Raw genomic sequence first — 57,671 nt, forward strand, 5'->3', positions numbered from 1 at the left:
GGAACTAGCAATGTTCAAGCTCAAAATACAACTGCAACTACAACCGTAAACATTACCCTGAATGACGTAATCTCTATCGACGCAGGAAGTACTGCTATAGGTAATACGGTTGACTTCAACTATGTTACTGCAGCTGACTACAACTCTGATCAGACCATTACCAAAGCGAACTCTTTGAAAGTTACTTCTACAAAGAACTTTAATGTTAAAGTAAAAGCAGGAGGTGCTAATTTTATGAATGGAACGAACTTAATTCCTGTGAATGTTTTGACGATCAAAGCAGCTACAGCTGCCGGATCAATGGGAGGAACAAAAAATACTGTAGTTTTATCTGCAACAGATCAGAATTTAGTTACCAATGCCCCGCTGGGAAGCGCATTAACCCTAAACCTGGACTACACTATTCCAGCTGCAAAATCTTCATCTTCTGATATTTTAGGGAAGCCAGCCGGAACTTATACACAAACAGTAACTTATACCGCGACTGCTTTATAATAAAATTTTTAGTTTGTAAAGGCTTATTTTGCTACGTTTTCAGTAGTTTTGAGAATCTTTATTATTAAACTATTTACACCATGCACAAGTTTATTCACCTTTTCATTTTCTTTATCCTTACAGGATCTTCTTCACTTCTGGCACAAAGCATCTCTATGTCGCCTACACGCTTGTTTTTCACAGGTAATCCAGGAGAAAAAGTAACAAAAACAGTCACGCTTCAAAACAGCTCGGATAAGGATTATGTTTTTAACCTCAACTATAAAGATTGGGTTAGAGAGGAAGACGGAAATAAGGTTTATCTTGAAGCAGGCAGTTCAAAAACTTCCAATGCCTCCTGGGTATCCACCTTAGAAAACGCCGTAACAGTTCCTGCCAAAAGTACAAAGGAAATTGTGGTAACCATGCAGATTCCGGCAAACGCATCACAGTCTGCCGTGACGAACAGTATGTTGTTTTTCACCCAGCTTCCTCAGCAGGCAGATAAGGCACGTGTTCAGAATGGTATTGGTATTATCACCTTATTTGAGGTGGGACTTCATATCTTTTACACTCCACCGGGAAACCATGTGAAAAGTCTGGATATCACCAATATTTCAGAAGTGAAAAATGAGAATGCGGCAAATAGAAAGGTTGCTGTAAGCATTCATAATGATGGAAACACCATCAATGATGCCACCGTTGAGTTTGAACTCACCAATACAGACAGTGGTAAAGAAATAAAATTACCTCCAATTTCCATCTCCATGCTTCCGGATACCAATCAGGTTGTTCAGTTTTCATTACCAGAGAACATTTCAGGGAACTTCCTTGGCGTGGTTATCGTCAAAATGGCAGAATCCAATGATTTACGTGTAGGAGAAAAAAACTTTAAATTTTAAAATTAAGCTTTGAAACCACAAAATGGAATATCAATCTCAGTACTAAGAAGAACAATCTTATTTTTCGTATTTGTTCTTCTGCATTTTTCGTGGGCCTTTGCACAGGAAAAGAAGGATATACAAATCCATTTTGAAAATGACAGTGTAACTGTTGAGAAGGGTTCTACTTTTACTAATTTCCTTGTCATTGAGAATAAAAGTTCTGAAGAGATAATAATTCAGAATATCATCCCTCAGGAAAACTATCCGGGATTGCTTTTCTATCCCAAAAATGACTTTACCTTAGGCGCGGGTCAGTCTAAAAATCTTCCTGTGAAACTGATCGCCAACCTGGATTTTATGAAACTGAGATCCAATAAGATCCAATTCCAGGTTTCGTATGCCACTCCAACGGTCACCAGAACTGAAAGCACCTCGTTCGTCGTTGCTAAGGGCGAAAACAAAAACATCGCAATTTATACGGCCACCTACGAAAATTTCATTAACCCGGCTTTGCCTCAATCTTCAATCCTGCTGACTGTAGAAAACCAGGGGTACAGTAAACGAACCGTTAAGATTGATTTGCAGTCAATTCCTGATGGTCTGGAAATTTTGCCAAAACAACAAACCGTATCTCTGGAAGGTTTAGAAAAACAAACGCTTGAAATTAAAATTGCCGTTCGAAAACAGAATACACTTTATCCGGAATTTAATATTAATGCAATCGTCACAGATCTGCTTGATAATAAAATTGTGGGAAGCAATACGCTCTATTTAGTCATTTTATCGCACAACAGACAAATTGCCCGTGGAAACGAAGCGGTGAGTGGAAGTAATTTTGCGGAAATGAGCTATAATGAAAACAGTTCAGGTTTCAATTTTCTTCAATTGAGGGGAAACACAGCATTCCGGGTGACTGAGAATTTAAAATCACGCTTCAATATCGGTGCAGATTACTATTTTGAAGACGGCCTTTATAACGTGTATGATACCTGGCTGGAGCTGGAAAGAAAAAATACGGTATTGCGCTTGGGAAATGTTAACAGCAGTGATTACGATTACCCGGTTTTCGGAAGAGGTGGGAAAATTTCTACCAGATTTGGTAACAATAATCAGGTTGAAGTTCTTGCACTGGAAAATAATTATAATCTGTACGGTACCTATTTCCAGCAAACAGAAGGGTCTACCATGGCAGGTGGAAAATATGCTTTTGGAAATGCTAAATCTTTCAATGGAAAAGTATCCTATATATTTGATCATGATCCGCGATTTAACGTAGATACTCAGGTAGCGAACGCTGTAACATCATTGTTAATTAACGAAAAACACATCATCCGCACGGAGTTGGGTCTGAGCAACGAAAAAGGCCTTTCGAATAAAGACGAAAACACAGGAGCTTCAATGGGAGCCAATTATGAAGGAAAAATAGGCAAATGGGATATACAATCTTTCAATTCCTTTGCCACCAAAAGTTATGCAGGGATCAAACGGGGATCTTTTTTCTCAAATCAGCGCATCGGCCGCCAATTTTCTGGTGCTCAGCGTGCTTTTATACAATACCAGAATTCACAGGTAGAACCCGAGTTCCTGAGTTTCCAGAGTGAACCCATCCAACCTGGGAATACCTCTAATTTGCGTTATTATTTCAACAGTACAGAAGCTTTGGGACTAGGATATCAGTTTTCTTTAAAGAAGTGGAATTTCCTACTTTCTCCAAAAGTTGAAAAACAAAAAACAGCAAATTTTTATACATCACAGGAACTTTTTTCTTACCGTTTGGAAGCCAACATCAGTACCACATTAGGTGCCCACGGATTGAACCTGACGGCTGAATATTCTTATTCAAAAGAGAATGATCAACCAGACTGGTTCAACAGTTTGAAAACAACTTTATCTTACAGATATAAGTCATTCTCCCTCAACGGAACAGCCCAATGGAATGCCATCAGTGTCTTTGATTTAAATTCTTATTATGATGTAAACCGTAAATTTGCCAACTATAATGTGTATGCCTCCTATAATTTTCAGATGTTTAATCATAATCTGACCGGATCTTTTTCAGCGGGGACTTTCTATTCGGAACTTTATAAAAATTTAAACAGCAATATCACCGGTAATCTGGAATATAAGATTTCACCTTCCTGGTCTACCACAGGGTATTTTAATCTTTCCGGTTATAAATCAACAGCTGAATATGCAACCAGTGGAAGTTATTACCAGTTCAGAGCAGGAATTAAAAAATATTTTACCACGGCAACAGCGCTCGGAAATTATAAAGTGGCTTTCCAGTTCTTTGAAGATAAAAATTTTAATGGACTTCTGGAATCCGGCGAATCGGTACTTGCTAATGAAATTGTAAAGCTGGACAATTATGTAGCGATAACAGATAAGAATGGAAAAGTAGTTTTTCAGAATGTGCCTGAAGGGACTTATACACTGAAAATGAACGAAAGTGCAGGTGCCCGGTTGATGATGGATCCTGTCATCATGGTTCATGCCAATATTAACCGTAAAGTAGGCTTGGTAAAAAATATCAGGGTAAGTGGGAAATTGACAGAGATCAGGCAAGCATACGATGTTTTGGAAACGGATGTAACAGGAATTGTAGTGTATGCAAAAAGTGAAGAGGGTATGATCTATACTGCTGTGGTTAATCAAAAAAATGAATTTGAATTTTTCCTGAAAGATGGAAAATACACCCTTTATATTGAAAATGACAAATACAGCTATGTGCAACCTACCCAAACTATTCAGGTGACAAAAGAAGGGTATTCAAAAATTGTGGTTTTTGAATACAAGAAGAAAGACACTACCATTAAGGTGAAAAAGTTTTAAATTTAAAAGTATGAAAAAGATGAGGCCTTTTCTAATAGGAGTTTTTACCGTGTTGTGCGGTTCTGCAGCTACGAAAGCTCAGGATGTGTATCTGTCCGTTCCTGAAAGTAATATTTTTAACAGGAGCGAATTTACTTCAGTACCTACAAGGGTAATGACGAACGCCAACAGAACCAACTGGGATTATGCCTTTTTGGGATTGCTCCCAACAGCTCCTACATTTACCTCTGTTTCCGGGCCCAATTTTACGCACTCTTCTTCCTCACTTACTTTACCCGGTTCCGCGCTTCTGTGGCAGTTGGAAAGTATGGGCGGGCAGATGCCGTCTACCGGATTTTCAGGTTATCTTCCAGGTTTTCAGTCGTTCAGTACAAGTGCTGTAAAATGGTTTGAACCGCCATCCATCAGTCTCGGTGGAGGATTCAACCGGGGAAATATCAATTTTATATTTAAAATTCCTGCCTCTCAATTTAGTGCCAATGCCTTCCGGGCAGGAAATTACTCCATGGATATAACTCAGAACTATAATGACTTCACACCACGTAATTTTAAAACAGTTTTAGTTATTCCTTCGGCTATAAAATGGGTGGCAAACTCTTTAACAAAATACATAGAAATATCGTCTTTGAACGACTACCGCAGTACAAGCACGCGGGTGTGGGATTTGGGAAGTACAGAAATAGCCAATACGGTTGATTTTAATTTTTGGGCGAAAGCTGCCACAAATGTTCAGTTTACCTCATCTAAAGGTGTTCCGGGAACCAGAAATATAGCAAGCATTAAATTGGGCAGTAACGGATCTTCACTCACGACCAAAGCCTTATCTTCTGATTTTCAGAATTTTTCTCCTGCTAATTTCAGTGTTGCAGCAGGAAACAGAAACAGCTTTATTCCTCAGCTTTATGTGTCTGCGGAAGATTTTAAAAACTTTTTTTTTGAAGCCGGAACCTATACATTTGAATTGAACTTCAATGCCAGCAGTACAGATAACTCCATTAACAGCTTGCAAAATACGGCTGTTCAGTTGAAGGTGCTTCCTTTGTCGGAGATCACCATTCCCAGTTCCGGACGCAACGTCAACTTCAATTTTAATACCGCTGCCCACTACACCGATGGTCAGTCACAAATGATTCCGAACCAAATCACGTTATCCAATAACGAAAATTTTGAGCTCTATGTAAAGTCGGACGAAAATTATTTTAAGAAAGGCGGTCTGCAGACCAGCATCAATTCAAATATTTTACAAATTGGTATGGATGGGAGCTCTGTCAATGTTCCCTTATCCAAAACTCCTCAAAAAATACTCTTTAACGGAACACCGGTTCTGGACCGTGCACTGAACGTAAGATACACTATATCTCCTGCGGGTGCCCAAAGTTTGGTAGGGCAGGAAAATACCACTTACTCTGTCAATGTTTATTATAGCTTTACGGCCATTTAGCCATACTTTCTGAAATGACTCCTCCTCATGGACAATATTCAATGGCCGGAGAAACACAATATTGATAAAGTAACTGCATCCAAAAAAATAGGGTGATTGGCTGCGAAGATGACCAATTTTACTTTTATATGCTGATGAAAAATTCCTGCATCGGCATATAATCATATAATCATATAATAGAGTGTATACCTTCCAGACATTCGTTTTTTGAGTATATGTTGTGACAGCATTTTATGGCTGAGGTTTCCCCATGCAATTGGCGGAAAAACACAAAACTGTCCAAAAAAAATTCTGAAGTATCTCTATCGGTACATTTTCTTCCTTTGATGATTTTTCCTTCATCAATCCCTTATATTTTCAGTGCCTGTAGATGTATTTTGGTAGTATGGCTATCAATGATTGCCACTTCACGCTGCCATTTTTATCTTGCATTATTCAGCTGTTTGTGATGAGTAATCTATTGATACAGTTCTATATTTCACCCTTTCTATATTTTCGATAATACCTGTAAACAGTCTGCCAGAGACAAAAATTCCCTGAAGTCTGACACAGCCGTTTTTGTGAGATAAAACAGAACCTGTATTATTTCAGGTAAATCCCATTTGTTTTTTTTTAAACTAATATGATATTTTTTTTAACTTGCTACCTTCTGGAAGAAAGGTCTGAACGATATGTTTTTAGTTGTATTTAAACAATATAACCCTTTCTCCCTTCTTTCAAAAAAATCAAACAGCTTCTAAAACCGTGATACTTAATTTATGAATGATTTTATCAACGAACTCCAATTAAAAATCGAAAGACTGGAAAACGAAATCAATTTCAAGAACGGATTGATCTCAATATTGTCTCATGACTCAAAAGAATTGTTGGGAACCTTTCTGTGGATTACAGAAGAACTTGAGCAAAAGACTTTAAGTGAGGAAGATTTTTTTAAGTTGTTACCACAGATAAAACGGGATGCCCAGAAGAATCTTCAAACTATTCAGGACAGTAGTACGTGGCTAAAAACACAATACGGGGAATTTAAGATTAAACCTGAGAAAATCATGGTGATGGATCTATTTCACTATTTGGAAGAAAAATATGCTGCTCAGTTAAAAGAAAAAAATATCAATTTTCATTTCAAAGGAGATGAAAATGTATTTCTTACAAGTGATCGCCTGTTGCTTGAATATGTTTTAGACAAAATTTTCAACAATGCGGTAAAATATTCCTTTCCGGGGCAAGATATTTATTTACAGGAAATTACAGAAGGTGACCAGGTGGTACTTTCTATAATTGATTCCGGAACGGGAATCAATGAAAAGTATTTACCTGAGATCTACACTTATGGTAATCCCATATTTCTGGGAACTGTAGGCGAGAAAGGAGTGGGATTAAGTTTGAAAATTGTAAAAAATTTTATATCCTTGCTTAAGGGAAACATCCAAATCATTTCCACTGAAAATAAAGGTACGACAGTTTCCCTTTTTTTACGTAAATTTATAGAATGATGGGTTTAAAAGTAAACATTCGCATTGTTGTAGCAGACGATCATGGTATCGTCCGGATGGGTTTGATACAGACGATTAAACGCCTCAGACCTGATGCCATAATTTCAGAAGTAGAGGATTATAAATCGCTGTACAAATTAATACTGAAAGAAGAATTTGATCTGGCCATTATGGACGTTAACATGCCTAATGGTACAGTTCAGGAAGCAATAGATTACATAAAAATTCATCAACCTGCATTAAAAGTGCTCATATTTTCTTCACAGGATGAAGAGTTGTATGGAATGCGTTATCTGAAAATGGGTGCTGGCGGCTATCTAAGCAAGCTAAGCTCTACTGAAGTAATTGAGACTGCTTTAACGGCAATGCTCAGTAAGGGCCGATATGTAAGTGAGAATATAAAAGAAGCGATTTTTTTAGAATCATTACATGGTACACCCAAAAGTTCTCCCTTTGAAGCGCTGTCAGACCGTGAATTGCAAATTGCCAATAAGCTTGCAGAAGGTCTTCCCCTCAAAGAAATTTCTAATCAGCTGAATCTTCATTCATCAACGATCAGTACATACAAAATCAGGTTGTTTGAGAAGCTGAAAATACGATCCATACCCGAATTGGTAGAGATCCTCAGGCTGTATAATCAGTAGATATTTTATCATAAAGATGGGTTATGATTCAATCTCTGCTCCTTTGTACAGAGCTGTAGTCAGTTATTAGTCCCTAAATATCCGGTTAATGGGAACCAAGAATAAAAAAATGGCGCCACTGATCTTAAAGTGGTGCCATTTTGTTGTTTGTAACCAGGACGAGCGTATACTCAAACACTTTTCTCGATGATTTAGTTCCTTTGAATCCAATTAAACAAGCTTTTTACAATATAATTTTAAACACCCGAAATACTAGACATTGACATATTGTTAAAATGCCATTATTGAGTCTAATCCTCTTCGTAAACCTTTGAAAGTATCAATATTTTTGATGGCAAGTAATACTCCTTTTACATAGGGCTCCGCACTTTCTCCGGAATCATGTCTTAGTATTAATTTTTCTCCTTTGAGTCCAAAGATCGTTTCAACGGCGAGCGTGTGGCCGGGCAGGCGAACAGCATGAACCTGTATGCCGTTTATTGTTGCACCTCTTGTTTCTTTATTTCCGATGGTATCATCTATTGCTACAGATAGTTCAGGCTTTTGAACTTTAGAAAGACGATAAGCCAATTCTGCCACTGTTCCGCTTGGTGCATCAATTTTGTTAGCATCCGCATAGTCAATGATCTCATAATGGGGGATATATTGTGCTGCCATTTCAGCAAACTTTTGCAATAAAACAACAGTTAGCGCAAAGTTCCCGGCAGCAAGAACAGAAGTATTATTTTCATTGGCTATACGTTCGATTTCTTCATAATCTTTATCAGTTAGTCCTGAAGTTCCAATGATGACTTTTTTGCCTTTTTGTAAAGCAGTGTGGATATTATGCTTCGCTATCTCCGGTTTGGTAAAATCTACAAGAATATCAAACTCTACATTTTCTATTGCATCTTCGATAGATTGAAACAATGGTATATTTTTATCCGATTTTAATGACAGAATTTCTGACAGATTTTTTCCGTCTTGAGATAAAGAAAGTCCACCTGTTAATATCATTTCGTCATTATTTACTATTGCTCTGCTAATTTCAGAACCCGCCCATCCGGTGGCTCCCGCAACAAAAACTTTTTTCATAATATTATTTTTATTTATTGAATGTTATTTTTACTATTAATCTATCTCAAAGATAGCCTGAATTTCAACAGATGGGTTTCCAGATAATGAATATGTTTACTGTGACTCTACCTTTGAGAAATTCTTTTTTTTCTGCTGAATGAAACAGTAAATGTGTACTATAAATTTATCTCATTATAGAAAGATAAGACGTGCATCTATTGTATGATACAAATTTACAATTGGTATTTTTATTAAATTTGCCAGAATTATTATATAAAACGCCAAAATGAAATGTGGGTTATTAGAAAAAAGAAAAGGGGAGTTTGATGATGAAATTACTATCGATGCTTATGTGTGGTATGAGAAAGACTGGACACATGATGACTATGATCATGCTCATCAAAGATATCAGCTGACTTATGTTGAAGAAGGGTATCAGTATTTTCACATTGAAAATAAAATCTATCTGGTTCCACAAAATCACTTAATTTGGATTCCTACAGGCAAAAAACATCATACCCAGTCGGAAGCCAGTACAGTTAATCTCATGGTTATCTTATTCAAAACCGTTTTTGATAATGATTTTTATAATAAAGTGCATGTTTTTGCAGCGCCTCCGGTTTTGAGAGAAATGTTGCAATATGCTTCAAAATGGAATAAATTATTGGAAGAAGATGAAGAGCAGGGATATTTCCTGACAGCTTTATTGAATAGCCTTCCTCATTTCTGTACAGAGAAAGTAGGTTTACAGATCCCGATTCCCGCTGATCCAAGATTACTGCCTGTATGTAATTATATTAATAAGAATTATACAGATCAGGTAAGTATAGATGATTTAGCTGATATATCCTTAATGTCTGTAAGAAGCCTTCAGCGTATATTTAAGTGGGAAACAGGTATTACTATCCAAAAATATGTCCAGCTGATTCGTATTTTAAAAAGTATTGAACTTATTAATACAGGACAATACACTTTAAGTCAGATCGCTTTTATGATTGGTTATAAAAGTCTATCGGCTTTTACCAACTCTTACTTTGGGATTATGAAAGAAAAGGCAAAAATTATTGGGAAATCTTAAAATTCTGTTTTTAAGATGGATTATGAAAAAAATCTTAGACACATAGAAGAAAGGCAGATACAATTTTCTGTCTTTTTCTAACAGTTGAATCAAATAATCAATTCAAAAATAGAAAGAAACGAGTATTGCTTATCATTACATTAGGCTCTAAATGCATAAGTTATAAGAAAACTAAAGTGAAAAAAAAGGCGCCAACTTTCTTTAGTTGGCGCCTTTTGGTGACCTCGACAGGATTCAAACCTGTAACCTTCTGAGCCGTAATCAGATGCGCTATTCAGTTGCGCCACGAGGCCGTTTGTTATCTTGTTGTTTAACGGTTGCAAATATACCACTTTTTTCCGTTCTTTGAAACATGAAAAAGAAAATTTTACTTTTATTTACGGTATTTTCGCTAATTGCCTGTAAAAGAGAATCAAAAATTTCGTCCTCAGATTGGACAAATATCTCAAATCGTACCCAATACAAGGAACAGGACGGAAACCTGGAGTTGAAATCGGGGAATTTCACTTATAATTTTAAGCAGAATCAAACTCCTTTCAAGAAAATAATCCTGCTGAATGCTAGTATGGCAGGGTATATTTCAGAGCTTGGGGCAGAAAATGTAATCATAGGAGTTTCCAGTCCGGAATATATTTTTTCAGATAAAATTCAGAATCTGATCAAAGAAGGAAAGATCCAGAATGTAGGAAGCGAACAGAAATATGATGTGGAAAAGATCATCTCTATGAAGCCGGATGCTATTTTTACCAATCATATTGCCAGTTTTGACAATACTTATGAGCTTTTAAAGAATAATGGCATTCAGGTAATATTTCTGGATGAATACATGGAACAGAAACCTTTGGAAAAAACGGCTTATATCAAACTTTTCGGAGAGTTTTTAGGAAAAGAAAAAGAAGCTGAAGCTAAATATCAGGAAGTGGAGAAAAATTACAGTGATCTGAAACAGCTTGCATCAAAAGCAAAAGGAAAACCTGTGGTACTTGCTAATGAAATGTATGGAGACGTCTGGTATCTTCCAGGGGGAAATACTTCTGTGGCTCATTATATTTTGGATGCCAACGCCAATTATATCATGAAGGATAATAAAGATGAAAAAGCTTTAACAATGAGCTTTGAGGAAGTATACGCCAAAGCAGGAGGAGTACAGTACTGGGTAAATGCAGGAAGCCATACTTCGAAAAAAGAAATGCTGGGCATGAATCCTTTCTATGGAAAGCTGGATGTATTCAATAAAGGAAAAATCTATACCATTGCCGGAAAGGAAAAACTGAAAGCGAATGATTTCTTTGAAAGCGGTGTGGTGAGAGCTGATTTAATCCTTAAAGATTATATAAAAATCTTTCATCCTGAACTTTTACCCGATTATCAGCTTACTTACATGAAAGAATTGCAGTAACTCATACTATTTGCTTATTTTTGCCTTTCCTTTTTATCAAGTTATGTGGAAAAAAATTAAACAGCTTATCTTCATCATTCTTGTTTTGAATGTCGTTTTTATCATCTGGGGTAGATTCTTTAATCCACCCATTACTCTTACGCAGATAGGAGGACTTTTTGAATATGGAAAACTGCATAGGGATTATATTTCCTATGACGAAATGGGAAGTAATGTGAAAAAAGCCGTAATTGCTTCTGAAGATCAGAAATTTTTTGATCATGACGGCTTCGATTATACAGCCATCGAAAAAGCTATGAAGTATAATGAGAAAGGCAAAAAAATAAGAGGAGGAAGTACCATTTCCCAGCAAACAGCGAAGAATGTGTTTCTTTGGCAGGGCAGAAGCTGGGTGAGAAAAGGACTGGAAGCAGTGTATACTTTCATTATTGAAAAAGTATGGACTAAAGATATTATCCTTGAAAGATACCTGAATTCCATAGAAATGGGACAAGGTGTATTTGGCGTAGAAGCAGCTGCACAATATTATTTTGGTAAATCATCCAAAGATTTAAGTGTCTCCGATGCAGCCTGGATTGCCGCTGTATTACCTAATCCAAAAAAGTATGATCCTAAAAATCCATCTCCTTATCTGAGAAAGAAACATAATTGGATTATGAGACAGATGAGGAATGTGAGTTTGAAATAGTATCTTTGTACTAATGAAATTCTTTAATTCCAGCACAAATTTTGAGTCAGTTCTTAAAAAATACTTTTCTTTTAAGAACGAAACGCATTCTTTAGAACCTTTTGCAGAGTTTTTAGAGACGATAAAAGAGGCCGACTTTACAGATGTGCTCAATTTTTTCAGAAGCAATCCTAATTTTGCTGAAAACTTTAAATATTATATTCACAATATTTTTAGAGGAAGACCTTTCAACCTTTCCCTGACGGAAGCGAATATTCTTTCAGAAAATGCCTTCTTCCCGGAGCTTAAAAAAAGAATACTGAACAAGGTTCTGCCGCCCGTTGAAAATGAGAATACGGTATGGTACATGATCGATAACGTCAGTATGAGGCCGAAAAAGGATTTGAAATATCTGCATAACCTTCCTGAAAATGAGATCAATGAATTTTTGAATATGTTGGGAGCTTCGGATTTTATTATCCGTCCTAATGTTAAAAAGGAACTTATTTTCTCTATGAACATCCTTTCCTGGAGGGTAACGGGAATGGCGATGGAAGTGGAAGTAGTTAGAATGGCCCCTCAATACAGAAATTTGGACAATCCGTTTCTTGCCCTTCAGAATGAGCTGGAAACATTGGCTGATGATCTGGTTAAAGATCCGGAATTACAGCTGCATTCAAAAGACAGCCGATATAAGCAGATCAAAATCTACGCAGAACAATGCCAGGAGTTTGTGAATATTGCTTTTAAAAATTCCGCTAAATATGGTATTTCCGGGAAGATTAATCAATCCCTGTTAAAAATCCGTCAGCAGACTGAAAGAATATATGAAATTGCCCAGTTATTGGTTATTGATACAGATGAAGATGTTCAGATAAAATCCAAGCAGTTGATTTTTAATATTCTGAATTATAAATCTCACAAAAATAATATCTCAGATCTTATCAATGACAGTACGAGGTTGATCTCACACCTTATTACCAATCACACGGCAGAAACCGGAACCCATTATATTACTTCTACCCGAAAAGAATATATGACCATGTTCTACAAAGCGAGTGGTGGTGGTATTATTGTAGGAGCCCTTTGTGTTCTTAAAATGCTCTATGGATACATCCCGGGAAGTGATTTTTCACATGCCTTTCTGTATTCAATGAATTATGCGATGGGATTTGTGATGATTTATCTGATGGGTTTTACACTTGCCACAAAACAGCCGGCTATGACTGCTGCCACGATGACAAAAGTATTATCAGAAGAAGGAAATGCCCAAAGAAATAATACGGAGTTTGCCCATTTGGTATCCAAGTTGTTCAGAAGCCAGTTCATTGCCTTTGTAGGAAATGTATTGCTTGCCTTTCCGATAGCTCTCGCTATTATTTACGGATTGGATGTGTTTTTCTCCCAAAACCTTGCTGTAGAGCGTTCAGATAAACTGCTGAAAGACCTTGATCCTTTTAAATCCAAAGCTATTCTGCATGCCAGTATTGCCGGATTCTACCTTTTTATTTCCGGAATTATTTCGGGAAATATCGGAAACAATTCTGTGTTTTATCAGATTCCTGAAAGAATTACCAAAAACCTTTCCATCAGAAGTTTTTTTGGAAAGAAATTCGCAAAAGGACTTTCAAAATATTATGCAAAAAACTGGCCGGGAATCATTTCCAATTTCTGGTTTGGGGTTTTCCTTGGAGCAACGGCTCCGGTCGGAATGTTTTTCGGACTGGATCTGGATATCAGACACATTACCTTTGCAGCCGGAAACTTTGCTTTAGGATTATATGGAAAAGATTTCTCTGTAGATTCCTATACATTCTGGATGTCTTTTGTAACGGTATTCCTGATTGGTTTCTTCAACTTCCTGGTAAGTTTCAGTTTGTCGATGTTCCTGGCATTCAGGTCAAGAAAAATGAATTTCGGACAGGTAAGTGAGATCTATAAAGAGATTTTCAGATACTTTACGAAACATCCGCTGAAATTCTTCCTACCGCTTAGCTCTGGTCTGGACAAAAAAGCAGACGATCTGATGAGCAGTACCATTTCTAATAAATCAGAAGAACATTAATATCATAAAAAATGCTACCCTCGGGTAGCATTTTTCTATTGGTATAGCAATTAAAGACAAATAGGAAGTAATGGGCATTTTGTAGGCAGTGTTGTCCAATAAGCACATTCGTTTTCATTGGCGCAGCTTACGGCACAGCAGATTTCTCCGGTACCACCTCCCTGTATTGTTTTTAAAGTTTTTCTTGTCAGTTTTTTTGATGCAATTGATTTTTTCATGGTAAAAAATAGATTAATGTGCATTAAAAATACATATTAATTTGCATAAAATAAAATAATTTCAACGTTAGTGAATTATTTAAATGAATTTGCCTTCTACTCCTATAATATCTGTAGATCGTTAAATTTCTCAACACCGAATTTATCCTGGAATTTTTTGAGATAAAAACTTTTCCGCATTTTAAAATCGTGTTTCAATAAAGGAGAATCAATTTTAATAATAATACATTCATTTTCAATATTCACACTTCTGATTTCACTGAAAAGACTTTCATCAAGATATTCTTCAAGGAAATCTTTAATGTCAAAAGCAACTAGTTTATGTTCAAAACCATAAATTCTGGCAAAAGATTTTACCAGTTCAGAGGATTGATATTCACGTTTTTTCTTCTTCATAGTTGGGGTTCGGGATGCGTGATTCGGGTTTCGAGATTTGGGATGGAGTTTAGAATGATAAGTTAAGATAAAAAATACTATAATATTGAGAAATAGGTTTAAATATTTATTGACTAAATTTCAAAAATGATACTTTCCTCGTTAATTTTCTTCACGACACTTTCCGTACGCTCTCTGTGAGTATCTGTGATAAAAATCTGTCCGAAACTTTCTTTATTTACCAATTCAATCAATTGAGAAACTCTGGTATCATCAAGCTTATCAAAAATATCATCGAGCAGTAGAATAGGCGTCTTTTTGGTGAGTTCTTTTACAAGACTCATCTGAGCCAGCTTTAAAGAGATCAGGAAAGATTTTTGCTGTCCCTGCGATCCGATTTTCTTGATTAATACATCATCCATTTCAAAAAGAAGATCATCCTTATGAATTCCTTTTGACGTGTAAGTAAGCATTCGGTCTCTCTCAAGGCTGTCTTTTAAAAGGCTTTCAAAAGAATCTTCCAGCAAATGAGATTCATAAATTACCGATACAGTTTCTTTTCCACCGGAAATAATCTGATAGAAATTCTGAACAATTGGGTTGAGCTGTTCTACAAACTCTTTTCTTTTCTTAAATATTTTCGTTCCAAATCTGGTGATAGGGTCATCATAAATTTCCAGAGAATCTTTGTCCCAGGTTCTGTTTTTGGCAAAATATTTAAGTAAAGCATTTCGCTGCTGAATGGTTTTCTGATATTGGATGAGATCAAAAAGATATTCTGAATCTGTCTGAGAGATCATCGCATCCAGAAACTTACGTCTGCTTTCTCCGGAATCCGAAATAAGATTCGAATCGTAAGGTGAGATCATAACACTTGGCAGGTATCCGATATGATCTGCAAGCCTGTCGTAGCTTTTATCATTCTTCTTGATCACTTTTTTAGCTTCCTTAGGCTGGGTGATTCTGATGATATCCTCGCTGTCTTCATTCTGAATTTCAGCATCAATGGTAAAAAAGTCTTCCTCTTGTTTAATATTGTTGAGGTCCGTATTTCCCAGAAAGCTTTTTCCTACTGATAAATAATGCAGCGCATCCAGAATATTGGTCTTTCCCACGCCATTATTACCCACGAAACAGTTGATCTGCGGGGAAAACTCAAATTTTTTCTCAGAATGGTTTTTGAAATTGTACAGGGAAAGCTTCTTGATAATCATTCGTCAAAAATACTCCATTATTACTAAAAATAAAAAAGGAAGTGCCGAACAAGTTTCCACCCCGAATGAGAAATAAGCATCATCTCTTTTATTATCAGAGAAGTAGATGAGAAAATAAGTTACAATGCTGGCCATAAAAAATGCCAGGGCATAATGGAAGTCGAGATAGAAGATCCCGATGATGTTGCTGATAAAAACAAGTCCATAGGCAATGTATTTAGTGTTTTCCACCCCTATAAGCATAGGGAAAGTCTTTACGGTATCACTGTTCATATCACGGATATCAAAAGGTAGAACCAGTGCAGTAATAAAGAAAAAACTGATCAGAAAAATAGGCATGCTAAATTCCGGAAGCGTAAGCCAGCAGTTAACCAATGCCCATACTAATCCTACGTAGAACACTTTCAGTAAAGGAATTTTACGAATATATACATCGAGAAAAAAACTGTTGTAAAGCAGCCCCAGGACTACAATAATAAACCATTTCAGAAGTCTTATCTCATTATGATTATGAATGATTAGAAAAGCACAGACAATTCCTGCTGTTGCATTAAGAACAAGTATTTTCAAAAAGTGCCTGGTATATTGGTATTTAGTATACAGATAACCACTGAAATAAGTGATGAAAATAAGTGCAAAAGTAGGGAAACGGAATGTGTTTTGCTCTTTCATGAAAAATACTGCAAAAAGAGTTCCCATAAGAGAGACATAAAGCTGGCTGTCTATGACGGTTTTTTTCAGTATTTTTAAGATGTTCATTTATCAAAATTAATATATATGAAAAGATTTTCCAAGATTTTTCTGCTTTTGCTTGTAATGCTAAGCTTTTCAACGGTATCCGCACAGAAATATTACGATACCCAATGGAAAAAAGTGGCTGATAACAGTGTAAAAGGAGCTTATAAATCTAATCTTCCCATTATTTTAGACATACAAAAACAAGCCATGAAAGAAAATAATGCCTTCGAGCTGATCCGTTCTCTGAAAGCGGAATTCAGTATTGTAAACCAAACCGTTGACGATGATCAGAATGATGCTGCTTCTCAGTTTTTCAAAAAAATTAAGGATGCAGAAGGTAAAATAAGCGGAGACGGAAAGCTGGTATACAAAGTCTTAATGAATGGCTTTTTCATGGATTATTACAACCAGAACTCCTGGAAAATAAACGGAAGAACCAATATCAATTCGCAGGATGTTTCACAGATTGAAACCTGGAGTAAACTTGATTTCAAAAATTATCTGACGAAAAACTTTCAGGAACTTGATAAAGAAAAACCTGAAATGAAAAAGATCTCGCTGGAAAAGTATAAAGATATCTTTTCAGAAGCAGGAGACCTTGTTTATTTTCCGACATTATCGGATTGGTATGCCGTGAAGAAAATAGCGTTTTTATCTGAAAACAATATTTTCACCAAAAATGAACTGACAGAAAACCGTACAACAATCAATGCAATTTATGATGAACTGATCGAACAGAATACAGGAAATTCCAAGCTGTATTTCATGAAAGAAAAGCTTACGGAAAATTGTAACTTCAATCATTGTAAGGATAAACTTCAGCAGCTTCAGAATCTTTTGAACTCTAATATAGAAGGAGATTATAAAGTAATGATCATGGGAGATGTCATGGATGAGCTTACTAATCAGAAGAAGCCTAAAGAAGCTCTTGCATTAGCAGCACAAGCTAAAAGTAAATACCCGAAATCTCTTTTCCTGGAGAATATTAAAAGCAAGGAAGCACAGATTGTCAATCCGTATCTGACTTTAAAATATGAAGCACAGACGCAGAATAATCTTCCGATTCACTTGGTTGCACAGTATCAGAATGTTTCAGAATTTACCCTGAATATTTATGAAGTGAAAGACGATTTTACTTCGTTAATTCGGTATGTTCAGGATTCCTATTCCGATACTTTCAGCAAACTAAAGAAGAATCTGGTAAGGAAAGAAATATTCCAGCTGCCGGATCCTAAAGATTATCAGAGTCACAAAACTTCTTTGGAAGTGAAACCGCTTCCTTCAGGAGTGTATGTGGCGGAATTTACGGTTGCAGGAGCAGACATGAAAGATACAGACTCGAGGCAGAATTTATATTTTCTGGTTTCCGGAAACCAGATTATTTATCAATCCAAAAAGGACAGAAACCCTCTTTCCGATGAGTTGAAATTGGTCAATAGTGATAATGGTAAGCCTTTAGCCAATGAAGGTCTTCGATTTTATGAGTTTGTTTCCAATAAAACATTAACTAAAATTGAGGGAACAACCAATGCCAGCGGAGTATTTAAGCTTCCTGCTACAGATAGTAAAGAATATTACAGAACTTTCCTGATCCAGCAGCCTAAAACCAATGATTTCCAGATCATGCAGGTCTATGGAAACAGAGGCTATGCTGAAGATTATAATCCTAATAAACAAACCCGTTCAACAGCACAGATTTTTATTGACAGAGGAATTTACCGTCCCGGGCAGACTGTTTATTTCAAGGTGGTGAATACCAGAATGAGTAAGGAGGTTGAATCTGTTCTTTCAGGATTGAAACAAAAAATCACGCTGTTGAACACCAATAATGAAGAGGTTTCTTCACAGGATTTTACCACCAATGAATTCGGTTCTTACCATGGAAGTTTCATTCTTCCAAAAGGAAAACTGAATGGTAATTTTTACCTGAGAATAGAAGGGGAAAGTGCTGGATACAAAAATTTCAGGGTAGAAGAATACAAAAGACCGAAATTTGAAGTCACCTTTGATCCCGTAAAAGAAGAGTATAAGTATGGCCAAACAATTCATTTGAAAGGAAAAGCTGTGATGTTCTCGGGAGTTCCTTTGAGCAATACTACAGTGAATTATGAAATCAAAAAACAAAATATCAGATGGAGATATTTCAGCTGGTATCCACAGAATGATGATAATGAAAATTCAATTTTAGGCGAAGCAAAAACCAATGAAAAAGGAGAGTTTACAATTCGTTTGGAACTTAAAAAAGATGAAAAGCTGGAAGGAATACAGATTGACAATTATGCCATCAATGCATCCGTTACAGACATCAACGGAGAAACGCAGAATGCCGATACTCAATTAAAAGTGGCTTCGGTTTCTCATTACATTCAGGCGGAAAATATCAGCAATACTTTTACAGATGAAAATGTAAAAGTGAAGGTAGAAACCAAAAATTATAATGATCAGAATCTTAAAAAAAACTATCAGGTTAAGCTATCAAAATTAACTGCTCCGGACAGGATTTTCAGAGATAATTTCAAATCTGATGTTCAGAATCTTCCGAAATATTCAAAAGAAGAATTCATCAGCAAATTCCCACATGATCTTTTTGATAAAAATGATGAGATCAAAAACTGGAAAACAGAAAAAGTTGTAATTGAAAGACAGCAGCAGCCATCCGCTGACAATGCTCAGCTTTTAACCAACCTCGATTTAGGAAAACTGGAAACAGGAGATTATGAACTTGAACTTTTCAATATAGAAGGAAAAGATACGATCAAAACTTCACAGTATTTCAGTGTTTGGGATAAAACAGCTTTGAAGCCTACTCAAAAAACATTCCTTACGGTTATTGCTCCGAAAGAAGAATTGTCAAGAGGGGAAAAAGCAAAAGTGTATGTTTACTCAGCAGTTCCTGATGCTTTAATCAATGTTTTTGTGCAGGACGGATCCGGAAAAACGGTTTCAGAAGTTCATCAGATGAAAAATGGAGTATTAGAATATACGGCTGAAATTCCTAAAGATAAAAGTGTCTCAGACCTGAATCTTCAGTTTCAGCTGGTAGCATTTAATGATGTGAATACAGAATCTGTTTCTTTAAAAATAAAGGATACAGAAAAACCTTTAAAAATTGAAACCGTAACCTTCAGAGATAAGCTTGAACCTAACGCTAAAGAAAAGTGGACGGTAAAAGTTACTGGAAATGACAAGGAAAAGATCAATGCTGAGGTATTGGCGAATATGTATGATATGTCTCTGGATCAGTTTGCTGCAAACACCTATAGCTGGAGAAAATTATATACGCCATTTGTAATCGTTACTTCTTATGGAATCAGAAATTATCTGCAGCAGCAAAACTATCAGAAGAGATTAAAGTACTTCGAAGACAGATATATAACTGTTCCTCAGTTTAACTGGTTTGATGGAAATTATTATTCAATTTCAAGGGAAACTATAGTAGGATTTAGCAATCAGGAAGGAGTGAAAGCTCCGGCTTATGCACCACCTCCGTCACCAATTGCTGGGGCGAAATTTAAAACAGCAAGAGCTGCCGTTGCAAAAGAAGCTGTGGTATTGAATGATAGTGCGATTGATCTCCTTGACTCAGGAAGACAGTTGACAGAAGAAGAAAAAAAGAAATATGCAGATGGTTCTGGTAATGTAGAGGAGAAATTAGATAAAGTAGCAGTCCGTCAAAATCTCAACGAAACCGCATTCTTCTATCCGGATCTGAAAACCGATGCCGAAGGAAATGTAAGCTTCGAGTTCACTTCTCCGGAAGCACTGACAAAATGGAAACTGATGTTCCTTGCCCACACTAAAGATGCAAGGGCTGCTACCTTGGAAAAAGAAATGGTAACACAGAAAGAATTCTCTGTAACGCCAAACTATCCTAGATTCCTGAGAGAAGGTGACGAACTGAATCTACAGTCGAAACTATCCAATCTTACCGATAAAAAACTAAGTGGTTCTGCGGAATTACAGATTCTGGATGCCTTCACCAATGAAAATATATCTTCGAAATTCGGAATCACCTCAGGAGCACTAATCTTCAACTTAAATGAAAACGGAAGCAGTGCATTAACATGGAAATTGAAAGTTCCGGACAATGTTTCCTCAATTATTTTCAAAGTGATTGCGAAAGCAGGAGCTTATTCTGACGGTGAACAACAGGCTGTGGCTGTATTACCTAACAGAATGCTGGTAACAGATGCTGTTCCGGTTTTTGTAAAAGAAGGAGAAACCAAAACATTTGTACTGGATAATCTTAAAAACAATACATCTACGACAGCTTCTAATGTTTCCAATACGTTAGAACTCACAACCAATCCGATCTGGGAGATTATGTTTGCGCTTCCAAGTCTGAAAAACGATCAGAACAATTCTGCAGATGTGATCTTTAATAAATGGTTTGCAGACGTGCTGGCTTCGGAAATATTCAAAGCCAACCCGAAAATGAAAACAGTTTTTGAAGAATATCAGAACAAAGGATTATTGAATTCAAATCTTGAAAAAAATCAGGAGTTGAAACAGTTGTTGCTTGAAGAAACACCTTGGGTATTGGAAAGCAAAAATGAAGGCGAGCAGATGCAGAAATTAGCATTGTTATTTGATGTCAATACAATGAAAAATTCTATCAATCAGGATTGGGATGATTTCAAAAAACTACAGAATCCTGACGGTGGATTCTCATGGTATCCTGGCTATCCAAGTTCTTATGGAACGTCATTGTATATCCTTAAAAACTTAGGAAAAATTAATTCCTGGTTAAAAGATAATGTGAAAGATTATCAAAACGCAGATCAGAAAGTACTTGTAGCTAAATTGATCCAGTATGTGGATAATGAAGTGAATAAATATTTTGATGCGAAAAAAGGAAATGTCTGGAACAACTGGACGATGGATTATCTTGATACCAGAAACTACTGGGAAAAACAATATCCTTTGAAAGGAAAAGGAGTTACCCTGAAAACATTGGTGAAACAAAAAGCAAAGACAGCTAAAATCACTGACTTTACATTCTTTGGACTTCACCGTGCTGCACTATTGATGAACGATTATGGTCTGAAAGATGTGTCTGCAAAGTTGATGACATATCTTAAGGAAACTTCTACAGATACTAAAACACAAGGGGTTTATTGGAAACAAAACTTGAATGATTGGGGATGGTTTGGCTCAAAAGTAGTTAACCATGCCGGAGCATTGGAAGCTTTCAATACATTACAATCTAACGAGCAAAACTTTATTGAAGACATGAAGATCTGGCTGGTAACCCAAAAAGAAGTGAACTCATGGGGAAGTTCAAGAGGAACAGCTGAGGTGATCTTTACCATTTTGAATTCAGGGAAATCATGGACGGGAACAGAAAGTGATAAAGCAACGATTGTTTGGGGTGGAAAAGAATTAATTCCTCAGACACAAGCTACAGGCTACGTGAAATCGACATTGAAGCCAGAAGCTATAGATAAAAACTTAGCATCTGTAACCGTTACCAAACCTGGTCCCGGAATTGTTCAGGGTGGATTGTTCTGGCAGTATTATGAAGACCTTGATAAAATCAAATCTTCAGAAAACTATATTTCTGTAACGAAAGAGCTTTATAAAAAAGTAAAAACGGTAAACGGAGAAGAACTTCAGAAAATCTCTTCTGAAACACCGTTGAAAGTAGGAGATAAGATAACTGTAAGGATGATTCTGAATACAGACAGAGCGATGGAGTTTATTCATATTAAAGATATGCGTGCTGCAGGATTTGAGCCTGTAGATGTACTATCCGGATATCAATGGAAAAATAATCTGGGATATTATCAGTCTACCAAAGATGCCTCTACCAATTTCTATATTCAATATATGCCAAAAGGAAAATATGTCTTTGAATATGATGTAGTAGCTAATGCGTCCGGAAAATTCTCCAACGGAATTACAACGATGCAGAATTATTACGCACCGCAGATGAATGCCCATACAAAAGGAAGTAGCGTCGCAATTTCAGAGTAACTGATCAACATAGAAAACTGCAGTAAATTTTTTTACTGCAGTTTTTTTATTGCTGGATTTTTAATAAAAATAGAATTAAATCGAAAAACCAAACAATTGTTTAATTTTGGAATGGTTTTTGGAATTAAGATAGTATCAATTAAAAAAATTATTAAAAGATGAAATTTTCTAAAACTTTAATCACAGGATTAGTATTAATGGCTGGAGTAAATGCTTTCGCACAAAAGAAAGCAGAGAAGTTTGAAAAACTACAGATTGAAATGTTCCCGAAAGCAAAAGAAGGCTATAAGCAAGTATATATTCAGCTTCCCATAGCAAAAAATGAAAACGACTTAAAAGTTGAGCTTTTTGTAGGGGCTGAAAAAATGTTAGACTGTAACAACTATTTTTTAATGGGAGAAATGAAAACCCAGGATCTTCAGGGATGGGGATACAACTATTATGAAGTAGAATCTAAAGGGGAAACGGCAGGAACACTGATGGGTTGTCTGGATAAAAAACAGACTAAAAAGTTTGTGACCTTGAAACCTGAAATTGTAAGATACAATAGTAAACTTCCATTGGTATTCTACGTACCGAAAGACATTGAAGTCCGTTACAGAATTTTACGCCCTGATGCTGCGATGAAAAAAGCAGTTCAAAGATAAATCAGCTTATTATAATGATACAGAAAACTCCTCACAGCAATGTGGGGAGTTTTCGTTTTTTTCAGGATAAGATAATTCGTCATGTCTTTGCTAAGTGAAACGCCCTTGCGAACGAATTTAAAGCTATCAACAATGCTTTTGCGAACACTGCTTGTACTTTAGGCTTCGGCTCAAGCCAATTGACGTTTCACCTTTTCCAAACGGACTAAAGTCCGTTCCTATTGAATATGATCTCTCGCAGATTTTGCTGATTGAGCAGATTATTCATTCCCCAAGCCTATCCACAACGTTTGTCATTCCGCAGAAATCCAGCCTCCAAAATTTAGAATATAAAGAGAATAAGTCCAATTGTACTCAATAGAAATGGGCTTTAGCCTATTTAATTAAAATATTTAAGTTCCTTATGGCTTTAGCCTAAACTTACACTCAGTTTGACAAAGAGCAGATTATATATTATCAAAATTTTTCCACTCCGTTTGTCGCTCCACGGGAATCATCTTCCAATATTCAAACTTAGTTTTTCAAATAAAACATAGCTTTATCCTCTTTATTTTCTAAGAAATATGCGGTGGAAAATTGTATGAAAAAAGTAGAGTTAATTATTTTTTTAAACTTTTTTAAGTTTTAATTAACATTTAAACACTTCGGGCAAAACTTTATTTTGCAGGGCTTTAAACTTAAACGTATTTTAAACTTACTTTAAATTCACTACCTTGTTGAATTATCTTTAAGGATTTTAACAATTTTTGCATTATATTTGTTATAAACATAAACCATGAAAAACAATTTATTGATTTTTACGTTTAGTTTTTTTGCTTTCCCCGCTTGTGGCTGGGCACAGTCTGCACCGGATTTTAAAGAACTTCTGGATAGTGCTATGGTTCGGGATTCGAACCTCAAAATGCAGATTACCCAAAACAAACTTACCGATCTTGATGAACACAAACTGAAAGATATCTTTCTTCCAACCTTGGAACTAAGTGGTAAAGCCGGCTATCTCAACGGAACAGCAAGACTGACGTCTCCCGAATTCAATCTCGCTCCCTTTATCAATATTCCTGAAGGGACTTTCAACAATAATTTCAATGTATCCGGATTTTCAGGTATTGCCAAGGCAGATGCCAAAATGCTTCTGTATTCAGGAGGAAAGGTGAAGTACATGAAAAAAGCGGTGGAAGAAAAGAAAAAGTCTGAAGATATCCTTCTGGAAAAATCAAAAGATGAGGTGATTGCCACTATTTCTAAAGCGTATGATCAATTAGCCTTAATTCATCAGTCTAAAAAAGTACTGGATGAAAGTAAAAAAAGACTGGATATCAACAGGAAAACTGCGGACAAAGCGCTTGGTTATGGTTTGATAACGCCTTATGATCATAAGAAAATTGAGCTGGCGCAGGCTACTTTGGATGCTAAAATGGTAGAATATGAAGGGAAAAAAGAACTTCTTCTTACCCAGCTTTATATTTTAACAGGGATTCAAAGAGAAAGGCTCAGAATGATAGATCCTGTCTTATCTCCCGTAGAGTTGCTGGCTGCAGAAAAAGGGATTGAACAGAGAGCAGAAATTCGTGCACTGGAACATGGAATCAGTGCGGCAGACTATAAAATAAAAGCAGAAAGAACGTGGATGATTCCTAAAGTACAGCTGATGGCTTCTGCCTATTATATCGGATTGTACGGAAACAGGATAAAGTCCTCAGAAAATATTATTCCCGCAGTTCCAATCCTTGGATATGAAGGGAAAAAGCTGGACTGGAGACCCAATAATATCAACGTATTTCCATTGATTACAGCTGGTGTAGGCTTTAAATGGGAAATTTTCGACGGTAAAGAAGGAAAACACGCAGAAGAAACTGCCAAAGTTGGGAAAGAAGTTCTACAGAACCAGAAAGAAGATGCTCTGAAAAAACTGACCTTGAATCTGGCCAATAATCAAACCAATTATGATATTGCTTCCGCGCAGATCACCTTGAAAGCCAAAGAAAAAGAGCTGGCAAAAAATGCACTCGTACAGGCAGAAAAAGAATTCAGGTACGGAATGAGCAAATCTTCACAGCTTATTGATGCCGAAAATGATCTTGAAGTTGCGGAACTCGAATATCAGAATGCCATTTTCAACCAGAGAAGAGCGGGAATAGAACTGATGAGATCTACCCAGGAGCTGGATATCACCAAATTTTATTTAATCCCTTAAAAATTTACATGATGCATAAAAATATATCTATACTCTTCGCTGCTCTGTTTTTCTTAGGGAGCTGTGACAAAAAAAATGAAAAAATTAAAGAACCTGAAGGGAAAACCAAAAAGGATGTCATCTCTTTTGCACCTAAAGTTACCGGAAGGATTCTTAAAATATATGTTTCTGAAGGTCAGACGGTGAAAAAAGGAGATACGCTGGCTCAGCTTGATGTCCCAGAAGTTTCAGCGAAAATAGCACAGGCACAAGGTGCGGTAAGTGCTGCTTCAGCTCAGGAGCAAATGGCCAAAAACGGAGCAACACCCGATCAGTTGAAACAGCTTCAGGCCAAATATAAAGGATTGAAAGAACAATATGAATTTGCCCAGAAATCTTACAAAAGAGCGAATAATATGTTCCGCGACAGTTTAATGTCCCCACAGGCGCATGACGAAATCTATGCAAAATTACAAGGCGCAAAAGCTCAGTATGATGCTGTAGTGGCGGAATTGGATGATGTAAATAGAGGAACCCGTTTCGAAAAAATAGAAATGGCGGCAGGGCAGGCTTCACAAGCCAAAGGAGCTTTGCAGGAAGCTAACGTAGCCTACTCCGAAAGATATATCATTGCTACCAACGATATGGAAATTGAAACCATCAGCTTAAATACGGGAGAATTGGCAACTGCTGGCTTTGCATTGTTTAACGGGTATATCCCGGAAAGTACGTATTTCAGATTTACCATTCCGGAAAGTGCTATTTCAAAATATAAAAAAGGGCAGGAGGTCACTATGCAGGTAGTCTATAACAAAGAAAATCTGACAGGAAATATCGTATACATTAAGCAGTTGACAAAGTATGCTGATATCACCACTGCTTATCCTGATTACCAGTTACAGGATGCGATCTATGAGATCAAAGTAAAACCCAAAGACATGAATAAGGCTAAAAGTATTTTAGTCAATGCCAATGTAATCCTGAAATAAATTGAAAAGAACTGATGAAGTTTCCTGAATTTCATTTCGTTCTCCACTTATAAAAATATACAGATGAAAGAATTTTTCCGTCTTTTAAAACGAGAGTTCAAACTTTTTATCGGCAATTCTACCTTAAGGACGGTGTTCTTTTTGGCACCGGTTTTCTATGCCACCTTGCTTGGGTTTGTCTACAAAAGCGGAAAAGTTGAAAATACTCCTGTTTTGGTTGTAGATAGAGACAATACACCTTTATCCAACCAACTGACGGAAATGCTGGATGATAATAAAAGCATCAAAATTATCAGATATCTGCAGGAACCTCTCAGTATTAAAGATGAGGTGATCAGGCATGAGGCAGCTGCTGTCGTTATTATTCCCTCAAGATTTGAAGGAGATATGCTGCAGAAAAAATATCCTGAACTGAATGTGTATATCAATACGGGGAACGTTTTAACAGCAAACTTCGCCTCGAAAGCGCTTCAGCTGACCATAGGAACATTTTCTGCGGGAGCTTCCATCAAAGCTCTTCAGAAAGCAGGAATGCCCGCTGTAAAAGCTGCAACACAATACGAACCTTTCAAAGCCAATTATATAACCCTTTTCAATACTACCGGAAACTATCTGATCTTTATGTGGCCTGCAATGCTGGCAGTAGTGTTACAGCAGGTTATTTTATTAGCAATGGCAGTGAGTTTTGCCGCTGAATTCGAAAGAGGATCTTTTGTGAAAGAATATCTTAAAATGAAAAGATGGGCTTTCCCAACCATGTTGATAAAAGTCATTCCAATCTGGGTGTTTTCTGTTCTCATTGTAGGTATTTACTACTTTATGCACATGATTTTTCATGTTCCGATGCCGGAAGGAATATTCAATTTTATATTGCTGACAGCCGTATTTGTTGGATCGGTTTCATTTTTAGGCGTATTCATCAGTATTCTGATTCCGGATGCTTTGAAAGCTACACAAATCCTGATGGTTATTGCTTCGCCGGCTTTCATTATCAGTGGTTTTACATGGCCTTTGAATGCAATGCCCGCTTTCGTACAGTTTATCGCGAATATTATTCCGTTAACTCCCTTTTTACAGGCTTTTAAAATCTTATTGATTCAAAAAGGTTCGGTAGAACTTACCTTCCCATATCTGAAACATTTAAGCATTCTTTTAGTAATATATGCTATTATCGGCTGGATTGCTTTAAAGATCAAACTATGGTTTATTTTCAAAAAATCTGCACCACAGGAAATTACAATTGAGGACACTTCTGGGGAAGAGATAGAGTAGTTTTTGGTTAATTTGTTGCTGGTTTTTAAGTTAGAGGTTGATAGGATGCTGATTTGCTGGTTTGCTGGTTGCTTTTGGTAGTATCTGGGCTGACTGATGATTAGTTTCTATGCCCGACGAATTAAAACAAGAGCAGGAAAAAAATACATAAAAAATAACCCGAAAAATAGCCGGAAAAATTTCGAACTCGAATCCCGTACCCCGTAACTCGTATCTCATAACAAGCACTTCTCAATTTTTTCAACCGACTATAAAATCAAACAAAAAAACTGATATATTTGTTTATAGTAAAATAGAAATTATATGGAAAATGTATTTGATGCAAAAGATGCTCAAAACTATATAGATAGGATCAACAGATTGGTAGAGGATACTCACGGTTTGTGGGGAAAAATGACCGTAGACCAGATGCTGGCACACTGCTGTATTACTTATGAAATGATTTATGAGCCGGAAAAACATAAAAAACCGGGAGCCATTGCAAAATTTATACTAAAAACTTTCGTAAAACCTAAAGTAGTGGGAGAAAAAGCATATCCAAGAGATTCTCCTACCGCTCCGCAGTTTTTGATTACCACGAGAAAGAATTTTCACGAAGAAAAAACAAGACTGATCGGGTTTATTCAAAAGACACAGCAGTTGGGGGCAGATGCGTTCGATGGTAAAGAATCTTTTTCTTTCGGAAAACTGAATTCCCAGGAGTGGAATAATATGTTTGCCAAACATCTGAACCATCATCTTGCACAATTTGGTGTTTAAACAATCACACAATATGAAAAAACTTTTATTACTTTTTACGCTGGCCGCCAATTTTGTATTGGGCCAGATGCCGGATATTTCAAATACGTGGCTGAATAACAGTAAACCTTATATAGGAACCATTGGAAACAAAGGCCAGGAACTGAAACTGAAGATCAATATTTCTGAACAGAATAAAAAAAATGATCAGGAATATTTCGTTTCAGGATATTCTCTGGTAGATACCAATTATACGAAATTTGAAGGTAAAATTACCATTTTAAAATATAAAGATTCCAAAAAACAGGGAACCGTATACGGGGAATATGAGCTGGCAGAAGAGAATAAAGGAAAACATTCCGGACTTTTTACAGGGAAGTTTATCTATCACTTTAAATGGAACAGGAAAACAGAGAATATTGAAGAGCAGCATATTGAACTTACTGGTGATTGGAAGAGCTATGATGGAAGTATAGCACTTAAAACCGAATTAAAAAACCAATAGTCATGCTCAGAAGAATATTGGCGGTATTGGCCGGTCTTATTGCCGGATCCATTTGTATTACCGCGGTAGAAAAAATAGGGCATACACTGTATCCGCCTCCGGCAGAAGCTGCAGCAGGAGATATGGAGGCTTTGAAAACGTATGTGGAGCAAGCCCCTTTTATGGCTCTGTTTTTTATCATTCTGGCTTACGCGCTGGCAGCGGTTGTCTCAGGATTTACCGCTTCAAAAATTTCCAATAACGGAAAAAGTTCAGCTGCAGTGATTTGTGGAATTATTTTCCTGTTAATGACCATTTACATGATGGCGTCGTTACCTTCTCCAATCTGGTTCTGGATTTTAGGAATTCTCGTTTGGGGGCTGGTTTTCTTGGGACATAAACTCGCATTAAAAAAATAAATAACTATGAAATTAGGAGCTTTTTCAATTAGCTTAAGCGTAAAAGATCTTCAGAAATCCAAAGACTTTTACGAAAAACTTGGGTTCACCACTATGGCGGGAACGGAAGCACAAAATTATCTGATCATGAAAAACGGTTCTACTTTGATAGGCCTTTTTCAAGCAATGTTTGATGGAAATATGCTTACCTTCAATCCTGGATGGGATGAAAATGCACAGAACCTTGATTCTTTTGATGATGTGCGTGAAATTCAGAAGAGATTAAAAGAAAATGGAGTGGAAATCGGAAAAGAAGCTGATGAAACCACCTCCGGTCCTGAGCATATCTATCTGAAAGACCCCGATGGAAATATGATACTTATAGATCAACACAGATAATAATTAAAAACACATTGATGATGAGAACATTGAAAAGAATTATTTTACTTTTAGCCCCACTATTAATCATTTTGTTGGTTTGGGCTGCTTTTATTCCGGGTGACTGTCAATATGAAAGGTCGATTTCTATTAATGTACCGGTAGAAAGAGTATGGCAGAATACCAATACCCTCAAAGCAATGGATCAATGGAGTCCATGGAATGATCTTGATCCGGCTATGAAAAAAGAATGGACGGGAACTACGGGCCAGCACGGAGAAAAAGTTTGCTGGGACAGTAATAATAAACAGGTAGGAAAAGGCTGTCAGGAATTGGAAAAAGTGGATGAAGCAGGTAAAAGAATAGACACGGCAATCAGATTTCTTACGCCTTATGAAAGTGAGGCAAATGCTTATGTAATAGTAGTTCCTGAAGGAAATGGAAGCAAGGCAACGTGGGGATTCACCTCACAGATTCCTTATCCGTTTACTTTGATGAAGTTGTTTGTGAATATGGAGAAAGCTATTGGAACAGATTATCAGAAAGGGCTTTCAAGATTAAAAGTACTATCTGAAAAACCTCAATAAAAAACAAACTCAACTTAAAAAAACAAAACAATTATGGCAACAGTAAACGTTTACCTTACGTTCAACGGAAACTGCAGAGAAGCATTCGATTTTTATAAATCTGTTTTCGGAGGAGAATATCCTTATGTCGGCACATTTGGAGAAATGCCTCCAATGGAAGGAAAAGAAATGCCTGAAGAAGACAAAAACAAAATCATGCATGTTGCACTTCCAATTTCTAAAGAAACGATTTTGATGGGAAGCGATACAGGAGGAGAGTGGTCTTCCAACTTCAAAGCAGGAAACAACTTCTCTATTTCTGTGAACGCTGAATCTAAAGAAGAAGCAGACAAATTATTTAGTGGTCTTTCTGCGGGCGGGCAAGTAACAATGCCTATGGCAGATACTTTCTGGGGAGCCTATTTCGGAATGTTCAGCGATAAATTCGGAATCAACTGGATGGTAAATTATGATGATCCTGCTAAAATGCAGCAACACCCATAAGATTTATATCTGAATTCAAAATAATCAAAAACCGACAGCTACCTGTCGGTTTTTTGAGTATTTATAGAATTTTTATTTCTTCTTAATGATTTTGTAGCTTCCTGACTCTGTTGTGATGAGGTAGATACCATCAGGAAACTCACTTATATCAAACTTACTTTTATCTTTTTCAGCTGTTGCAGATTTCATAATTTTTCCAGATTGGTCATATAACAAAACTTTTTCATTTTTCTTCATGTCATCCATATAGAAGATACCGGTAGTTGGATTCGGATAAATATTCGCTTTGCCTTTGAGGTCATTTTCTGAAGTTCCCAATGTAGAAATTTTTGTCCATGTAAATGCATCCAGGCACATATAGACATAGCCACCGGTGGATTGCAGCTGAAGCTCATCAATGGTAGTATTGCTGTTATTCTGATTATTTAAAGTAGCCAGATCAATCAGGGTGAACCCGTTGTTGATACCTGTTGTTCCCATTGTTGCATTGAATGTCGTATTAAAACCTGATGTTTTTGTGGTGGTAAACTTTGTGACTCCTGCTAATTTTCCTGTAATGATCAGTGTTCCTGATGAGGTAGACTGATTGAGAGCAGTATTACTCAGGAAGACCCAAAACTTGGATACAGTGAACATAGAACTGCTTTTAACACTAAAAGACGGAGAATTGATATTGGTTGTTCCTGTGTTGTCAATATAGACGTTATCATTAGCTGTTCCGTTCCAGCCGGTGTTTGGATAATTGCCCTGAATTCTGAAAGTTCCGGCCTGTGATACAATATTGAAGGTATATCCATTGCTGGTAAAGCTTGTGCTTCCGCCTGATGAAGTTTCAAAAGTTACAGTAGTTGTCTGTGCACTGGTCCTTGTAATATTGCTTAATAAAGCAAAGATTACAAAAAAGATAATTTTTTTCATGGTACAGATTTTTTAATGTTTAAAGAAGATCATAAGCTTCCCGTACTGTTGATATGCTCATGAGGTTTTTCTGTAAAGGATACCACAAAGTAACCGAGAAATACAAAGTGACAACAGCGTATTAAATGCCGAATTGAAAAACAGGTAGAAATACGCAATTTTGGTGGTTTTTATTATTATAATTTTGAAAAAAGAATATTATGTTAATTAAAATGAATGTATTTCACAGTATGGTTAGTTTTTTTTCATAACTTGTAATGTGTAGCTGAAGTAACTTATTCTAAACCTATTATATAATTTAAAACGAGAAAAACTATGGAATTACCTAAACATGCAGTCTTATTAGATGATGCTAAAAAATGGATCAGCAATTGGCAGAATACAAAAATTATCGATGGAACATCTATCCGGGCTCACCTTATCCCGGCAAAGGATGTTCATGATATTTTTATTAACGACAAAGGATTTGCGAGATATCGGGGTTATAATGCCATTACCGATGAAGGCGAATTTAAATTTCTTCTGGTAGGAGTAGATGCAGATAACAATGATATTGTAAACTATGATAATGGAGATTACGTCTATGATATGACCACCCCTTGTCCAAGCGTATGTTCTGCTGCAAAATGGTGGAATCTGTAAACTAGAGATCATTGGATCACTGGATTGAAATATTGTCGTTAATAGGAAAAGGCATTCTGCTGATTAATCTGGCAGTATACTGTATAGGCTTTTCCGGAGGAGGAAAAGCCTATACATTCTTCATCAGCTACCTGGCCTGGATATTACTATGTGAAATTGTTTTCTATGTATTGAATTCACAGAAGATTAATAATCTGTTTTTCTCACATTATTATCTGATAGGCCAGTTTTTGTTACTGGGGTTATTCTTCCATGAAATTGTAACGGAACAATACCAGAAAAAAACAGCACGTACACTTTTAATTATCATTCCTGTAGTTCTTGTTATACAGTATATCATATACCCCGAAAAGTATTATGTTTTTAATCTTTTTGAAATTTTTGTCACATCTTATTCAATCATAATTCTGGCATTATTTCATTTATATAATATACTGGATACCCAAAAGAAATACAATTATATAAGCCTGGGACTTTTACTTTATCTGATAAGCAGTACTGTAATATTTTTGTCCGGAAACCTCTATACGGTGATGAACAGAAAACTGCATAAAGAGATATGGGTTTTCAATGTTGTTATGTTTATTGTGTATCAGATTTTTATTCTGATAGACTATCTGTCTTCCCGCAAAAAAAATGTGTAATTACTGTTATGATATTACAAAATGAATGAGAATACAATTATTTCCACTATCGTTTATACCTTTCTGGCATTTACCTTACTGGCCGTCACCCTGATTATATTTTATTATTTTTCCAATAAGAAAATAACTAGAAATATTATTCAGAAAAAAGAGCTCGAGGTCAGATATGAGAAAGATCTTACCCATGCCATTATCAGTGCTCAGGAAAAAGAAAGACTGAGAATTGCCCAGGATCTGCATGACGATATCAGCTCAAAACTCAGTGTGGTTTCTTTAAATATCCATCTCCTGGATTTTGATAATCTGACAAGAGAAGAATACAACGATCTGAAAAATAAAATCATACATCTGGTCAATAAAACGGCAGAAAGTGCCAGACAGATTTCGCATGATCTCCTTCCTCCGATTTTAGAAAAATTTGGACTTCATGCTGCCATAGATGCATTGTGCTCAGAAATAAACCTGTCCAAAACCCTGCAGGTTACTTATTCCAACAGTTTATACTTTGCAAAAGCGGAAGAAGAAAAAAATTTGCATATCTTTAGAATACTTCAGGAGCTCATTAACAATTCCATAAAACACGGGGAAAGTACGCATATTGATATAGAATTTTTGGGAAAAGACGGAAAAAATACCTGTCTCTACAAAGATGATGGTAAGGGATTTAATCTTAATGAAAATACGTTGAAAGAGGGATTGGGCTTAAGAAATATCAGAAGCCGGGTAGAACTGATCAATGGAACACTGAAAATTGAAAGTGAAAACAATAAAGGAATCGCTGTAGAATTTACATTTTAAATCATGATAAGATGGAAAAGGACATAATTCGTGTAATAACCGTAGACGATGAAGCACTCTTTCGTCAGGGAATTTCATTGTTGATACAGAGAGAAAAAGATATTGAACTGGTAAGTGATTTCAGCAACGGGAAAGAGCTTCTGGATGAGCTTGTAACCCTTGAAGAACTGCCTGATATAATCCTGATGGATCTTAATATGCCTGAAATTAACGGAGTAGAGGCAACCAAACAAATCCACATCAAATATCCTCAGATCAGGATTATTGCATTAACGAGTTATAATACAAAAGCATTCATTGTCAATATGATACAGTCGGGAGCCTGTTCCTTTCTTAAAAAAAACTCAAGTCCTGCTGAATTGCTCACGGCAATCCGTGAAGTACACAGTAAAGGTTTCTTTTATAATAACGAGGTAATGGAAGCTTTACATCAAAACCTTACAGAACCTAAGAAAAAGATTTCCAGTATTTTTGATGCCAATCATATTTCCAAAAGAGAAAAAGAAGTATTGGAACTCATCTGCAAACAATACAACACTTCTGAGATTGCAGATCAGCTTTTTATAAGCTCGAGAACCGTTGAAGGTCACCGCAACAGCCTTCTATTGAAAACCGGAGCCAAAAATACTGCCGGTTTAGTGGTATATGCCATAGAAAGTAAAATTGCAGATATGAATTATTTAAAAGACAGGTTTGAATAATTCATACAGCTGTTTTCATTAAAAATTAAATGAAATCTATATTTTCTGATTAAATTAGCCTTTGTTTTGATAAGCAGAACCCAATGGTTGGTTTATGAAAAACAATAATTTATAGTTAAAAACAGAAAATACAAAGGGATGAAATTTACAATTGAAAACATCAAAGCAGAGCACCAGAAAGTAAAAAGCGGAGCCGATTTTCCGCAATATATCCAGGCTATAAAAGCATTAGGTGTCTCTCACTACAAAGCATACGTTTCAGACGGAAATACAGAATACTTTAATAATGAAAATCAATCTGTGCAGACCGGAACAAAATATGATCCTCTTGTTGTTTCCGATACTTTAAATCTTGAAAATTTTAAAATAAGACTGAAGCTTCATCAACAGGGAGGAACAGATTACATGACTTTCTGTAAAGACTGTGCCGAAAACGGAATCAATGGCTGGACAATGGATCTTCATGCGATGACCTGTACTTATTTTGACCAGAATGAAACAGATGTTCTTACCGAACAGGTTCCAGGATAATCTTTTACAAAAAAACGGATGCAGACCATTGCATCCGTACTTCTTTACAGTAACTTACAAAATATTGTTTGCTATTATTGATTTAAAATATTAATTTTGTTTAAAACGATAGATAATAGTAATTGATAAACATGAGAAAGGTTTTTACGAAGTTGGCGTTCACAGTATTAGGTTTGGGATCCATTTTGACATTTGCTCAAAAAAACGATCTGGGAGCATGGTACATGTATTTTGGAAATAATAAGATCAGCAAGAAACTGAACTGGCACAATGAAATCCAGTACCGTAATTTTGATGCGGTTGGAGACCTGGAACAGTTACTGATCCGTACAGGGATCGGATATGATCTTACAGAAAACAATAACAATGTTTTATTGGGGTACGGTTTCATTCTCAGCCAACCTTACGTAAACGGTGAAAAAAAAGAAAATATTGAGCACCGGATTTTCCAGCAGTATATTACCAAACAGAAATTCGGACGTTTCTATCTTCAGCACCGTTACCGTCTGGAAGAGCGTTTCCTTCAGGATGATTTCAGAATGAGATTCCGCTACATGCTGGGACTGAATATTCCGATTACCCAAAAAGAAATGCTGCCGAAAACCCTTTACGCATCTGTTTACAATGAAATTTTTCTGCATTTTGACAATCCGGTTTTCGACAGAAACAGAGTGTATGGGGCCTTAGGATATGTCATCAACAAAAACATGAGGATTGAAGCTGGTTATATGAATCAGATTCAGGAGAACAGAAACCGCGGACAGATTCAGATTGGTTTTTATAATAATATCCCATTCACTAAAAACTAATAAAACGGTTACTGAATGCTGTGAAGAAAACCATTATTTGAAAATAGATTATATTAAACACTATAAAATAAACACTTATGCATTCAGGAAAAAGATTCGGAGCCCGGGAGTTCATTATCTGGACCAGAAGAAGTATTTACGCTCTGGTCGTACTATCAGCCATTCCTACAGTCCTCTACTTTTTAGGCTGGAAGTTTCTTTCTGTTCCTTGGCAGCCGATTGCCATCATGGGAACAGCAGTTGCCTTTATCGTTGGATTTAAAAACAATGCCAGCTATAGCAGACTCTGGGAAGCAAGACAGATCTACGGAGCAATTATCAATGACAGCCGTAGTTTTGGCTATATTCTGAGAGATGCACTGCTTTCCAAAGATCCGGGTAAAGTAAAAGAAATGTTTCTTCGTCATTATGCATGGCTTACTGCATTGAGATTTCAGCTTCGTGAACCGCGAGCATGGGAAAACATGGGAACAGATCAGTTTGATGAATATGCCAAAAAATATGATATTCCGGAGAGACAGTCCAAACTGGATGAAGAATTGAAAAAATACCTTTCCGAATCTGAACTTCAGTATATTGTAAGCAAAAAGAACAGAGCGACCCAATTGATGGCCAGCCAGAGTAAAGCCTTATCGGAAGCGTATGAAAAAGGAGAACTTAATGATTTTCAATGGACACAGATCAATCAGCAGCTGATAAAGTTTACTGACGATCAGGGAAAAGCCGAAAGAATTAAGAACTTTCCCTATCCAAGAAACTTCTCTTCCATCACCACCTATCTTTTGCTGCTCTTTATTGTTTTTGTGCCTTTCGGATTATTGAAAGAGTTCGATAAATTAGGGGAAGGAACCATGGTAGAAGGCTGGACATTATGGTTTAATATTCCGTTTTCTTTACTGGTTACGTGGTGCTTTCATACATTGGACAGCGTAGGGGAAGCTTCGGTAAACCCTTTTGAAGGAAGTCCCAATGATGTTCCTATCACTCAGATCAGCCGTACTATTGAAATTGATATGAGAGATATGCTGGATGAATCTGATCTTCCCCCAGCCATTACTCCAAAGAATAATATTGTGCTTTAGATTGACCTTTTATGATCTTAGATATAGATTAATGACAGACTTCGAATATATCTAAACCTGATAGGTTTCAAAAACCTATCAGGTTTGGGAAATAATAAATATTTGATATCCCATAAAAATAACACTTAAACTTAAAAAAACTTATTTAAAAATGATTCACAGCTATGTTATAATATCCATTGCAGTACTGCTGTCTGTGATGATATTGGTAATGATCGGCCAGAAATTAAAAGTTGCTTATCCTATTTTCCTTGTTATTGCAGGGTTACTGATAAGCTTCGTGCCGGGAATGCCGCGTATTGAAATAGAACCTGACCTTGTCTTTCTTATTTTCCTTCCGCCTATTTTGTTTGAGGCCGCATGGTTTACTTCATGGCAGGATTTTCATAAATGGAGAAAACAGATTTTTTCAATGGCCTTCGGATTGGTGTTTTTAACATCCATAGTCGTTGCTTATCTTTCATCTTCCATTATTCCGGGGCTTACTGTAGCTATGGGTTTCTTGCTGGGAGGAGTGAATTCTCCGCCGGATGCAGTAGCTGCGACTTCGGTACTGAAACATATGAAAATCCCTAAAAAGATCACCAATATTCTGGAAGGCGAGAGTTTGATCAACGATGCATCCAGTTTAATTGTATTTAAATTTGCTCTGGCAGCTGTTATTTCAGGACAGTTTATCTGGAGAGATGCCGTTCAGGATTTCTTTACCATGGCCATCGGTGGAATTGCCGTAGGAGTAGCGGTTGGGTTTCTGTTTGGAGCTTTATTAAAGGTTATTCCAACCAATTCCAATATCGATACCATTATTACCCTTATCGTTCCTTACATTATGTATGTGGGAGCAGAACATTTTCATTTTTCCGGAGTATTGGCAGTGGTTGCCGGAGGTTTGCTGATGTCTTATAACTCACATTGTTATTTAAGTCATACCTCCAGAATTCAGTCCGGGAATGTGTGGAGTGTTTTGATATTCCTGATGAATACCATCATCTTTATCCTGATTGGTCTTGAGCTTCCGATTGTAGTGGAAGGAATGAAAGAATATACCATTTCAGAAGGTATTTTTTACAGTGTGGTGATTGGCGGAGCGATTATCGGAACAAGAATTTTGTATAGTTATGCATTAATGTATTTCCCAAGAGTCTGTTCTAAAGAATTAAGGCTAAAAGTTCCCAAACCTGATTGGAGAGAGCCTTTTATCATCAGTTTTGCAGCAATGAGAGGAGTGGTTTCACTGGCTGCCGCCTTGTCAATTCCTGCTTTTTTACCTAATGGAGAAGCATTTCCGCATAGGAATATTATTTTATTTGTCACTTTCGTTATCATATTGATTACCCTGGTAGGGCAAGGCTTATTGTTGAGCCCAATCTTGAAATTATTGAATATTCAGGATGCCGGAAGTGAATTGCCGGAAGAAAAACAGGAGGTAATCCTTATGCGCAAACTGAAGGAAACAGCTTTACACAAACTGGATAATGACTTTTCGGAATTAGCCGTAACCAACAGTCTGGTACGTCATCAAAAGCACAAATTAGAAAATGAAATGATGCTGATGGCAGACAAAGCCCAATGTATGGCTTCCACAGGGGATTATGTAACCGCTATCAATGAAAATAAAGATGTCTTGCGGCAGATCATTCAGGCGCAGAGAAACGAACTGCACAGAATGAAAAGAGAAAAGATATTTGATGATCATGTGATGAGAACCATTGAAATGCAGCTGGATTTTGATGAAGCCAAGATCACAGGTTTTTCACATGGGTAATTACAAAATAAACCACAAAAGTCACAAAAGGACAGAAGTTAAAATGAACTTGCAGGAATAAAAAGTTCACAAAAGGAAAATTCTGAAATTGTAAAGGCTTATGTGTACTTCTCATGAGTAGAAATTTAAACTTAAATAATTTAGTAGATAAAAACTTTTGTGACTTTTGTGGTTAAATATTATGGATAAAATTGTGTACATTTAGACATATTAAATCCATAATATGAGCACACCCATCACTGTTCAGTACACCATCAATGCTCCGGTTGAAAAAGTCTGGAAAGCATTAACCGATAAAAATGAAATGAAATCCTGGTATTTTGATATCCAGGATTTTGTATTGGAAGAAGGGCAGGTATTTAATTTCTTTGAACCCGGAGGAGCCAACAAATACCATCATCATGGTGAGATTTTAGAAATAATCCCGAATGAGAAATTAAAGCACACATGGTCTTATCCTGATTTTTCAACACTGAAAACCATTGTAACCTGGGAACTGCTGCCGGAAGACGGTCAAACTTTAGTAAAGCTGATCCATGAAGATATTGAAAACTTTAAAGACTTAGGAGAAGGCTTTTCAAGAGAGAGTTTTGTAAAGGGCTGGAATACGATTTTGGGACAAAGCTTAAAAGAATTTCTAGAAAAATAAATCATGATCACATTACACTCTTTTACGATAGAAGATGCTCCACAACTGATTTCAAAGATAAAAGACGAAAGAATGCTTCTTCAGTTTGCCGGCCCGGCATATCGTTTTCCTCTCACGGAAGAACAGCTGGAAAAGGATTTATCAGATGAAAACCGAACTCTTTTTAAAATTACAGATGAGACAGGAAGTACAATCGGGCATGCCCAGATATTTCTGAAAGAAAAAACATTCCTGTTGGGAAGAATTTTGATCTGGGATGAAAATAACAGAGGAAAAGGTTATGGAAAGAAGGTGATGCAGGAGCTTTTGAAATATGGCTTCAGTCATTTTGATAAAGAAACAGCAGAGCTGAACGTGTACGACTGGAATACCGGAGCAATTGAATGTTACAAAAAAGTAGGTTTTGTTTTTGATCCATACGTTAAAAGCGAAGCCAGGATTGATCAGGAAACATGGGTTTCTCTGAATATGAAAATCCGTAAAAATACTTTCGAATTACAGGAATCATGACACAATTTACTGCACTTCGGCCTGTTTTATGGACAGAAAACCTCGATGAAACCATTGCATTTTATATGAATATTCTCGGATTTACCCTGATGGGAAGAAATGATGACTGGCAATGGGCTTCTCTTCGAAAAGATGACATATACATTATGCTTTCCCAGCCTAATGAACATGAAAACAATACGTCCATCGGGTTTTCAGGATCATTTTATTTCAATGTAAATCAGGTGGATGATCTTTGGGAAGATCTTAAAACAAAAGCCAAAGTCTGCTATGAAATTGAAACTTTTGAATGGGGAATGAGAGAATTTGCAATATATGACAACAACGGATATATATTACAATTTGGTGAACCCGTAGATAATATTGGCAATACGGAATAAAATTTGCTATTTTTGGAGAAATATTTAGAAATTCAATGAAAAAAAGTATAATAGCGGGTTTCGCAGCGATTTTATTATTGGCGTCTTGTAATAAGGATAAAGAGATTCTTAATACATTAAACACTTATAATACTTCAATGGAGGCGAAGGGATACCATTTTGGAGATAAGCTTGAGCTTCCGAAAGAGGTAACGGAAAATGCAGAAAGCGTAACGATCAGCTTTGGAGATAAAGAAACAACAGATTTAACCATTGATCCTAAATTTTTCACATTAGGAGACAATGCTGTTACCTTCAATATTAAAACAAAAGGAGGTGAAGTCCTTAATCAGGATGCAACCATCAATGTATTTGCAAAAAATCCTGAAAAAAATATTCCTTATCAGATTGTAGCGGAATATCCTCACGATCCTAAAAACTTTGTACAGGGTTTTCAGATTGAAGGAAATACAATTTATGAAAGTGACGGGCAGAACGGATCTTCACAGATTCTCAAGTACACGTTGGGAACAACCACTCCGCTGGCTTCTACAAAACAGGCTCAGGAAGACTTTTCTGAAGGTAGTACCATTGTGGGTGATAAAGTATACCAGTTGACATGGCAGAGCAAAAAAGGATATGTTTATGATAAAAGTTCATTAAAGCTGCTTTCAGAATTTGCTTATCCTAATGTATTGGGTGAAGGTTGGGGATTAACGTACGACGGAAAAAGCCTGATTGCTTCTGATGGAAGTAAACTTTTATATTTCCTTGATGTCAACGATCCTTCAAAACTGATTAAATATATCGCTGTAGCAGGAAGTTCTCAGGCATATGATCAGTTGAACGAACTGGAATACCACAACGGGTTTATCTATGCCAACGTATGGCAGAAGCCGATCATTTTAAAGATCAATCCAGCCAATGGAGAAGTCGTGGGAACTTTTGACTTTACTGAAATCGCAAAACAGAATACCAAGGGAAGTGATGATGTACTGAACGGAATTGCTTTCAAAGGAGATAATATGCTGGTAACCGGAAAGAACTGGCCAAAGATTTACGAAGTTCAGATCAAATAATCTGATTTTATTGATAAAAAAAATAGCGTTCCCTTGGGAGCGTTATTTTCGTTTTAAGGATTAAATTTTAGTACTTTTGGAAAATGATTAAAAAGTTCATGAAGCAAAATATTATGGCTGGTCTGGCAGCCATATTCTTGTTGGCTTCCTGCAATAATAATGAGAAAATGCTGGATTCTCTGGCGAATTACAATAACTCAAAAGAAGAAAAAGGCTATCATTTTGGGGATAAGCTTGATCTTCCAAAAGAAGTAACGGAAAATGCAGAAAGCATAACCATCAGTTTCGGAGATAAAGAAACAACGGATTTAACTGTTAGTCCGGAGTTTTTTACATTGGGAGATAACGATGTAGTCTTCAGGATTAAAACAAAAAATGGAGAAGTATTAAATCAGGATGCTACCATTAATGTATTTACAAAAACTCCTGAGCAGAATATTTCCTATAAAATAGTTGCAGATTATCCTCACGATCCCAGAAACTTTATTGAAGGTTTTTTGGTAGAAGGAAATACAGTGTATGAAAGTGATGGCATGGAGAATGCTTCCCAGCTTATAAAATATACTTTAGGATCATCTACTCCGGCAATTGTAAAAAAACAGCCTGCTGAAATTTTCTCCGAGGGCTGTGCGATCGTTGGAAATAAGATCTATCAGTTAACCTATAAAAATAAAATAGGTTTTATTTACGATAAAAATACGTTTGAAGAACTTTCAAAATTTCCTTTGCCTAATATAATTGGAGAGGGATGGGGACTGACGTACGACGGAAAAAACCTGGTGGCTACAGACGGCTCTAAAAACCTTTATTTTCTGGATATCAATGATCCTTCTAAAGTAGTGAAAACTATAGCTGTTGGCGGGAATTCTGAAATTTATAATCAGCTCAATGAGCTTGAATATCACGATGGCTTTATATATGCCAATGTGTGGCACAACCCTGTAGTTTTAAAGATCAATCCTGCTACAGGAGATGTGGTAGGTAAATTTGATTTTACCAAATTAACCAAAGAAAACGATCAGGGAAACAGCGAACATGTGCTGAACGGAATTGCCTTTAAAGGTGAAAATATGCTGGTGACAGGGAAAAACTGGGAGAAAATTTATGAAGTTGCTTTTCAATAAAATCATTGTATTTATTGAATAGAGACTTCTTTTTTTTCAGCAACAGTCTGTTTTCAATTTTGATTAACAGCAAAGAAAATTCTATTGGTGTAATCATCTTTTGAGTAAAGTAATTTTTCAGTAAATTGACCCCATTAAAAAAGCAGAGTGAAGTTTTTAAACATACTATTTTTTTTCCTTTTCTGTACGGCTTCAGCGCAGAATATTCTTCCTTTGGATACATTGAAACTAAAGGAAGCCAAAGATATGCTTGCTGACGACTATGGAAATCTGTATATCTATAAAAACAAAGATTTCAGTTTTACCAAATACGATTCTTTAGGAAAGCAGATCGGGAAAATGATGCTTACTGTTCCTTACAAAGTTCAGTCAGTACAAAATCCTCTGAACGTACCTTTATTTTCTGAAAATGCTCAGGAAATGAAATTTGTAGACCAGAATATGAATGAGATTCAAAGATTGGATTTTAAACAGAAATTTGGCTTTATCAGAATGGCTTATGCCGAAGATCTGCAGCAACTATGGCTTCTGGATGACAGTACAAAACGTCTGATACAGTATAATTTCAGAAATGATACCACCATCAACTCATATCCTTTTGATATCAGTTTTGAAGATTTAATGGATATGCTGGTCTATGAAAATAAGGTCTATATTTTAACCAGAAAACATATCAGGATTTATAGCCTGAAATTTGAAAAACTTTTCGAAGCCCCTTTGGAAAACGGAAAACGTTTTCGAAGAGAAAACGATATGATCCTGGTAGTTGCCGGTAATTTCATTTCACAATACGTCCCTGAAAAAGGGATGACAACCATTTTCGAAGACCAGGAAGCGCAAATTGTGGATAAAAACATCCTCTCTTATTTTGCAATCAAAGGGAACAAACTCTATCTTTACAGCCTTGAAAAAGTAAAGAAAGCCAAACAGCAAAAACAGCTCGAAGCTCAGCCGGAATCTCTGCAGCCATCTACAGAAAAACCAGTAGAAAAAACGGAAGAAAAACCTGATGAGAATACAGCAGAGAAACCTTCAGACAATACTTTACAGAAATTGATTGAAGACATTTCTCAGGTTGAGACCGGGGCCATCGAACAACTTATCAACTAATTTGTAAATACAAGGAAAAGAATATTATGCATATTGCAGTTACAGGAAACATCGGAGCCGGAAAAACAACTTTGACAACGATGCTTTCCAAGCATTACGGATGGGATGCACAATTTGAAGACGTAGATCATAACCCGTATCTGGAGGATTTTTATTCTGATATGAGCAAATGGAGTTTTGCATTACAGGTGTATTTCCTGGGAAGCAGATTCCGTCAGGTGAAGGAAATCAGAGAAAGTGGGAAAAACATTATTCAGGATCGTACCATCTATGAAGATGCCCATATTTTTGCAGAAAACCTGAATGATATGAATCTTCTTTCAGACAGAGATTTCAATAACTATTCATCAGTTTTTGATTTGATGAAGTCCTTTGTATCCGCTCCGGATCTTTTAATCTATTTAAAATCAGATGTTCCTAACCTGGTTAAAAAAATCTACAAAAGAGGCCGTGAATATGAAGCATCCATCAGCATTGAATATCTTTCAAAACTGAATCAGAAATATGAGAAATGGATTTCCAACTATACAGAAGGAAAACTTCTGATTGTAGAAGTGGATGATCTTGATTTCGTTGAAAAACCTGAAGATTTCGGATTTATTCTGGAAAAAATTGAAGCAGAACTACACGGATTGTTTTAACATATTTTTATCAGAACATTAAGACATACTCAGGGTAATTCTTTTTAAATTTGTTTAGATCAAGTTTAATTTTTTGAATAATTCTATCATGGTAGTTAAAGTTTTACATAACGGAAACTGTTCAAAGTCAAATGCTGTACTGGAGTATCTTGACGAAAACGGAGTGCCTTTTGAGATCATTAATATTGTTGATGATCCGTTAAGTCCTCTTGAAATAAGAACGGTGCTGAAAAAACTGAACCAAAGTGTTTTTCATATCATTCGTAAGACAGATAAACTGTATATTGAAAATTATGCAGATAAAAATTATTCTGAAGAAGAGTGGATTAAAATTCTTTCTGAGAATCCCTCTCTGATACAAAGACCGATTCTTGTAAAAGGCTCAGTAGCCATGCTGGGAAGACCTATTGAAAACGTAAAGTTCTTTATTGAAAAGTAGATCAATCAACTTAATACATAAAAAACCGTTCTTTTTAGAGCGGATTTTTTTATGTTATGGGGTTTCAGTTTTGCTGGTTCCATTGATAATCTTATATAAAGCTTCCAGTTCTTTTGGTGGGCGTCCGGAATCAAAATCTGAAGAAGTATATTCCTTTCCGTTAGAGGTAATGATAATGGATGCAATCATTGCCCGGTCAGAATGCCTGCCCTCTGTAGGAGCTTTAAGATCTGATATCTTGGATAAGTCAATAGATTGAGCCAGTCTGGAAACCGTCTGCCATTCCGCAGGAGATATTTTAGTAGTAGTAATTTCTTCGTTAATATTGGATTCTTTTGAAGAAGGGGTGAAGACTATGTTTCTGCTGAATCCTCTCGTCCTTTCTGTTAATTGAATCCGTTCAATCTTTTGTTGCTGAACTGCAGAGGATATAGCAGTCGCATTATTTTGACTGTTATCTTTGTGCATACAACTTGTAGAAGAGGTGACCAAAATAATACTAAATAGGATCAGTTGGATGTTCATCATATTCTGTTTTAAGTTTTACATAATAAAAAACCGCTTCATGATGATGAAACGGCCTTTGTTTTTACAATAGAATAACGCCTTCTATTTTTGCTACTTCTTTATAAATATTCACTACCTGATTGGCATCCAAAACAAATGCATTAATGTTGCAGGCAGTGTATTTTCCATTTTTGCTTTCTCGGTTTCCCAGTGTAAATTTAATACCATCAAAAACTCTGTAAATTTCAGTAAGTTTTGCCTGGTCTGTAGGGATAATAAATTTAAATAAATAATCCTCCGGAAAATCATGATGATCCTCCAGTTTCTCCTTCAAAGACTGATAAAAATCTTCGGGGCTTGCGTGTTGATTTCCTTGTAATATATCCATCTGCAATTGTTAATATAATATAAATATAACGAAATTTTTCCTATTTTCCAAATGGTCCCAGCAGAGACTTGGAGTTCTGGTGCTCATAATCTTCGATGATGTTGAATAATCCATTGACCAGCTGTTCAGAAGCAAGTTTACTCAATCCTCCTGAATTGACAGTGTTGTTATTCCCGCCCAGAAGGCTGCCTAAAAAATTACTTCCTGATAACGCCGTATTGATGGTTTTTACAATTCCATATTCATTCAGTTTTTCATCTACTTTAGGAGCGATGGCTGCAATCAGCTGTTGGGATGTTTTTTCCTTCAGAATCTGTGTCGCCGTTGTTCCCTGCATAATTCTCGTTACATCCTGGGCATTCAGACTGTTGACCGCATCCTGCAAAATAGGTTTTGAAGTATTCACGGTATAAGCTGCTGCCTGAGCAATATAATCCCTTTCTTTAGCTACGAGTGAAGGGGCAATTTTCTCCAGCGTAGAATTAATATCTCTCAACTCTTTAGGAAGCGCTTTATCTACCATATTGTTCTGCAGAAACGCTTCTTTGTTTCCATAGATACCCATTCCTTTATCAATACCATTGAGCAGGATTCTTTTAATAATAGAAAGCCCCATGTCTGATGTAGCCAGTGACGTGCAAGATTGTACACTGGTGGTAATAACAGCACCGGTCCCGATCAGAAGAGCGGCTGCAATGATATATTTTTTCATTGATCTTTTTATTATGTATTTCTAAGATGCTTTTGTCAAAAACTGCACCAAAGGTAATTACTATTCTCTATTTAACAAAATATTAAATTGAGTGCTGAATTTGGTGAATTTTTAAGGTCAAAATATTAATTTAACATTCATGAAATAACGGGAAATTGATAATAATTTTGAATATAAAATTATAAAACGTGAATATTTATCATTTTTGATGTAACAAAAAAGGGCGATGTTTAAATATTTAAGATAATTTAACATTGTTCGATATTTTTTATATTTTTGGCTAATGTCTTTTTTTGAGATTTTAAATAACTCCACTATTTAAAGACAGAAATGAATTTGATTTATTTGAATAAAATTGAAACTATATGAAACAAAGTAATTTAAAGTATCCATGTCTCATTGCCGTGTTGTATTTCGGGATGAACGTGAATGCACAGGTTACGCAGGATTCTGCTAAAGTCCAGAAGATTGACGAAGTCGTGATGATTGGATATGGTAGCCGTAAAAAAGTGGATAATACCACAGCTATCAGTTCTATCAGCGCTGAGGAAGTAACCAGAACCAAAGTATTGAATGCATCACAGGCTATTCAGGGAAAAGCTGCTGGAGTACAGGTTATTGCTTCTGATGCGCCGGGATCAACTCCGACAGTAATGATCAGAGGACTTGGTACAGTGTTAGGCGGGAGAACTCCATTATACGTAGTTGATGGAATGTATGCCGATAACATCAACAATATCAACTCTAATGATATTCTGACCTATGATGTATTGAAAGATGCGGCAGCATTGGCAATCTATGGTAACAGGGCTGCAAATGGGGTAATCATCATTACGACAAAATCAGGTAGAGGAAAGTTAAGTGTTTCCTATGATGGATTGGTTGGATTCAGAAGTCCTTTAAAAACGATCAAAATGGCCAATGGGTCTGAATTTGCAACCTATAACAATGCAGGTAAAACAAGTACTTATCTGAATCCTAATCAGCCGTACAACACAGATTGGTTCAAAGAAATTACAAGAACCGGTATCTATAACCAGCATAACTTATCAATTTCCGGATCTTCTGAAGCTGCAAAATACTTTTTAAGTTTAAGTAATTATGATGAGCAGTCCATCCTTAAAGGAACAAATTATAACAGGACTACAGTAAGAACCAATAACGAATTCAGGATTACCAAAGGTATCAGATTAGCGCAGACTTTAAGTGCTACCTTTACCAATGATACTCCTAAATCGTATGGTGCTTTTACAAATGCATATAAACAATCGCCATTAGTCCCTGTATATTATCCGAATGGAAAATATGGTCAGCCTATCTATAACAAGACTAACGGAAATATCGATTATGAAGGAGGGCGATTTAATAATGTTGGAAACCCTGTGATGCAGCTTGCTTATGATAATCAAAGGGGAAAAAATTTCTTATTGCAGGGTGGTTTAAAACTGGATATTGATATTTATAAAGATTTGAAGTTTACTTCTCAGTTTAGTGGTGAGTACAATAATTATAAATATTACAATTTTGTAAATTCAAAAGCATTCTGGTTAGATAGCGATCCAATGAGGGTTGACAGTGGATATGATACTTCTTTGCCTCTGACAAGATTAACCAATAAAAATCAAAACTATTATAATTGGGTACTTAATAACTATTTAACCTATACCAAGAAAGTAGGAAATCATGATATTGAAATTGTAGCAGGTACGGAAGCTTCAGTTGCCAACGGTCTTGAAACCTTAACGATCAACAGAAAGAATGTACCCGTTTCACAAGACTACTGGAATCTGGATGGTGTAGATTATTATGGTAATTTATTTAGTGATAATACGACCAAAGCCATTGAATCTATAAAAGGGAACAGAAACACCACAATTTCTTATTTCGGAAGACTTCAGTATAAATTTATGAACCGTTATTTATTAAGTGGAACGATCAGAAGAGACGGATCATCTCAGTTTGCTGAAGGACACAGATGGGGGACATTTCCATCATTTGGTGCCGGATGGATCATCTCTGAAGAAAGCTTTATGCAGGATGGGTTCTTTGATCTTTTAAAATTGAGAGGAGGCTGGGGTAAATTGGGTAACCAGAAAGTTCCATTAAACTATTTACCACTTTCATCCGGAGCTACCTACAATTACGGATTTGGAACATCGCCTGTAAGCAATGGCGTAACTGTTAATCAAGGATATGACCCGGAATTAGGATGGGAAGTTACAGAAGAAACCTCTTTGGGATTAGATTTTGCGATCTTGGATAAGAGGTTGTCTGGAAGTTTTGACGTTTATAACAGAAAAACTAATAACCTTATTTTAGGAGTGGTACCTTATCTTGCAACAGGTATTTCGGATGTAAATTATTCACATATGGGAAGCGTTGTTAATAGAGGTGCTGAGGTGAGCTTAAACTGGTCAGATAAAGTGGGAGAAGATTTCAGTTATTCTGTTGGAGCTAATTATTCTTACAATAAAAATAAACTTGCTAGAATTGATACTTCAAAACCTGTTTCTCAGATTATAGGAGGAAACCTGGGCAACGGAGTCGATACAAAACTATTTAATGCTTCAGCAATAGGTTACGCATTGGGAAGTTTTTATTTATATGAAACTGATGGTTATGATGCCAATGGTAACCTGAAATTTAAAGATTTGAACGGTAATGGTACTATGGATGGAGGAGACAGACGTTTCTTCGATTCTTATATACCAAAATCAACATTAGGTGTTAATTTTTCAATGTCTTATAAAAATTGGGACTTTGCCTTGAGCGGTTATGGAGCTTTTGGATTTAAAGTATACAACGGTAAGAAAGCACAAAGAAATGGCGGAGAAAATGTTGAAGCATCTGTAGCGAATGATTTCTGGACTCCTACAAACACTAATGCAGCAAACCCTGTAAATCCTTCAAATATTCCTGTAGCTTCTAATTTCTATTTGGAAAGTGGAGATTATTTTAGAATTAATAATATTTCCGTAGGGTATACATTTAAAAATGTAACGGATTATATGAGATCTATTAAGCTTTATGTGAGTGCAATTAATCCAATTGTATTCCAGAAGTATTCAGGGTATTCTTCAGAATTATCAGGATATAATCCTGCAGATACTACAGCAGAAGGTGATCCTTACAAACGTGCGGGAATAGAGCTGGATGCTTATCCTACATTGAGGTCTTTTGTATTTGGTGTTAACCTAAATTTTTAAAAAAATGAATAAGAAATATATCATAGCAGCTGCATTTTTAATTTTAGGAGCTGTTAACCAGAGTTGCAGCAATGACTTTATTGATGTGTCTCCTACAGAAAAAATTCCCGAAGCTGCTTTGGGTGAAATATATAATAATAATGAAGGAGCCAATAGCTTGGTAACTGCTATTTATGCTAAGTTCTTAGATTGGAACATGAGTACTTTCGCGTGGATTGGCGTTACATCTATCGTTTCAGATGATGCGGATAAAGGATCCAGCCCAAGTGATTCAGGTTCTGATAAGGATGTTCTGGATGCGCTGAATTTTAATGCAGCAACTCCATCATTCAAAGAACTGTTTGCCTCCAATTATCAAGGGATAAACAGATGCAACCAGGCATTGAAATATCTTCCTCAGTTAGATAAAGCTGATCCGCAATTGCGTGCAAGACTAACTGGAGAAGCTAAGTTTTTAAGAGCGTTTATGTATTTTACTTTAGTGAAATCTTTTGGAGGTGTCCCGTTAGTAGACCACGTTCCTGTAACAGGAGTTGAAGCAGATAAACAAATGACACTTACCAGAAAAAGTAAGGAAGAAATTTATGCATTCATTGAACAGGACCTTAAGGATGCCATAGCCGTTCTTCCTAATAAATCAGCCTATGGGGCAGGTAATATAGGGAGAGCATCTGTTGGTGCTGCCCATGCGCTTTTAGCTAAAGTGTATTTATATCAGAAGAAATGGCAGCTGGCTGTAGATGAGACTAATTTGGTTACTGGGTATTCATTAACACCTAATTTCCAGGATATTTACAAAGTTTCCGGAGAAAATAATGCTGAATCTGTTTTTGAAATCAATGGGACTGGGGGAACAGCAGGAAGAGCAATTCAGCAGTATAGCCAGGTTCAGGGAGCCAGAGGTACTACAGGCTGGGGCTGGGGATTCTCTACTCCTACCCAAGGTTTGTATGATGCATACTCTGCAACAGATTCAAGAAGAGATGCTACGATTATCCACAGAGATATGACTTTATATGATGGATATTATGTAGGTCCAAATACAGAAAATAAATTTTATAATTATAAAGCTTATTCTTCAAATTATAGAGATCAGGCTTCAACAGACGTAAATATTCGTTATCTGAGATATGCTGAAGTGCTATTAATCAGAGCCGAAGCAATGAATGAACTAGGACAAACATCTGCGGCTATTCCTTTCCTGAATCAGGTAAGAAACAGAGCTAACATCGGAAGTACCCCTGCTACTTCTCAGGCAGATGTAAGATTAGATATCTGGAAACAGAGAAGATTGGAGCTTGCTTTTGAGCATGACAGATGGTTTGATCTTGTAAGAACAGGACAAGCACAAGCAGCGATGGCTGCTGATGGTGGTAAAAAATTCATCGTTGGAAAACATGAATTATTCCCACTTCCGCAGGACTTCATAATGGAAGCCGGTGGATTGTCTGCTCAAAACCCTGGCTATTAAAATAAACCATAAACATTAGAGGAGAATGAAAGTTCTCCTCTTCTTTTAGTAATAAACCCAATAAAAAGAGATCTCATGAAAAGGAACGTATTATCAATAGCTATCACCTCTTTATTCTTTGTATATTCCTGTAAAAATGCTCCCGTTGCAAAACAGGAGGCAGGAAAAACTGAAGCCGTAAAAAGCAATATCACGGATGAACAACTAATGGACAGAGTACAGAAAGATGCATTAAAGTACTTCTGGGATTACGCAGAACCCAACTCGATGCTGGGAAGAGAGCGTTACCATGAAGACAATGTCTATCCTGATAATGATAAACACGTGATCACTACAGGAGGCTCTGGATTCGGGTTGGCAACTATTCTGGTAGGCGTAGAAAGAGGATTTGTTCCAAGAAAAGAAGCCGTGAAAAGACTTGCTCATATCATGGATTTTCTGGCAAAAGCAGACCGTCACAAAGGAGCATGGTCACATTGGATTAATGGAGAAACCGGGAAAACGGTTCCTTTCGGAAAAAAAGATAATGGTGGAGATCTTGTAGAAACGGCATTTCTTACCTCAGGAATACTGATGGTCCGTGAATATTTTAAAAACGGAAATGCAGAAGAAAAAGCTCTGGCTGCAAAATGTGATGAGCTATGGAAAGGAATCCAATGGAACTGGTATACAAAAGGAGGTCAGAAAGTACTTTACTGGCACTGGTCACCGGATTACCAATGGGAAATGAATTTTCCTCTTGAAGGATATAATGAATGTCTGATCACTTATATTTTAGCAGCATCTTCCCCTACTTATTCTATTGATGCCGAAACCTACTATAAAGGCTGGACCAGAAACGGAACTTACCTTACAGATAAAACAAAATACGGACTACCTCTGTATGTAAAACACAACTATGCCGAAGAATATGGCGGACCGCTTTTCTGGGCACAATATTCATATATCGGGCTTGATCCGACTGGATTATCCGATAAACTTGTTAAAAATTACTTTGACATCAATAAAAATCAAACCCTCATCGATTACAAATACTGTGTTGAAAATCCAAAACAATGGAAAGGTTACGGGCCAAACTATTGGGGACTTACAGCCGGTTATACAAGAAATGAAGACGGAACTACTGGCTACACAGCGCATATGCCAGGCAATGATAATGGAGTAATCACTCCCACAGCTGCATTGAGCAGTTTCCCGTACACTCCTAAAGAATCAATGGCTTTCCTGAGATTCATGTATACTCAAAAACCTGAATTTATAGGATCTGCAGGACCTTATGATGCTACTTCTATTAATTATAACAATTGGTTTACGCCAAGATATCTGGCCATAGATCAGGGAACCATAGCTCCCATGATTGAAAACTACAGATCAGGATTCCTTTGGAAACTGTTTATGAATGCTCCTGAAATTCAGCAGGGATTAAAAAAACTAAGTTTCCAGTCAGCCAAATATGGAATAAAATAATTCAATAGGAACGGGATACTATCCTGAGCATAGTCGAAGGGAGCCCGTTTAAATAAAAAATCAATCCGCTGGCTTTAGCCAAAACCTAAATAACAATATGAACCTAAAACTGAAACATCTCCCTCTTTTATTACTGCCGTTTTCATTACCAATGAATGCGCAGGAAATAAAAGGGGAACTCAATAAAGAAATTAAAAGACAGGAGAAAATGTCTTACATTCTGGATTACCCTAAAAATACGAAAGGGAATGTTCCTTTGATTGTTTTTTTACATGGCTCGGGAGAGCGTGGAACCAATCTTGATTTGGTAAAAGCACACAGCCCATTTACCTATAAAAATCTAATTAAAGAACCTGTAGCTATTCTGGCACCTCAATGTCCGGAAGGAACATGGTGGGATACCGTTACCGTATATAATCTGATCAAAGAAATTCAGAAGAAATATAAAATTGATGCCTCCCGCATTTATCTTACAGGACTTTCAATGGGAGGGTGGGGAACTTTGAAACTAGCTATGGAACATCCGGAAATGTTTGCTGCGGTGGCTTCAGTCTGCGCCCCTACAGATCAGGTAATGACCGCTAATATTCATCAGTTTAAAGATCTGAATATGAAAATTTTTCATGGCGGGATGGATGATATTGTATTGCCAGCCAATGCTTTTAATTTTTATCAAAAGCTGCATCCTGTAAATCCTACAGCTGAATTGGTTATCTTTCCGAATGACAATCATAATTCATGGGATTCTGCCTATTCAAACCCTGCTTTGTATGAATGGATGCTATCTAAAAAGAAAGAAAAATAACCCCAAAATACACAATGATTGAAAGATAAACTCATCGAATTAAAGCAAAAAAATATAAACAATAATTTAAGAAGATAGATTTATGAAAAAGTTAATTGTAATCGCCACCTTAGCATTGGCTCCTGTATTTTCCGCTCAGGAAATGGTAACCAAGCCCGTTCAGTCTTATCAGACGGCTCAGTATCAGGCTAAAAAGAAGGCATTCGTTGATAATCTTTTATCTAAAATGACATTGGATGAAAAAATTGGTCAGATGAACCTTCCGACTTCCGGAGATTTTACTACCGGACAGGCACAGAGCTCTGATATCGGAAAGAAAGTAGAACAGGGGTTAGTTGGCGGATTATTCAATATAAAAGGAGCAGATAAGATCAAAGCTGTTCAGAAAGTAGCTGTAGAAAAAAGCCGTCTGAAAATTCCTATGATTTTCGGGATGGATGTGATCCACGGGTATGAAACAACTTTCCCGATTCCTCTAGGGTTGGCTGCTTCATGGGATATGAACCTTATCCAGCAGTCAGCAAAAGTAGCTGCCAGAGAAGCGGCTTCTGACGGAATCAACTGGACATTCTCTCCAATGGTAGATATTTCCCGTGAGCCAAGATGGGGTAGAGTATCAGAAGGCTCTGGTGAAGACCCATATTTAGGAAGTGAAATTTCTAAAAATATGGTGTATGGCTATCAGGGGAAAGACCTTGCGAATGGAACCAATATTTTAGCTTGCGTGAAACACTTTGCCTTATATGGAGCAGGGGAATCCGGAAGAGATTACAATACCGTTGACATGAGCCATGTAAGAATGTTTAATGAATATTTCCCTCCTTACAAAGCCGCAGTAGATGCTGGGGTAGCTTCAGTAATGGCTTCTTTCAATGAAGTGGATGGAGTACCTGCGACAGGTAACAGATGGCTTCAGACTGAAGTATTGAGAAATCAATGGAAGTTTAAAGGATTTGTAGTAACAGACTATACCGGGATCAATGAAATGGTAGACCACGGTATGGGAGACCTTCAGCAGGTGTCTGCTTTGGCTTTAAAAGCTGGAGTTGATATGGATATGGTGGGAGAAGGTTTTTTAACAACTTTAAAAAAATCACTGGCAGAAGGAAAAGTGACACAAGCCGAAATTGATATGGCGGCAAGAAGAATTCTTGAAGCAAAATATGATCTTGGCTTATTTGATAATCCATACAAGCACGGAGATGCAAAGTTAGCGGCAAAAGAAGTCTATAATATGGAAAACCGTAATATAGCAAGAAATACAGCGGCGCAATCCATGGTGTTATTGAAAAATGACAATCAGGTATTGCCTTTAAAAAAATCAGGAACAGTGGCTGTAATCGGACCATTGGTGAATAACTCAATGAATATGGCCGGAACATGGAGTGTTGCTACAAAACACGCAGCTTCAGTTTCTTTGATGCAGGGATTACAGTCGAACTACGGAAAAGATGTTAAGTTTTTATCAGCAAAAGGAGCCAATATAGACTATGATGCCAAATTAGAAGAAATTTATGCTGCTCATGGTAAAAAAACAGACAGAGACAATCGTTCCAAAGAAGAATTATTAAAAGAAGCGGTAGAGGTTGCCAGCAAAGCAGATGTGATTGTTCTGGCTATCGGAGAATCTGCTGAAATGAGTGGAGAATCTTCTTCAAGAACAGAAATTACCATTCCTCAGTCGCAGGTTGACTTACTCAACGAATTAAAAAAAACCGGAAAACCAATCGCGATGGTTCTTTTCACAGGTCGCCCATTGGCTTTAACCAATGTAAAAGATACTCCGGATTCTATCTTGAATGCATGGTTTGCCGGATCTGAAGCAGGAAATGCGATTGCAGATGTTCTGTTCGGAAAAGTAAACCCATCCGGAAAACTTCCGATGACTTTCCCAAGAAGCCTTGGACAGGTGCCAATCTACTATAATGCTAAAAATACAGGTCGCCCGCTAAGCCAGGATAAAGTAGATAAATGTACTTATGAAAGATTCCGCTCAAACTATATGGACGAGTGTAATACTCCTTTATATGCTTTCGGATACGGATTAAGCTACACGAAATTCAATTACTCAGATATGACTGTTTCCAATACTACAGCGAAAGGAAATCAGACTGTTCAGGCAACTGTTACAGTAACCAATACAGGAAACTATGACGGAGCTGAAGTGGTTCAGTTATATATCAGAGATATGGTAGGAAGTATTACAAGACCGGTAAAAGAATTAAAAGGCTTCCAGAAAATATTTTTGAAAAAAGGAGAATCGAAAAAAATAACTTTTGATATCACTCCTGAAAATCTGAAATTCTATAACGGCGATTTGAAATATGACTGGGAATCAGGTGAATTTGATATTATGATCGGAACCAGCTCTGACAATGTTCAGCATTCAAAAATCAATTGGACTAAGTAATATCCGAAAGTAATTCACCAAATTGTGTTATGATGTTTTTTTTGGCACGATTTTTAATAATACCTCGGGTAATTATTAGTATACAAATCGACATGAAAAAAACAATTTTATTAAGCACAATGTTCCTGGGTTCTTTAGTATTTGCACAAAAAGGAACAATAAAAGGTGGAGACAAAGATGCACATGGATGTATTGGTTCCGCAGGATATACTTATTCTCAAATTAAGAAAGACTGCATAAGAACTTTTGAACAGAAAATCAAGTTGACAGAAGTAGCTCCGAAAGACAGCTATACTTCGATAGCTGCAGTTATTTTCAGTAAAGACATGAAACAAGCTGAGGTTTTTGTAAAAGATGCTGGTGAAAGAAGCATTATCCTTACCAGAGCAGGAGGTAAAGCCAAAGCGTGGAAAAAGGATGGCTATGTATTGGTTCCTTACAAAAAGCACGGATATCAGCTTAAAAAGGATAATATCGTGATCTATCAGTAAGATTCGGTTTTAAAAAGAAAAACCGCTCGCAAGAGTGGTTTTTTTTTGTACCTTAGAAAAATTAATTAATATCACATTTTTGGGATATTTTTAATCCATCAGAAAACAAAAATTTTACCTATGAAAAAAATAATTTTACTCAGTGCCATGTTCCTTGGTTCATTCGTTTTTGCACAAAAAAATACTCCTGTTCTCGGAGGCGACAGAGATGTTCACGGTTGTATCGGCTCCGCAGGATATACCTATTCCCAATTAAGAAATAATTGTATACAAACTTTCAATCAGAAGATAAAACTCAAAGAAGTAAACTCAGACAAAAGCTATACTACAATGACGGCAGTTATTTTCAATAAAAGTATGACTAAAGCTGAAGTTTTTATTCCGGATGGAGCTGCAAAAAGCATTATTTTGGATAAGCAGGGAAAAGCAAAGATATGGAAAAGCGGAGCTTATATTAAAGACAGCTATGTCTTAACTCCACATAAAAAGAGCTACCAGATCAAGAAGAATGATGAAGTCATTTATCAGTAAAATAAAAACAAAAATAACAGACCACTCGCAAGAGTGGTTTTTTTATGTCAATAATTAAAATCAATTTAATTTAATACGACAGGTTCTGTCGTAGTGGATAGATATTTTTACACCATAATAGAATGACAACAGATATAAATAAAGAGAATTTAATTAAAAATAGTATGATTTACAGGATACCACACAAAAATGATTTCCATATCTTAAAAAGTGTTAAATTCGCGAAGTTTTAAGAAACTAATTACTAACTCAAAAAAACATAGAATGAAAAAATTCTATCTCGGTGCATTCACTTTATGCACGGTCTTGGGCGCATCTGCCCAGGAAGTGGTGTGGCAGAAAGACATCCAATCCTCTACCCAGGATTTTCTAAGCCAGGTCACCACAACCATTGATCAGCAATACCTTATTACCGGAAGTTCTATACATTCTAAAAGCCAACTGCAAGCAGCCAGCAGTCAAAAGCAAAACAACGGTTACGATTTTCACCTGGTAAAACTGAACCAGCAGGGACAGGAAGTCTGGGAGAAATATTTCTCAGGACAAAATCATGATTATCTGTCAGCTACTGTTACCACTCAGGATGGAGGTTTTTTACTAGCCGGAACATCTTATTCCGGAAAAGGATTGGATAAAAAAGAGGATTCCAAAGGCGGTTCAGATATTTGGCTGATCAGAATCAATGAATTTGGAGATGAACTATGGCAAAAAACCTTGGGAAGTTCTTCTGATGAAGAAGCAAGAGCTGTCATTCAAACGACAGATTTAGGATTCTTTGTTGCAGGTAATGTACAAAATTCATCAAAAGGCTATGGTTCCAAAGATGTATTCATTACAAAATTGGATAAAGACGGAAAAGAACTCTCCCAATTAATTTTAGGTGGAAAAGGCTTAGACGAAGTGGAAAAGATGATTCCAACGAAAGATGGAGGAGCATTGCTGGGAATGTATTCAAGGAGTTCCGAGGTTCGTGTTTCGGGATCTGAAAAAGGTTCCGAGATGCGAGATGCGGGTTCTGTGTCAAACGTTCAAAACCCGAATCCCGTATCCCGAAACTCGAAACAAACTGAAAATTTCGGAGAAGGTGATTATTGGATCGTAAAACTCGATAAAAACGGAAAAGTAGAATGGGAAAAGAACTTCGGAGGCAAAGGAGATGATCATTTGAGAACCCTGGCT

54 protein-coding genes and 1 tRNA gene (1 of these 55 running past the window's edge) are annotated in these 57,671 nt (G+C 36.6%); 45 read left to right on the top strand and 10 right to left on the bottom strand.

The features are described from left to right. From DDF69_RS20650 to DDF69_RS20675, 6 genes are all read left to right on the top strand, one after another. A partial coding sequence (locus tag DDF69_RS20650) for a peptidoglycan-binding protein LysM (RefSeq protein WP_114822488.1) occupies positions 1-495 on the top strand: 495 nt, incomplete at its 5' end. 80 nt (positions 496-575) lie between these two features. Continuing rightward, positions 576-1,376, top strand: coding sequence for an Fn3-like domain-containing protein (locus DDF69_RS20655; RefSeq protein WP_228412065.1), 801 nt, complete (start codon positions 576-578; stop codon positions 1,374-1,376). Positions 1,377-1,385: 9 nt separating this feature from the next. Beyond that, positions 1,386-4,190 (top strand): hypothetical protein, encoded by a 2,805-nt coding sequence (locus DDF69_RS20660; protein WP_228412066.1) that lies wholly within the window; start codon positions 1,386-1,388, stop codon positions 4,188-4,190. A 10-nt stretch (positions 4,191-4,200) separates the two neighbouring features. Next, the gene (locus tag DDF69_RS20665; protein WP_114822445.1) at positions 4,201-5,631 is read left to right on the top strand and encodes a hypothetical protein; all 1,431 of its coding nucleotides are present in this window, start codon (positions 4,201-4,203) and stop codon (positions 5,629-5,631) included. A 758-nt stretch (positions 5,632-6,389) separates the two neighbouring features. Next, positions 6,390-7,124, top strand: coding sequence for a sensor histidine kinase (locus tag DDF69_RS20670; RefSeq protein WP_114822446.1), 735 nt, complete (start codon positions 6,390-6,392; stop codon positions 7,122-7,124). Then, positions 7,121-7,768 (top strand): response regulator transcription factor, encoded by a 648-nt coding sequence (locus DDF69_RS20675; RefSeq protein WP_228412067.1) that lies wholly within the window; start codon positions 7,121-7,123, stop codon positions 7,766-7,768. The genes DDF69_RS20670 and DDF69_RS20675 overlap by 4 nt, the downstream gene beginning before the upstream one ends. A gap of 270 nt (positions 7,769-8,038) precedes the next feature. Here the strand turns inward: DDF69_RS20675 and dapB are convergent, their stop codons facing one another. Then, positions 8,039-8,842, bottom strand: coding sequence for a 4-hydroxy-tetrahydrodipicolinate reductase (gene dapB / locus DDF69_RS20680; RefSeq protein WP_114822448.1), 804 nt, complete (start codon positions 8,840-8,842; stop codon positions 8,039-8,041). A 268-nt stretch (positions 8,843-9,110) separates the two neighbouring features. Here dapB and DDF69_RS20685 point away from each other — a divergent pair, with 268 nt between their 5' ends. Next, the gene (locus DDF69_RS20685; protein ID WP_114822449.1) at positions 9,111-9,902 is read left to right on the top strand and encodes an AraC family transcriptional regulator; all 792 of its coding nucleotides are present in this window, start codon (positions 9,111-9,113) and stop codon (positions 9,900-9,902) included. A gap of 216 nt (positions 9,903-10,118) precedes the next feature. Here the strand turns inward: DDF69_RS20685 and DDF69_RS20690 are convergent. Next, positions 10,119-10,195, bottom strand: a tRNA-Arg gene (locus tag DDF69_RS20690). Between the two features lie 59 nt (positions 10,196-10,254). Here DDF69_RS20690 and DDF69_RS20695 point away from each other — a divergent pair. From DDF69_RS20695 to DDF69_RS20705, 3 genes are read left to right on the top strand one after another with little or no spacing between them, the layout of a single operon-like run. Continuing rightward, positions 10,255-11,301 (top strand): ABC transporter substrate-binding protein, encoded by a 1,047-nt coding sequence (locus DDF69_RS20695; RefSeq protein WP_228412068.1) that lies wholly within the window; start codon positions 10,255-10,257, stop codon positions 11,299-11,301. A gap of 43 nt (positions 11,302-11,344) precedes the next feature. Beyond that, the gene (gene mtgA, locus DDF69_RS20700) at positions 11,345-11,989 is read left to right on the top strand and encodes a monofunctional biosynthetic peptidoglycan transglycosylase (protein ID WP_114822450.1); all 645 of its coding nucleotides are present in this window, start codon (positions 11,345-11,347) and stop codon (positions 11,987-11,989) included. Between the two features lie 13 nt (positions 11,990-12,002). After that, positions 12,003-14,033, top strand: coding sequence for a recombinase (locus tag DDF69_RS20705; protein WP_114822451.1), 2,031 nt, complete (start codon positions 12,003-12,005; stop codon positions 14,031-14,033). Between the two features lie 50 nt (positions 14,034-14,083). Here DDF69_RS20705 and DDF69_RS22150 read toward each other — a convergent pair whose 3' ends face one another. From DDF69_RS22150 to DDF69_RS20720, 4 genes are all read right to left on the bottom strand, one after another. Continuing rightward, entirely contained in the window at positions 14,084-14,251 is a 168-nt protein-coding gene (locus DDF69_RS22150) for a hypothetical protein (protein WP_162800978.1), read from the bottom strand. Positions 14,252-14,353: 102 nt separating this feature from the next. Next, positions 14,354-14,647 (bottom strand): hypothetical protein, encoded by a 294-nt coding sequence (locus DDF69_RS20710; protein ID WP_114822452.1) that lies wholly within the window; start codon positions 14,645-14,647, stop codon positions 14,354-14,356. Positions 14,648-14,760: 113 nt separating this feature from the next. Beyond that, positions 14,761-15,840 (bottom strand): DNA replication/repair protein RecF, encoded by a 1,080-nt coding sequence (gene recF / locus DDF69_RS20715; RefSeq protein WP_114822453.1) that lies wholly within the window; start codon positions 15,838-15,840, stop codon positions 14,761-14,763. A gap of 3 nt (positions 15,841-15,843) precedes the next feature. After that, positions 15,844-16,599 carry a hypothetical protein gene (locus DDF69_RS20720; protein ID WP_114822454.1) on the bottom strand — a complete coding sequence of 252 codons (756 nt, stop codon included), beginning with the start codon at positions 16,597-16,599 and terminating at the stop codon, positions 15,844-15,846. Positions 16,600-16,617: 18 nt separating this feature from the next. Here DDF69_RS20720 and DDF69_RS20725 point away from each other — a divergent pair, with 18 nt between their 5' ends. The 11 genes from DDF69_RS20725 to DDF69_RS20775 all read left to right on the top strand — a co-directional run bounded on the left by DDF69_RS20725 (position 16,618) and on the right by DDF69_RS20775 (position 30,703). After that, positions 16,618-22,554 carry an alpha-2-macroglobulin family protein gene (locus DDF69_RS20725; RefSeq protein WP_114822455.1) on the top strand — a complete coding sequence of 1,979 codons (5,937 nt, stop codon included), beginning with the start codon at positions 16,618-16,620 and terminating at the stop codon, positions 22,552-22,554. A gap of 158 nt (positions 22,555-22,712) precedes the next feature. Beyond that, complete coding sequence (eco, locus tag DDF69_RS20730) at positions 22,713-23,201, top strand: serine protease inhibitor ecotin (protein WP_114822456.1); 489 nt, start codon at positions 22,713-22,715, stop codon at positions 23,199-23,201. A gap of 775 nt (positions 23,202-23,976) precedes the next feature. Continuing rightward, the gene (locus tag DDF69_RS20735) at positions 23,977-25,395 is read left to right on the top strand and encodes a TolC family protein (RefSeq protein WP_114822457.1); all 1,419 of its coding nucleotides are present in this window, start codon (positions 23,977-23,979) and stop codon (positions 25,393-25,395) included. A gap of 11 nt (positions 25,396-25,406) precedes the next feature. After that, entirely contained in the window at positions 25,407-26,363 is a 957-nt protein-coding gene (locus tag DDF69_RS20740; RefSeq protein WP_034699607.1) for an HlyD family secretion protein, read from the top strand. Between the two features lie 63 nt (positions 26,364-26,426). Beyond that, the gene (locus DDF69_RS20745; RefSeq protein ID WP_114822458.1) at positions 26,427-27,635 is read left to right on the top strand and encodes an ABC transporter permease; all 1,209 of its coding nucleotides are present in this window, start codon (positions 26,427-26,429) and stop codon (positions 27,633-27,635) included. 303 nt (positions 27,636-27,938) lie between these two features. Next, positions 27,939-28,394, top strand: a complete 456-nt coding sequence (locus DDF69_RS20750) for a DUF1569 domain-containing protein (RefSeq protein ID WP_034699611.1) — start codon at positions 27,939-27,941, stop codon at positions 28,392-28,394. 13 nt (positions 28,395-28,407) lie between these two features. After that, complete coding sequence (locus DDF69_RS20755) at positions 28,408-28,878, top strand: hypothetical protein (protein WP_114822459.1); 471 nt, start codon at positions 28,408-28,410, stop codon at positions 28,876-28,878. 2 nt (positions 28,879-28,880) lie between these two features. Further along, entirely contained in the window at positions 28,881-29,276 is a 396-nt protein-coding gene (locus DDF69_RS20760; RefSeq protein ID WP_114822460.1) for a hypothetical protein, read from the top strand. Between the two features lie 6 nt (positions 29,277-29,282). Beyond that, positions 29,283-29,654, top strand: coding sequence for a VOC family protein (locus DDF69_RS20765; protein WP_114822461.1), 372 nt, complete (start codon positions 29,283-29,285; stop codon positions 29,652-29,654). Between the two features lie 17 nt (positions 29,655-29,671). Next, the gene (locus DDF69_RS20770) at positions 29,672-30,220 is read left to right on the top strand and encodes an SRPBCC family protein (protein ID WP_228412069.1); all 549 of its coding nucleotides are present in this window, start codon (positions 29,672-29,674) and stop codon (positions 30,218-30,220) included. A gap of 33 nt (positions 30,221-30,253) precedes the next feature. After that, a complete protein-coding gene (locus DDF69_RS20775) occupies positions 30,254-30,703 on the top strand; it encodes a VOC family protein (RefSeq protein WP_114822462.1) in 450 nt (149 codons plus the stop codon). A gap of 72 nt (positions 30,704-30,775) precedes the next feature. Here DDF69_RS20775 and DDF69_RS20780 read toward each other — a convergent pair whose 3' ends face one another. Beyond that, positions 30,776-31,621 carry a T9SS type A sorting domain-containing protein gene (locus tag DDF69_RS20780; RefSeq protein ID WP_114822463.1) on the bottom strand — a complete coding sequence of 282 codons (846 nt, stop codon included), beginning with the start codon at positions 31,619-31,621 and terminating at the stop codon, positions 30,776-30,778. A gap of 315 nt (positions 31,622-31,936) precedes the next feature. Between DDF69_RS20780 and DDF69_RS20785 the strand changes: the two genes are divergently transcribed. From DDF69_RS20785 to DDF69_RS20860, 16 genes are all read left to right on the top strand, one after another. Next, the gene (locus DDF69_RS20785; protein WP_114822464.1) at positions 31,937-32,263 is read left to right on the top strand and encodes a hypothetical protein; all 327 of its coding nucleotides are present in this window, start codon (positions 31,937-31,939) and stop codon (positions 32,261-32,263) included. A gap of 11 nt (positions 32,264-32,274) precedes the next feature. Next, a complete protein-coding gene (locus DDF69_RS20790) occupies positions 32,275-32,907 on the top strand; it encodes a hypothetical protein (protein ID WP_114822465.1) in 633 nt (210 codons plus the stop codon). A gap of 21 nt (positions 32,908-32,928) precedes the next feature. Continuing rightward, positions 32,929-33,705, top strand: a complete 777-nt coding sequence (locus DDF69_RS20795) for a sensor histidine kinase (RefSeq protein ID WP_114822466.1) — start codon at positions 32,929-32,931, stop codon at positions 33,703-33,705. Positions 33,706-33,716: 11 nt separating this feature from the next. Next, positions 33,717-34,406: a response regulator transcription factor gene (locus tag DDF69_RS20800; protein ID WP_114822467.1), complete on the top strand. Its 690-nt coding sequence runs from the start codon at positions 33,717-33,719 to the stop codon at positions 34,404-34,406. Positions 34,407-34,544: 138 nt separating this feature from the next. Beyond that, positions 34,545-34,937: a DUF1398 domain-containing protein gene (locus DDF69_RS20805; RefSeq protein WP_114822468.1), complete on the top strand. Its 393-nt coding sequence runs from the start codon at positions 34,545-34,547 to the stop codon at positions 34,935-34,937. 131 nt (positions 34,938-35,068) lie between these two features. Next, positions 35,069-35,746, top strand: a complete 678-nt coding sequence (locus tag DDF69_RS20810; protein WP_114822469.1) for a DUF2490 domain-containing protein — start codon at positions 35,069-35,071, stop codon at positions 35,744-35,746. A gap of 77 nt (positions 35,747-35,823) precedes the next feature. Continuing rightward, positions 35,824-36,828, top strand: coding sequence for a bestrophin family protein (locus DDF69_RS20815; protein WP_114822470.1), 1,005 nt, complete (start codon positions 35,824-35,826; stop codon positions 36,826-36,828). A 151-nt stretch (positions 36,829-36,979) separates the two neighbouring features. Then, positions 36,980-38,593 carry a Na+/H+ antiporter gene (locus tag DDF69_RS20820; RefSeq protein ID WP_114822471.1) on the top strand — a complete coding sequence of 538 codons (1,614 nt, stop codon included), beginning with the start codon at positions 36,980-36,982 and terminating at the stop codon, positions 38,591-38,593. Between the two features lie 223 nt (positions 38,594-38,816). Beyond that, positions 38,817-39,242, top strand: a complete 426-nt coding sequence (locus tag DDF69_RS20825) for an SRPBCC family protein (RefSeq protein WP_114822472.1) — start codon at positions 38,817-38,819, stop codon at positions 39,240-39,242. A gap of 3 nt (positions 39,243-39,245) precedes the next feature. Beyond that, entirely contained in the window at positions 39,246-39,752 is a 507-nt protein-coding gene (locus DDF69_RS20830) for a GNAT family N-acetyltransferase (RefSeq protein WP_114822473.1), read from the top strand. After that, complete coding sequence (locus DDF69_RS20835; protein WP_114822474.1) at positions 39,749-40,132, top strand: VOC family protein; 384 nt, start codon at positions 39,749-39,751, stop codon at positions 40,130-40,132. Before DDF69_RS20830 ends, DDF69_RS20835 begins: the two co-directional genes overlap by 4 nt. A gap of 35 nt (positions 40,133-40,167) precedes the next feature. Next, positions 40,168-41,190 (top strand): glutaminyl-peptide cyclotransferase, encoded by a 1,023-nt coding sequence (locus DDF69_RS20840; protein ID WP_114822475.1) that lies wholly within the window; start codon positions 40,168-40,170, stop codon positions 41,188-41,190. Positions 41,191-41,288: 98 nt separating this feature from the next. Next, positions 41,289-42,314, top strand: coding sequence for a glutaminyl-peptide cyclotransferase (locus DDF69_RS20845; protein ID WP_114822493.1), 1,026 nt, complete (start codon positions 41,289-41,291; stop codon positions 42,312-42,314). A gap of 147 nt (positions 42,315-42,461) precedes the next feature. Further along, entirely contained in the window at positions 42,462-43,424 is a 963-nt protein-coding gene (locus tag DDF69_RS20850) for a hypothetical protein (RefSeq protein ID WP_114822476.1), read from the top strand. Positions 43,425-43,450: 26 nt separating this feature from the next. After that, a complete protein-coding gene (locus DDF69_RS20855) occupies positions 43,451-44,065 on the top strand; it encodes a deoxynucleoside kinase (protein ID WP_002977952.1) in 615 nt (204 codons plus the stop codon). An 88-nt stretch (positions 44,066-44,153) separates the two neighbouring features. Next, complete coding sequence (locus DDF69_RS20860) at positions 44,154-44,504, top strand: ArsC/Spx/MgsR family protein (protein WP_114822477.1); 351 nt, start codon at positions 44,154-44,156, stop codon at positions 44,502-44,504. Positions 44,505-44,558: 54 nt separating this feature from the next. On the opposite strand, the gene DDF69_RS20865 is transcribed toward DDF69_RS20860, so the two are convergent. From DDF69_RS20865 to DDF69_RS20875, 3 genes are all read right to left on the bottom strand, one after another. Next, positions 44,559-45,032: a hypothetical protein gene (locus DDF69_RS20865; protein ID WP_162800979.1), complete on the bottom strand. Its 474-nt coding sequence runs from the start codon at positions 45,030-45,032 to the stop codon at positions 44,559-44,561. 61 nt (positions 45,033-45,093) lie between these two features. Beyond that, on the bottom strand, positions 45,094-45,399 hold the full coding sequence (locus tag DDF69_RS20870) for a DUF493 family protein (RefSeq protein ID WP_034699649.1): 306 nt from the start codon (positions 45,397-45,399) through the stop codon (positions 45,094-45,096). A gap of 40 nt (positions 45,400-45,439) precedes the next feature. Continuing rightward, positions 45,440-46,111 (bottom strand): DUF4197 family protein, encoded by a 672-nt coding sequence (locus DDF69_RS20875; protein ID WP_047433611.1) that lies wholly within the window; start codon positions 46,109-46,111, stop codon positions 45,440-45,442. Between the two features lie 365 nt (positions 46,112-46,476). Between DDF69_RS20875 and DDF69_RS20880 the strand changes: the two genes are divergently transcribed. From DDF69_RS20880 to DDF69_RS20915, 8 genes are all read left to right on the top strand, one after another. After that, positions 46,477-49,317, top strand: a complete 2,841-nt coding sequence (locus DDF69_RS20880; protein ID WP_114822479.1) for a SusC/RagA family TonB-linked outer membrane protein — start codon at positions 46,477-46,479, stop codon at positions 49,315-49,317. 4 nt (positions 49,318-49,321) lie between these two features. Then, complete coding sequence (locus tag DDF69_RS20885; protein WP_114822480.1) at positions 49,322-50,788, top strand: RagB/SusD family nutrient uptake outer membrane protein; 1,467 nt, start codon at positions 49,322-49,324, stop codon at positions 50,786-50,788. 75 nt (positions 50,789-50,863) lie between these two features. After that, positions 50,864-52,255, top strand: coding sequence for a glucoamylase family protein (locus DDF69_RS20890; protein ID WP_114822481.1), 1,392 nt, complete (start codon positions 50,864-50,866; stop codon positions 52,253-52,255). Positions 52,256-52,352: 97 nt separating this feature from the next. Next, positions 52,353-53,060, top strand: coding sequence for a prolyl oligopeptidase family serine peptidase (locus tag DDF69_RS20895; RefSeq protein ID WP_114822482.1), 708 nt, complete (start codon positions 52,353-52,355; stop codon positions 53,058-53,060). Positions 53,061-53,142: 82 nt separating this feature from the next. Continuing rightward, positions 53,143-55,470: a beta-glucosidase BglX gene (gene bglX, locus DDF69_RS20900; protein WP_114822483.1), complete on the top strand. Its 2,328-nt coding sequence runs from the start codon at positions 53,143-53,145 to the stop codon at positions 55,468-55,470. 92 nt (positions 55,471-55,562) lie between these two features. Then, a complete protein-coding gene (locus tag DDF69_RS20905; RefSeq protein ID WP_114822484.1) occupies positions 55,563-55,961 on the top strand; it encodes a hypothetical protein in 399 nt (132 codons plus the stop codon). Between the two features lie 120 nt (positions 55,962-56,081). Then, on the top strand, positions 56,082-56,492 hold the full coding sequence (locus DDF69_RS20910; protein ID WP_114822485.1) for a hypothetical protein: 411 nt from the start codon (positions 56,082-56,084) through the stop codon (positions 56,490-56,492). 264 nt (positions 56,493-56,756) lie between these two features. Further along, positions 56,757-57,671: the 5' portion of a T9SS type A sorting domain-containing protein gene (locus tag DDF69_RS20915; protein ID WP_114822486.1), read on the top strand. 720 nt of this gene lie beyond the right edge of the window; 915 of the gene's 1,635 nt are visible here — the first part of the coding sequence; it begins with the start codon at positions 56,757-56,759; its stop codon lies off the right edge, out of view.

It is taken from the genome of Chryseobacterium sp. KLBC 52, assembly GCF_003347605.1.
GTDB lineage: Bacteria > Bacteroidota > Bacteroidia > Flavobacteriales > Weeksellaceae > Chryseobacterium.

Coding starts and splice junctions, on each gene's coding strand:
- DDF69_RS20655 (WP_228412065.1), top strand. CDS start 576: ATGCACAAGTTTATTCACCTTTTCATTTTCTTTATCCTTACAGGATCT.
- DDF69_RS20665 (WP_114822445.1), top strand. CDS start 4,201: ATGAAAAAGATGAGGCCTTTTCTAATAGGAGTTTTTACCGTGTTGTGC.
- DDF69_RS20670 (WP_114822446.1), top strand. CDS start 6,390: ATGAATGATTTTATCAACGAACTCCAATTAAAAATCGAAAGACTGGAA.
- DDF69_RS20675 (WP_228412067.1), top strand. CDS start 7,121: ATGATGGGTTTAAAAGTAAACATTCGCATTGTTGTAGCAGACGATCAT.
- dapB (WP_114822448.1), bottom strand. CDS start 8,842: ATGAAAAAAGTTTTTGTTGCGGGAGCCACCGGATGGGCGGGTTCTGAA.
- DDF69_RS20685 (WP_114822449.1), top strand. CDS start 9,111: ATGAAATGTGGGTTATTAGAAAAAAGAAAAGGGGAGTTTGATGATGAA.
- DDF69_RS20695 (WP_228412068.1), top strand. CDS start 10,255: ATGAAAAAGAAAATTTTACTTTTATTTACGGTATTTTCGCTAATTGCC.
- mtgA (WP_114822450.1), top strand. CDS start 11,345: ATGTGGAAAAAAATTAAACAGCTTATCTTCATCATTCTTGTTTTGAAT.
- DDF69_RS20705 (WP_114822451.1), top strand. CDS start 12,003: ATGAAATTCTTTAATTCCAGCACAAATTTTGAGTCAGTTCTTAAAAAA.
- DDF69_RS22150 (WP_162800978.1), bottom strand. CDS start 14,251: ATGAAAAAATCAATTGCATCAAAAAAACTGACAAGAAAAACTTTAAAA.
- DDF69_RS20710 (WP_114822452.1), bottom strand. CDS start 14,647: ATGAAGAAGAAAAAACGTGAATATCAATCCTCTGAACTGGTAAAATCT.
- recF (WP_114822453.1), bottom strand. CDS start 15,840: ATGATTATCAAGAAGCTTTCCCTGTACAATTTCAAAAACCATTCTGAG.
- DDF69_RS20720 (WP_114822454.1), bottom strand. CDS start 16,599: ATGAACATCTTAAAAATACTGAAAAAAACCGTCATAGACAGCCAGCTT.
- DDF69_RS20725 (WP_114822455.1), top strand. CDS start 16,618: ATGAAAAGATTTTCCAAGATTTTTCTGCTTTTGCTTGTAATGCTAAGC.
- eco (WP_114822456.1), top strand. CDS start 22,713: ATGAAATTTTCTAAAACTTTAATCACAGGATTAGTATTAATGGCTGGA.
- DDF69_RS20735 (WP_114822457.1), top strand. CDS start 23,977: ATGAAAAACAATTTATTGATTTTTACGTTTAGTTTTTTTGCTTTCCCC.
- DDF69_RS20740 (WP_034699607.1), top strand. CDS start 25,407: ATGCATAAAAATATATCTATACTCTTCGCTGCTCTGTTTTTCTTAGGG.
- DDF69_RS20745 (WP_114822458.1), top strand. CDS start 26,427: ATGAAAGAATTTTTCCGTCTTTTAAAACGAGAGTTCAAACTTTTTATC.
- DDF69_RS20750 (WP_034699611.1), top strand. CDS start 27,939: ATGGAAAATGTATTTGATGCAAAAGATGCTCAAAACTATATAGATAGG.
- DDF69_RS20755 (WP_114822459.1), top strand. CDS start 28,408: ATGAAAAAACTTTTATTACTTTTTACGCTGGCCGCCAATTTTGTATTG.
- DDF69_RS20760 (WP_114822460.1), top strand. CDS start 28,881: ATGCTCAGAAGAATATTGGCGGTATTGGCCGGTCTTATTGCCGGATCC.
- DDF69_RS20765 (WP_114822461.1), top strand. CDS start 29,283: ATGAAATTAGGAGCTTTTTCAATTAGCTTAAGCGTAAAAGATCTTCAG.
- DDF69_RS20770 (WP_228412069.1), top strand. CDS start 29,672: ATGATGAGAACATTGAAAAGAATTATTTTACTTTTAGCCCCACTATTA.
- DDF69_RS20775 (WP_114822462.1), top strand. CDS start 30,254: ATGGCAACAGTAAACGTTTACCTTACGTTCAACGGAAACTGCAGAGAA.
- DDF69_RS20780 (WP_114822463.1), bottom strand. CDS start 31,621: ATGAAAAAAATTATCTTTTTTGTAATCTTTGCTTTATTAAGCAATATT.
- DDF69_RS20785 (WP_114822464.1), top strand. CDS start 31,937: ATGGAATTACCTAAACATGCAGTCTTATTAGATGATGCTAAAAAATGG.
- DDF69_RS20795 (WP_114822466.1), top strand. CDS start 32,929: ATGAATGAGAATACAATTATTTCCACTATCGTTTATACCTTTCTGGCA.
- DDF69_RS20800 (WP_114822467.1), top strand. CDS start 33,717: ATGGAAAAGGACATAATTCGTGTAATAACCGTAGACGATGAAGCACTC.
- DDF69_RS20805 (WP_114822468.1), top strand. CDS start 34,545: ATGAAATTTACAATTGAAAACATCAAAGCAGAGCACCAGAAAGTAAAA.
- DDF69_RS20810 (WP_114822469.1), top strand. CDS start 35,069: ATGAGAAAGGTTTTTACGAAGTTGGCGTTCACAGTATTAGGTTTGGGA.
- DDF69_RS20815 (WP_114822470.1), top strand. CDS start 35,824: ATGCATTCAGGAAAAAGATTCGGAGCCCGGGAGTTCATTATCTGGACC.
- DDF69_RS20820 (WP_114822471.1), top strand. CDS start 36,980: ATGATTCACAGCTATGTTATAATATCCATTGCAGTACTGCTGTCTGTG.
- DDF69_RS20825 (WP_114822472.1), top strand. CDS start 38,817: ATGAGCACACCCATCACTGTTCAGTACACCATCAATGCTCCGGTTGAA.
- DDF69_RS20830 (WP_114822473.1), top strand. CDS start 39,246: ATGATCACATTACACTCTTTTACGATAGAAGATGCTCCACAACTGATT.
- DDF69_RS20835 (WP_114822474.1), top strand. CDS start 39,749: ATGACACAATTTACTGCACTTCGGCCTGTTTTATGGACAGAAAACCTC.
- DDF69_RS20840 (WP_114822475.1), top strand. CDS start 40,168: ATGAAAAAAAGTATAATAGCGGGTTTCGCAGCGATTTTATTATTGGCG.
- DDF69_RS20845 (WP_114822493.1), top strand. CDS start 41,289: ATGAAGCAAAATATTATGGCTGGTCTGGCAGCCATATTCTTGTTGGCT.
- DDF69_RS20855 (WP_002977952.1), top strand. CDS start 43,451: ATGCATATTGCAGTTACAGGAAACATCGGAGCCGGAAAAACAACTTTG.
- DDF69_RS20860 (WP_114822477.1), top strand. CDS start 44,154: ATGGTAGTTAAAGTTTTACATAACGGAAACTGTTCAAAGTCAAATGCT.
- DDF69_RS20865 (WP_162800979.1), bottom strand. CDS start 45,032: ATGATGAACATCCAACTGATCCTATTTAGTATTATTTTGGTCACCTCT.
- DDF69_RS20870 (WP_034699649.1), bottom strand. CDS start 45,399: ATGGATATATTACAAGGAAATCAACACGCAAGCCCCGAAGATTTTTAT.
- DDF69_RS20875 (WP_047433611.1), bottom strand. CDS start 46,111: ATGAAAAAATATATCATTGCAGCCGCTCTTCTGATCGGGACCGGTGCT.
- DDF69_RS20880 (WP_114822479.1), top strand. CDS start 46,477: ATGAAACAAAGTAATTTAAAGTATCCATGTCTCATTGCCGTGTTGTAT.
- DDF69_RS20885 (WP_114822480.1), top strand. CDS start 49,322: ATGAATAAGAAATATATCATAGCAGCTGCATTTTTAATTTTAGGAGCT.
- DDF69_RS20890 (WP_114822481.1), top strand. CDS start 50,864: ATGAAAAGGAACGTATTATCAATAGCTATCACCTCTTTATTCTTTGTA.
- DDF69_RS20895 (WP_114822482.1), top strand. CDS start 52,353: ATGAACCTAAAACTGAAACATCTCCCTCTTTTATTACTGCCGTTTTCA.
- bglX (WP_114822483.1), top strand. CDS start 53,143: ATGAAAAAGTTAATTGTAATCGCCACCTTAGCATTGGCTCCTGTATTT.
- DDF69_RS20905 (WP_114822484.1), top strand. CDS start 55,563: ATGAAAAAAACAATTTTATTAAGCACAATGTTCCTGGGTTCTTTAGTA.
- DDF69_RS20910 (WP_114822485.1), top strand. CDS start 56,082: ATGAAAAAAATAATTTTACTCAGTGCCATGTTCCTTGGTTCATTCGTT.